The organism is Microcoleus sp. S13_C3 (assembly GCF_036700905.1).
GTDB lineage: Bacteria > Cyanobacteriota > Cyanobacteriia > Cyanobacteriales > Microcoleaceae > Microcoleus.
Genome location: NZ_JAUBPT010000029.1, coordinates 12,238 through 59,443 on the forward strand (window position 1 = coordinate 12,238; position 47,206 = coordinate 59,443).

Genomic DNA, 47,206 nt, shown 5'->3' on the forward strand with positions numbered 1-47,206 from the left:
CACCCAGCCCGCGTCCAGCACCAGCACCCAGCCCGCGTCCAGCACCAGCACCCAGCCCGCGTCCAGCACCAGCACCCAGCCCGCGTCCAGCACCAGCACCCCGTCCGGGGGGGCGTCCGATTCGGGCGGTTCCCAGTTCTTGGATACCAAACGCTAATGTCTCGAACTTGCGAAAAAGCTCACTTTTTGAGAGCAGTAGCAAAGCTAACACTGACTACTTAACAGCATTCAGCATCGACTTACTCGAAGACTCAGAACTATCATCAACAGCCAATAGTTTGAACCATGCCAACGTAGCAGGCGTCAGTCGTGATTTGCTAGAAAATCCAGAACTATCATCAACAGACAGCAACGAAAACCAAGTAAGTTTAGCCGGCATCAGCAGCGACTTACTGGAAGACCCAGAATTATCATCAACAGACAACGATGAAACTAATGCAGATATAGGAGGCATCAGTGCCGACTTACTGGAAGATCCAGAACTATCATCAACAGACAGCGACGAAAATAACGGAGACCTAGCAGACATCAGTGCCGACTTACTGGAAGACCCAGAACTATCTTCAGAGGATAACAATTCTGAGCGAGTAGATTTAGCAGGAATCAGCAGCGACTTACTTGAAGACCCAGAACTATCGTATCTTGACGATACTCTCACCGCACAAACTCAAAAAGTCTCATCTAAAAATACCGACGATGACGCACTCCCCGCAGAAGCCGTTCCCGAACCAACTACCGGATTAGGAACGCTATTTGCTCTAGCTGTATTGCCTGTAATTAAAAGACTCAAAAACCGGAAAAACAAAGATTAATGAAAACCCTCTACACCATCCTGTTTGCCCTCAGCATCATCCTCATCAACCCCTGGGGAAGCAGCCGGGGCCTCATCTGGACTTCCCCCAAAGTATTAATTATTTGGCTAATAGTAGGAGTCAATCTCGCCCTCTTGTGGGAACAAAGAAAAGCCCTAACCATTCCCAGACAGTGGAAAATCTCGCTAATACTGTGGACAATATTTCTATCAATCGGAGCTATCTCCACTCTACAAAGTCCTTTTCCCTTAACCTCTTTCTTCGGTCAAGACCAAATGGGAGACGGCTGGCTCTACTGGTTGTTAATCGCCGCCTTCACCCTCAGCAACAGCTTGCTCTTAACCATACACCCGCAACTCATAAATTCCCAACTAAAAGGACTGCTAATTGGCGGCATGATCCTTTCTCTTAGTATCTTCCCCCAAATCATCGACTGGCGGATCGACTATACCGCCACAATGGGGCAAATTATCAGAGCTGATGTCCTAGCCAGCAGCATTTTTCAAGGACAGCAACCAATAGGATTGTATTCCCATCGCGGTCACGTAGCCATAGTTTTAGCATTAATAATAATTACTGCTCTTGTCGGTTGGTTTTCGAGATTTACCACAACTAAATTAACTGTAATTACTTTGGCTTTAACTGTTCCCGCACTGCTGCTAACATCTACCCGAAGTGCTATTTTAGCTTTGATGGTTGCCAGTGCCTATTTGCTCCGAGGCAAATATTACAAAATCCTTGCAGGCATTGCTCTTATCGGTGTAATTGCTATTGGCATCATGACTGTCACCAGGCCGCTGGATTGGAGCAAACCGACCATCGCCCAAATCATGTCTAGCCGATCGCCGATGTGGACTCTCTCAGCCCGTGGCATCAAAAAACGCCCGCTATTTGGATGGGGATTTGACGGTTTCGGCATTGCCTATCCCTACATCCGAAATCCTCAAGTAACTCCGATTGTTGTAAATTTAGACGAGTTTACTTACGACTATATTAACATAAAAGCTGAAATCAGCACTAGAGAAATTCCTACTTACAAAGCTCACAATTGGATTCTGGATACAACCCTATCAGTTGGCATCTTAGGGCTGCTTGCTGGCATTGCAGTTTGGGGATATTATGTATGTTTAGCCATGAATTCGTATCTGCGCGGTATTGAAGCAGTTGCTATTGCTTATTTCATTTTTACTTTCACTTGGTTCGACTGCGCTCAATACGCACATATTGCCTGGTGGACGATGAGTCTCGCCGCAGTTAAATCTGCTTCTGCTACTCGTTTTTCTCGTTTCCGGGCAGAGCCCGGGCAATTACCAATTACTAATTAGCAATTACCCATTCCCCAATCTTACATTTCCTGCATTAACCGCAAATAGTTTTGCCGCATTTGCGTCATATTTTCCATCATTCTATTAGCCATATCTTTCTCAACATCGCTCATTTGTTGCCAAAATAAAGCCGATCGCCTCGCCATAATTGCTTCTTCCCATAGCATCTCCAAAAGTTGCGCCGCCATTGGGTTTTCAGCATCGATAATCCCACACAATTGCTCGAAAGCCCGGTTGGCTTCGGTGTGAGTGCTAACATCCTGAACCAGGCTTAGGCATTTTTTCAGTTGTACGATCGGATTTTCAGAAGAGTAAGCCATAATTTCACTAAGATAAGCGACAAAATTTACACTGATACCTTTGACATTACTAGAGTTGTGACACAGCCGTAGAGTTCCCTACATACCACCGCCAAGGCAAATCCATGCCTTGAGAAATCCCGATCCGCGTAGTTTGCACAAAATTTATTGTACCCTCCTCCACAGCTTGCTGAAAGTGCTCGCTCCGGTGTTCCAACCGCAGCGGTTGGCCGGAACCCAAGGGAAAACCGCTTAAAGTTCGATCGATATCCAGTACCTTACACAGTTTCCCAGGCCCGGCGGCGAGGCGCGATCGCTTCTTCTCAGGAATTCCAGCGAACCCCTTGGGAACCACATCTACCTGCAAAGCTCGAATCAGCACAGCACTAGCAACTCCCTCCACATCCGTCACCACGTTAAAACAGTGATACATCCCGTAGATTAAGTAAACGTAGCTCATACCCGGAGGCCCGAACATCACCTCATTGCGAGAAGTGCGCTTTCGGTAAGCGTGACAAGCGGGATCTCCCGGGCCGTAAGCTTCGGTTTCGACAATAATTCCCCGAATCGTCTCGCCGTCAGGAAACTGCCGCACCAACGAACATCCCAGCAAATCTGGCGCTACGCTGGTAGATGGCCGCGCCAGCCAAAAAGATTCTACAATCTGAGTATTTGCACTCACTCAACAACAGCAGGTAAATTATGGACGTTAAGTTAGTTTTAGCAGTCTTGACAGCAGTTTTCACCGTTTGCTGTCTGTTCTTCGGTACAAAAAACGGATTCTACGATACTGACAAGTATCATGGTAACGGTTCTGCTCACTAATTTTAGGCGATTGTTAGTTGCTTAAAAAAACCGCCGCCTGTCAGTCAGGCGACGGTTTTTTTTTATGAACCACAGAGGCCACAGAGGACACAGAGAAAGAGAAAAGAGAGAGCAGAAAGAATGAAAAGAAGTTGACAAATGATGAGACAGCAGATTGCTGTATTTGCTGCAATTAAGGATGAATTGTGCCATCTGGCATTTTAGCTTCTTGCAAGCTAGCATTTGAGAAGTCCGCGCATCCCATGAGGTTGAAACGCATTGTGGCTCCTCGATCCGTTGCTTTCATATTGAAACCAACTACTGCATTTTCTGGGTTATTCTGTTCTGGAACAGCGGTGACATTAAAATCCATATTTGCTTCTTTTTCATTAGCCTCAAGGTTGAAAGTGATGCCAGCACAGCCCAAATCAGCTCCCGTCAGGTTGGCTTTATTTAAGTTGGCATTTTTGAGGTTGGCATTGGCTAATTTGGCTCCTGATAAGTTAGCACCTTCTAAGTTGGCTCCCTGCAAGTTGACTCTTTGCAAGTCTAATCCTTTTAGGTTGGCATTGCTGAAATTGCATTCGGGACACTGTTTGGTTTCCAGCAATTGCTTGACTTGGTTTTGTTGATTTGAAAAAGTTAGATATTTTGCCGCAGTAAATATAACGGCGATGGACAATCCAGCAGTAAATAAATTCTTTAATTTCATAAATATCCGAAAAGCTTCGGGGCTTTCTATCGCGGTTAATAGATCTCTACAGTAGGGCGATCGACCTCTCCAGAATTTCCAAAACAAAATTGTCTGCATCTGAGTAAAACAGTCCGGTCCAATTAAACACCGCTGGACTTATAAATCCCGCCTCCTTTTCCTCGCCAGTGCTGCTTTGAGCTTCGCACTCGTCCCGTCCGTCTGCTTCACTTTGCTTTGAGCCCTCCACAAACGGAATTTATTATTACCCGAAGGCGCCATTGGCATATACCTGCGGATATAAATAAAAGAAACTTTATTTATATCCCTGGAAAGAGGAAATTTTCGAGAGACTTGAGGATAATTAATGTAGAAACGCAATACTGTAGCTGCGCTGTAAATTTCTTAGCAACTACTTTTTTGGTCAAAATTGCTTTGAGAAATTAATTTACTCTAAAAACAGTTGGCAGCAGCTCAGGTTCCTTAACCTCGCCAGAACACACCCTACTTATAATCCCGACAATTCGGAGCGGTAATGAACACAATCAAACCCGAACCCCAAAGATCGCGCTTCATGGCTCTGCTGCTGACAACGCTGCTGACCTTTCCCTTTTTGAGTGCTTGCGGTTCTAGCCAGCAAAATTCCGCTCCCCCGCCTCCTGTTGACAACTCTCGCGCTGGAGGAGTGCAAACTAATCGGGGTTCCAATCCTTCGCCACAAGCCAAAAAAGGACTGAGCAATGCTCAAAAAGTAGGGATTACTTTAGCAGGAGCAGCCGCCCTTTACTACATCTACAATCAGCACAAAAATAAACAAGAAAAGGGGCCGCAGGGAAAACATTACCTTTCCAAAAACGGTCGCGTTTACTACCGTGATGCCCAGAATCGCCCGGTCTGGGTAACGCCCCCGCCTGAAGGAATTAAAGTTCCGGAGTCCGAGGCCGTGCGTTACCGCGAATTCCAGGGGTACAACAACCAAAATACCGGTCGAGACCTTACTACCTTGCCGGAAGCTACAAGTCCTGTTCCCGCACAGTAGTCTAAGCATTTGAGATTTTAGATTGCAGGTTCCGTGACTTTCAATTAAATCTGGGATTCCCAATCTAAAACAGTCGTTTTTCAACACATAAAAAAGAGGAACTTTATCATGGTAGACGGATTTTTGCGGAAGTTAAAAGATGCGATCGTCGGGCCAGACAGCGAGCAACTCGATCCTGATGGCAATTACCAAGATGCCTCCAATGCCGGACAGTACGGCAACGTGACTCCAGCCAGCCAAGACCCCTATGGCGACCCGGCTGAGTACGGAGAGCTCGGCAACGTGACTCCGGCAAGCGAAGACCCCTACGGCGACCCGGCTGGCTACGGAGAGTACGGCAACGTGACTCCAGCAAGCGAAGACCCCTACGGCGACCCCGCAGACTACGCCGGTACAGACTACGGACAGTTCGGCAACCTGACTCCGGCCAGCGAAGACCCCTACGGCGACCCCGCAGACTACGTAGCGGATGCTGGAATGTTCGGCAGCGTGAGTCCGGCCAGCGAAGACCCCTACGGCGACCCGGCGGATGAAGAAGGCTTTAGTTAACTCAGTTAGCTAGAAAAATTACCTGGTAAGCAACAGCACCCCTGCGGGGGTGTTTTTTTGTTGCGAAATACCAAGAGTGAGCGAAAGATGAGCACAAAAGCGAACTCTTGAGGGGAGAGAGAATCTGAAACCCTTAACGGACAAGAGAATTGTTAAACGGAGAGGGTGGGATTTGAACCCACGGAACCTTGCGGTTCACCTGATTTCAAGTCAGGCGCATTCGACCACTCTGCCACCTCTCCTGGCGCATAAATTTTATCATACCAGCAAATGTCTCTAACTACAAATAGCCGCAGATTCAGCGCGCCGATAAAGAATTTGTTCTCTTTCTACCCCGAAATCTTCGCCTACCCATACCAGAGACACTTCCGACACTGCTCCATTTTCCAGCAGGACGATCGAGAAATTCCGCAGTTTCGAGCACTCTCTCTCCACAATTCGCGGTACGCTGGCCGCATTCAAATAAACTGTACCCTCCGCACTCACCTCCAGCGACTTCCGCAACTCCTGCTTCGTGTGCCGCAGTTTGTGGTGCATATGACCAAAAGTTACTAGAGGTATGTGCTTCCCAGAACTCCGAGTTCGATCGATCGCCTCCGCAAAATCCGGGTCGCCCCAATCCCCTCCCAGTGGCTTCCAATCTCGCCCGCAGGGGTCTTCAGGAGCCTCTCCCAGCCCCGTCGGCCCCGTGTGACCCAAAAAAATCACATTTTCGCAATCGGCATCCGCTGCAGCCCCTGCTATGCGCCGCGCCGACTCCTCAAAACTTTCTACCCCAAACCATTCCGAGTAAAAATCCCCGTACTTCCACTCCGATCCCCCCCAAGTAAACGGGCGGCTTCCCACCACAGTTACGCCCAATTCTGGAAAATCACGCTTCCCGTAACCGACGTGAGCTTCTCCCATTAAATCTAACTGCTGTTTTACCCAATTTTCTTGAGTGCGATCGTAAGGGCACTGACTGCGGCCCCACTCTGTCGCCGTGTACCAAGCGTCGTGGTTCCCAAACACCGCTGCTTTCGGAATGTCCAATTGGGCGATCGCCCGCACCACCTCCACCGACTCATTGCCAAAATCCCCCACAAACAGCACCAAATCAACGCCCAGATGCTTCAGGGCCTCGCCGTCTTCAGGTTCCCAGCGATCGTGAACATCCCCAACCACCGCAATTTTGATAGATTTAGCCTCATTCATGTGATTTGCGTTCGTTCGTTCGATCCCTTACCGCTTAAAAATTCCTACTAAACTTACCAATTTTCGGCAAATCCAGCCTTCACTAATTATACAGTGCAGCCTCTCCCAGGGAATTGGAGATTTGAGATTGGAGATTTGAGATTTGCTCAGCTTTCTTCATCTTTCACTCCAGGGCGCAAAAATTCTCTCCCCCTTTGACATGAGAAGCGATTGGCCTGAAGTTAAGCCCGTTAATCACCGACTCCAACGCCATAAAACTCAAGCGAGTCGGGACAGAACCCCTAGACTGAATTATTCCTCCCTATCAGGTTCCCCCGACCTTTCTTCATCTTCAATTGCAAATTCGCTGATGTAATCTCGCACGACACGCTCGAAGAACAGGGTGGCCGGTAAGCTCGACCAGTCGCTGTAGTGACCGAAACCATAGCGCAGAGATTCAACCAGTGCAGCAAGGCGATCGGGATTGTCATTTTCTTGTCGCAAGGTAACAACAATCTCAAGGGGATTGGGAGTTGTCCACTGACCCAAAAACGGCGGTTTGCTTGCGATTTGGTCAACTTTTAATTTAGCTTTATTTAAAAGTTTGCCTTTGGACTCATCAGATTTCTTGGCAGCTTCGTCAACTTTTAAATCAGCATTATTTAAAAGTTTGTCTTGAGAATCATCAGCTTTCTTGGCACCTACGTTAATTTTTGTTGAGCGATAGCAACTTTGACCGCGTAATTTACCTGGTTTTTCATTTCGTACAGATAGATAAGCAACACAACCCGTTTGATTAGTTGCGCTTAGTCGAAATAATCCCTTTACACTAGAGGCTGAAGGAATTTCAAGGGTTGAAGTCAGTTCTTTTTTTGTCCGCGTATCTTCCAGAGAAGTTTCTGTTAAATATCGGACTTTTTTATCGATAATTCCAGGGGCGAGGTCTTGGCGAATCCGAATTATCCGCGCGCCTTTCCATTCTTGCTCCATATGTTCGTGCAAGGGGCTTCCCGACTGGGTTTCAAAATTAATCTGATTTGCATTCATTTTAGAATCGGCAAGCCAAGACCAAAGTTTCACGCAGTTGGAAGAATCGATCGTAACTAATGGTTGATTTCCCTCCTCTACAGAATTGGAAATAATCTGCTTGACAAATTCCATGAAACGATTCCGACGCACATCTTCTTTGTCAGCCAGTTTCACGGGGGAGATTTGGGAAATGAAGGCGATCGCATCAGAAAACTTGCTCCAAGGACTGATTTGTAAACTATTCCTATCATAAGCACAGCACAGTTCGCACTCGCCTGTCTCCACGTTGAGACGCATAGCAACTGGTAAAAATGTCTTCTCAATAGAGCCGCGAGTGCGACCTTTCTGTTTGCGGACGATCGTAATCCCAATAATTTCTTTTGGTCTGGCTTCTTGAGGAGTATCTTTTAGCCATTTGTCAACCTTTTCTTTGACATCATCAATGCGGCCAGAATGAGCCCAAAGTAAGTCTTTTAGAGCCGCTTGCACTCGATGGGAAAAATTATCGAGGTTGAGAATATTTTTGTCCTTACTTTTTTCAATCGGTAGCAGAAACTGCACGCAAGAACCAGCGATTTTAGCCAGTGCTTGACGGGATGAGGGTTTATTCACCGAATCGTCATGTTTGTTGTCTGGATACCATTCCCGTGCCATTACCAGGCAAAAAGTTCGCTGTTTGCGTAAAGCAAGTTGTTGGACGATCGACTCCCAGGCTTTTATGCGGTTTTGCGATCGCTCTTTCGCTTTCAAATTTGCACCTGGCAATGACTCTCTCGGCCCGTGAGTGTTTGCTGGCAAACGATTAGCCATGAGTTCGATCGCATCACCCCAGAGAACTGGAATCATTGCTTGCAGCAGTTTCACTTCGGTTTGGCATTGTTCTTCGTAAAAGACAACAAGCAACAGTCTTTCGTTAGGATATAGCCGACGCATAGCTTCCTGGTTTGCCTGAATCATCGCCTTGAGTTCTTTTAATTGACAAACCAATTTAAGGGCTTTTCTGCCTTTTGCAATATTATCTAAATTGGTATCAAGGTGTTTAGTGAGCAAGCTGTTTAACTCATTGTCCTCAAAGCTTTCTAGATATTTGGGAGTCAAATCATAGCAGTCGTCTTTTTCGAGAACTTCTAAAGCAGCACCTAACAGAGTAGGCAAATTAATCATGCGTGAAGCTGTATCATCTAATTTGTGGCTTTCACCTCTCTTAAATTTTACAGGATAGTAATTATCAAAAGCTTTAAAACCGATAGGTTCAAGAATTGTGGCTATCGCCTCAAAAGCTTCTAATTTATCAATTTCCGGTACACCAGCATCAATTCCGTGTTTTCCTTCTTGCAGTCGGTTGCGGTAAGTTAATACTACTTTACAGCTATCCGTTGAAGCTTTCCCCAAAGCAATTTGGGAACCATCAATATTTTGACCGTTAGGGGTTTTCAGCGGGAGTTTTAGCTTGCCGCGCAAGGCTTCAAAATCTTTATCGATCGCCCAAAACCAATTTTTCTTTTTGTCGGGTTGATTTTTCTCAGGTTTTTCGGAATCGGAAAGCACCGTGTAGCGAAAGGTGCGATCGCTATAATCATCAGAAAAGACAAAGCCGCTAATATTTGCTGAGTTATAGCGTGCAGGTTGTAACCCACTTAACCAGCGGCGTTTGGAAACATCTATCTTCAATAAAGGCTGGTGCAAAGAAGGATAGGTTACAACTTCTAAGCGTACCACCAGACTGAATGTTCCTGTAGTGTCGGGTAGAGTAATGGGATCGGTAATCAATTCTGCCATCCCAGTTGTGAGGCTACCACTGCTGGAAATAACCCGCTTCATTGTTCCTAGCCCCTGAAAAATCTCTTTTCCGGCGATCGCACGAGCTGCATAATCGACTAACACGCGATAATCATAATTGTTGCTGTGTTTTGTAGTTCCTGTATTTGGATTCCATTTCCAAGGTAAAACTTGAGACTCAGACGGAGTAATTGTTAACAACTCCTTTCGATCGTGCAAATCTTCCAAACGGTCGATAACTTCCACTAGCCCATCTTCTTTTTCAGCAAAAGGTTTTAGGAAATTTGTTATCCACTCGTTGATAATTGGGCGTAACGCTTTCTGGATATCTTGTGTACTTTCGGAATTTAAGTAAGCAAATGGTTCCGGCTCATTTACACTTTTAGAATTCAACGAATAGTTACTCAAACCTACATTTAACTGAATCCGTGCGGCACTGTCAAGTCCTACTTCTAACAAACCTCGCAGCGAGGCATAAGGGAGATTTTTGATGGCTGAATCGCCCTTGCAAGCAGCTTTTTGGATAGTTAAAAGCTCATGTAAAGCAGATTTTGTCCAACCTAGTGTCAAGCCTTTGACTGTTACTGGCTCGATATTATCTGGCACGGTAAAAGCTAGGGTAATTTCTTTCAGACTCTTATTCGCAAGAGGAATGTAAAGAGTGTCTGAAACCACAGTAGCTTCAGTTTCTTCGTCATCATCGGATTCGATTTCGTCAAAAATGTCGTCGTTCATGGTTGCATCTCCAATAATAGTGGTTTCCTTTATAGTCCTGGACGCATGGGGGCCAGAAACCGGGTTTTTTTACGAAAATATTTCGTTACAGCCCGTAGATTCGGTAAAAAACCCGGTTTCTTTGGTCTGAGTGCGTCCAGGACTGCTTTACTTCGCCGTCGCGATCGAATTCAATTTCGTCCAAAATTTCGTCGTTCATGCTTACATCTCCAATAAAGGCGAAAAATCATTAAAATCGTCTTCTTCCTCTGTCAAACCTTCTGAATCGCGTAAACTTTCCGGGTAAACTATGCCATTAATGCGCCGCAGGGGCTCCAGAAATGCACCGTAAAGTTCTTGATAAATTTCTCGAATCACTGGATCGGGATGCTTGACGCATTCTTCTAAAATAATTCGCATCTGAACTAGCATACTGTCCCGCCCGGAGTCAGGTTCATTTTTAGTAGATTTAATTGCCCAAGCTGCATCGACAAAGTAAACTTGTACGGGACATCCATTTCGCATCCCGCGCCCAATTGTTTGCAAAATCCCAACCATCTGATTTGCCGTAAACGGTTTAAATAAATCTTCACCCAAACGGCTAGCCATGAGAGGTTCGCGTAACAGCCGATTAGCCGTTTTCCAGAGTAGTTTTCGGGACTGTTTCCAAGTATTATAAATTGCTGGCAAGTCTTCGGATTCAGTAAAAACTCGACTGTCAAATTCTTGGGTAGCTTTTCCGGCTAGACTGTACAAAAGTTGCGTATCGTCAGTCGTGGGGTGGGGACGGGTGAGGAAATAAATTGTACCAATGGCTGCATCGAGTTGCCTATCTCCTTTGGTGAAAACAATATTTACGCCTCTACCAATTGCCAACATCGGAAAAATGATAATATCGCAAGTTTCATCATCTCCTAAAGCCTCGCACTGAGCCGTGGTAACGAAATCAGTGGGTTGCTCTCCGTTTTTGAGAAAATTAACAACTGCTTTGGTTCTTTTGCCGATTTCTGGATGGTAATCGTTGATAAAATTCTTAACGTTCCGAGCTTGTTCATAGCTGTTAACAATTAAGGCAGCTTTGCGGTAAATACCATGTTGCACGTCAAAGTTGAGGATGGATTTGTAAATTTCAGATTTCTTGGTTCCTCCTTGCACCAGCGCGTCTACCATTTTTTTTAAATTACGATCTCGCAGTTCGCCTGCACCGCTATATCGGAGAGGTTCATCGCGCGATTCGCGATCTGGCAGCCATTTGAAGCGGTAAATGCTCTTTTTGGGAGCGTGTTCTGTTTGCCGCGGTTTCAGCAGATAATCCGGCCCAGAGTTAATGTGATAAGCAGGACTTGCTTCGAGAAATGAGGTAGCTGAAGTCATTAAAACTGCCGGCCCTGTCAGTTCGCCATCTGCCTTAAATAACTGATGAAAACGGTGCATTAACATCCGAGGCGCGCCCACAAAAATAATATAAGACAGTTCCACATTTCGGGCTTGAGAGCGAGTAGTTTGTGCCGATTCACAACTGTATTTCACGCCCGAAAAAGACCCCAAAATATTCTCAGGAATCAGTTGTCGCAGTTCCGGTGTTGCCGTTGATTCGACAATCGGTTCCCGAATCAGTCCTTCTGCTACCATTGTTCTAGTTTGCGGTACGATCCGCTGATAGCCTAAAATCACGAAAGTAACGCAAACAAGTAAGGTAATCGTATCCTGATCTTCGCCTGATGCAGTGCCATCCTTAAAACACAAAGGCAAAAACAATTCGGCAATTTTTTTGACTATTTTATCGCGCCGTTCGATCAGATTCTCCGCTAAATAACGACGAAAATAAAGAATTTGAGTTTCCCATTGCTGTTTGAGCGTGTCGGCGTTTATTCCCAGCCTTTGAGCGCACAGATCCATGTTTAGCCGATCGTGCGGTTCAATGCCCGTGCGATCGTAAAAAGCATGGTAAGCAGCCGTTTCCCAGAATTCTTTCAAGGCTCGACTTTTGCTAAATCCCTGTTTGACTTCCTCTTCGTCAAGGCGATCGCGTTTAGAAGTTTTCTCAAAGCCATCCAACAAATCGCTGACTATTCTCAGAACGGTTAATAACTGATTCTCATAGCGTTTGCCGACTGGCGATGAGGGCATATTTTGAACGGCAGTAATTAATGATGTGTTGTGATTGCCAAATTCTGCTAGATCGCGGCTATAAAGTTCTACATCTCGATCGAACAATCGATAATTTTCGCCGCGAGCAAAACGATTGTGAATTTGTTCTTGAATGACTAAATGGATAGAATCTGCCGCACCTGAAAGCTTTAAAGTTGCAGCACCGTAAGCATCCAGATTTGATTGCACCATATCTGCTTCGTCAAAAACTACGACATCGAATGTCCGGGCAATTAATTCAAAATAACGAATGCGATCGCGAATGGCATGGGGTGGTACTTCAGTATCCATTGAGAGAACGTGGCCGACCCAAATATCGGCATCTAGCAAATCGCGGGGTGCTTTGTGGCGGCCGCACATCGTCCAAACCGGACAAAGATACTTTTTCATTTGCCCTTTTTTGCCACCGCTTTGTAAAATTTCGTTGCAGGGTGCATAACTAAATCCCCACATCGAAGTATCAGCAGTAGAAAACGCAGGTAAGACGCAATTTAAGCCAAAAACTTCTGCTTGTTCCAAACTATAGCCAAAGCCGCCATTTCCTCCTGATGCTGCGATCGCCTCGGCAATATTGTTAGCGTGTCGGCGGCGAGTTCCATCGCTTTGACCGACTAGCATTCCCACTTTAATTTCATGAAATGCTAGTTCTGCCATGTACTGTCTGGCAACTTCAATAGAGGGAAACACAAACATCGCTTTATAACCGCGTTTTCCCAACCATACAGCTATCAATACGAGCAAAGTTGTTTTGCCCGATCCAGGCAGTCCAATTAAGTGCTTGATGCCTTCTAATTCGATGACTGTTTCTTCCCGCAAACCCTGACCAATTTCTGGCACTTTAATTGCAAAATGTTCAAACCGTTGTACCCAGCTACCCCGTCTTTTTTCAGGGTGATTTGCTTCGCGTTCATCCATCTCAACTGCTAACTCGTACAGTTCCGCAAGGGGAATGCGGATTTTTGCTTTCGGCAGGCGATCGAGGGAATGGGTGCGGCGCGGCGCAAGTGGGGCTGCGATCGACCCAATTGGCACTCTCGCGGCTGTTGTTTCTTCACCTAAAGCAACGGCCATTTGCTGGCGGGGATCGGCAAAGGTGGCGCTGTAAAATTGGTGTGCCAAAGGCTGGCCCAGAATTTGACGTGCTTGGGCAATTAAAGGGTCTTCTAGGGGGTCTGTGCGTTGAAAGTGAAGTGTTTCTAAGTTAATTTTATAGGTTCCTTGAGTTTTGTTGCGGTAGTGGCGATCGTTATAAATAGCAACGGCGTGTTTCACTGACTGTTCTGTCACGTAAGCCAGCGACATCAGGCGCATATTGAAAATGGCTTGGCGGGCTTTTGTCAACGCGGGTGCATTGATGATACTCGCCATTCCCGATATCGTTAAAGGGGCATATTCTAGGGAATTAGTCTCAATAAATTCTGCCATCAAGACACACAGCCAGCAAATGCGATCTATTCCCGTCCAGAAATCTGGTTTAATTCTCATATTTGATTTTCTTTAACAACTGTATGACTTGTGAAACAGACAGAATTTCGAGAGTAGCAGGATCGCCTTTTTTATCGATCGCTGACTGGAAAGTAGAGAGGTAATCGGGCCGCTCCTCAATTAATTGGTCGCTGACGGCAATGATGCGGCGGCGGTAGTGAATCAGCCCTCCGATGCCAGTGCGGTTGAGGCGCAAAGCAAGGGAGACAGGACTGGTGTATGACTTAGCATCAATACCAATATTGCGACCGTTAATTGCTACATCGCATAGGTCTGATTCTGGGTAAAGTTCGGCATCTAGTCCGTTTTTTATGGCAGCCTTAAAAATTGCTAATTCGTCGATCGCCGGCCCAGTCCAATAGGTTAAAATTTGCGGTTGGGCAATCAGCAATCGGTCTTGGTTTGGGTCTAATTTCTCCGAAACTTTTGCTGTTGAGGAGTTGTGACCGAGGCATTGGCGAATCGGACATCGCCCATCGGGAAAAAGTTCTTTATTGGGATAGGGGCGCATCAGCGTACCGCAATACGCGCAGCGATGAGCGTGTCCGTCAATTAACCAGACATCCGGCACGCTATCAAAAAAGGTGTCAACAATCATTCCCTGTAAAGGGGTTAAATCGTTATCACGTAAATACTCTAAGAGTTGGTGTTCTCCGATGAGCGATCGGCTGCCAAATAGCGCTCGCAAAGCCGTATAAGCTTTGTGCTGGCGGCGAATTCCCAATCGTTCAGTTGCGTCGCGCAACCGTTGGTACAGGCGGTGTTCGATGATATTATCTTCGCCAAAAGTGCCTTTACTGTTGGCAATTACTGCACAATCTGGGGTTGGCACTCGCAAGTCTGGATCGATGAGAATTACTTGACCAGAGTCAAAATCGGCGTGACAAAAAATATCTAATTCCCACTTATTGAGGGGATATCTAGCACGTTCCAAAACGGTATGCACGCAAGCCGCGCGATCGCTTTGTCCGGATTCGATATACAGCCTGCCCAACTTGCACATAGCCCGATAAAGTTCCGATGGCATACTATCATCGTCTTGGCGAACGATGTCTCGATTGAGAATTCTTGTGTATTGTCGCAGAATTCCCTGGGCCAGCAATATAACAGTATCTTCAGCCAGATCGATCGTGCTGGCGTGTCCTGTGGGTAATGGCAATGTCGTTGTTTGCATTTGTGGCAACCAGGTTGGGTCTTGACCATCAGCCTCGGCAAGAATTTGTTGCTCCAATGTTGCGTCTGGGAATGAGGGTAAAACTTGAACGATCGCGGCCAGTGTCCAGCCTTTCTTGAGCAAAAGTGCTGTTGCCAGTCCTTCTAAAATCTGCCGAAACCGAAATTCTTGACCTTTCGGCTGTGACAGGAGTTGCTTGGATCTCCACGATCGCACAGTTCGTAAGGCTGGTGGTTCCACAGATAGCCCAAGCTGCTCAATCCGTCGTTTTAGTTCTTTTGTCAGAAACTCAGCAGTTCCCTCCCACTGGCGATCGTCTTCAAAGTACATAGATGTATAAAACCAACCACTTTACAGCGTATACTGATTATAGTAAACGATGTAAATAAAGGATGTCAATAGAGGCTACTCAAAATACTCGTGGCTCAAGGTAGTCATTTACCTGTGAATATCTTGCGGGATAAAGCTTTCAGTCTAATTAGAGTCAGGTAAAAACTTAGCTGAGTCCACCCTTGGATCGCAAAATCTTGCTCCCATTGCCAGTCAGTCGGTTAACCTATGGCAAATTTTCTACCTCTGGCCCAACTGCCCACCGTTTTTGGTGAATTCAACTATAATTCAAAATACACTTGAGTCCAGCCCGCACCTTCCCCGGAATATTCTAACTGTGTTTACCACCGCACCTGCTCCGAACTTTACTCAAACCCGACTGCCCCACGACTTGTTTGCAGCCATTAACGCCCTCAAACAAGAGTTAAACGCCGTCATTCTCGCCCACTATTACCAAGACTCCGAGATTCAAGACATCGCAGACTTCATTGGCGACTCCCTAGAACTTGCCCGCAAAGCCGCCAACACCAGCGCCGAAGTCATAGTTTTTGCCGGAGTTCATTTCATGGCCGAAACCGCAAAAATTCTCAATCCCGACAAATTAGTGTTGTTGCCAGACTTAAATGCTGGGTGTTCCCTCGCCGACAGTTGCCCTCCCGAAGCCTTTGCAGCTTTCAAAGCCGATCGACCAGGACATTTAGTAATTTCCTACATTAATTGTACCGCCGCAATTAAGGCAATGAGCGATATAATTTGCACCAGTTCTAACGCAGTTAAAATTGTCAACCAAATTCCCGAAAATCAGCCGATAATTTTTGGGCCCGATCGCAATCTCGGCCGCTACGTCATGGAACAAACAGGCAGAAACATGGAAATCTGGCAAGGAGCCTGCATCGTCCACGAAAACTTCTCAGAAAAAAAGATAGTTCAACTCAAAATCGAAAATCCCGAAGCCGAAATAATTGCCCACCCAGAATGCGAACCTCCCGTGCTGCGCCACGCCAATTACATCGGCTCCACCACCGCTTTGCTCAAATATTCTCAAGCCAGTTCCAGCCAAGCTTTTATTGTCGCGACTGAACCGGGAATCATTCACCAAATGCAAAAGCAAGCTCCGCACAAACGCTTCATCCCCGCTCCTCCCAACAATAATAGTTGTGCTTGCAACGAATGCCCGCACATGAGATTAAATACCTTGGAAAAATTGTATCTAGCTATGAAAAATCAAACCCCTGAAATTACCATGCCCCTAGATATTCAACTAGCAGCTTTGCAGCCGATCCAGCGAATGCTAGAAATGAGCTAACGGTTGAGAGTTGACAGTTGTCAGTTGACAGTTGACAGTATTTTAGGATGGGTTGAATCCACGGATTAAATTAGTAATCATGGACGCGAAAAAACCGGTTTCTCCGAAAAATTGCGGATGCTCGCCACAGAAACCGGGTTTTTAGCCCCGCCTGCGTCCAGCACTGCATTAGGTCATTTCTTTAAAAATTAGGGACAATCGATGATTTTAGAAAAACTCATTGTTTTCACCCGCTATCCCGAACCTGGAACAACCAAAACTCGACTAATTCCGGTGCTGGGAAAAGCAGGTGCTGCCAACCTTCACCGCTTGATGGCCCAACGGACGATCGCCTGCGCTCTCTCTCTCGAAAAAACCCGCCGATTATCGGTAGAAATTCACCGAGCCGGCGGCAGCCAACAACTGATGCAAGAGTGGTTGGGAAGTGATATTTATTGTGAAAATCAAATAGACGGTGATTTGGGCGCAAGAATGACAGCAGCGTTTCAAAAGTCTTTTAATTCAGGGGTTGAGAAAACAGCAATTATCGGCACTGATTGTCCGGGTTTGAAAGCAGAAATCATGGCACAAGCTTTTGAGGAATTAAGCCAGCACGATGTAGTTTTGGGCCCGGCCAAAGACGGAGGTTATTATCTGATCGGGCTGCGGCGAGCGATACCGGAATTGTTCGGTGGCATTCACTGGGGAACCAGTCAAGTATTGGCTTGTACGCGGGCGATCGCCCAAAAGCTCGATCTCAATATTGCTTATCTTCCCACTCTTGCAGATATCGATCGACCAGAAGATCTCCTCGGTTTAGATATTAATATGTTGAAATAACTAAACTCTATTTAACCGTTATAAGTTATTATAAATTGTCATATATAATTTGAGAAAAATACTTGATTGTGAAACCAGAACGTCATAATATAGTAATTGTATTTGTCTAACCAAATGCTGAATCTCAGTAGCAGTTAGACAGCGCTTGGGACAATAGTCCCAGGCGCGAGAAAAAGCCAAAAATTACCAACTAAATTAGCAACTAACAGATCGGCTTTGTAGAAAACCCGCCCTGCCACATGAAACCCCAATGTCGGCGCGGCCCCGGTGTAAAAAATGAGCAACTAATAGCTTGGTTTTTTACCAAACTCTCCCACGTTAAGGCCCAATGTAGGGGCGAGCCCGGTCTCAGAAATTGGCCAAATAACAGATAAGCTTGGTACAAAACCCCTCTCTCTCACGGGGTGCTTAATGCTGTATGTCGCCAGAAAATCCCCATCTCAAAATTTCCATTATCATTCCAGTCTTAAACGAAGCACCTACAATTGCCTCAGTCATCTCCACCGCCCTTGAGGCCCAAAATGTCGAAATAATTGTCGCCGACGGCGGCAGCAGCGACGGTACTACAGACATAGCAAAATCTTTGGGCGTCCGAGTTATCTGCACCGCCCCAGGTCGCGCCACCCAAATGAATGTAGGTGCCGCCGCCGCTACTGGAGAGATATTGCTGTTTCTCCACGCAGACACTCTGTTGCCTCGCGGGTACGACTCTGGCGCACGTCGGGTACTAGCTAGCCCGTCCGCCGTAGCGGGGGCCTTTCAACTCAAGATTGACGCCCGCAGGCTCAGCCTCCGGCTGGTAGAAACAGGGGTAAACTGGCGATCGAACTTTCTGCAAATGCCCTACGGCGATCAAGCTATTTTCCTCAACGCAGTTACCTTTGACAAAATCGGCGGTTTTCCCGACTTGCCCCTGATGGAAGACTTTGAATTCGTGCGGCGGTTGAAAAAACAAGGCCGCATTGAAATAGTACCCTACGCTGTGCTGACATCCGCCCGTCGCTGGCAGCAGCTTGGGGTGATCAAAACCACCGCCATTAATCAAATAGTAATCATCGCTTATTTCCTGGGAGTGTCGCCCGATCGACTCGCTTTCTGGTATAAGAGGCAAAAGAAAAATTCTTCCAAAAACTAAAGAATAGTGAACTTTTCTAAAGCTCGCCGTTAATTATGTAAATAGGAAACACCTCCCTGCGTAAAATATGACTTGAACGCCTCAACTTTTACGCACAGCGAGGAAAAAGAGAATATGGCCGATCCCAGAGATGCAGAGCTTATTAAACCCTTTAACGGCGACCCCTTCACGGGTCATCTAGCAACTCCCATCAGTGCTTCTGATTTCACAAAAGCATTCATTGGGAACTTGCCCGTCTACCGGAAAGGACTCTCGCCCCTAATTCGAGGTCTAGAAATTGGTTTGGCACACGGTTATTTCCTCGTCGGCCCCGAAATCGTCTTCGGGCCACTGCGGGATTATCCTGAAGCAGCTAATCTCGGAGGATTATATACCGCCCTCGTGTTAGTTCTGCTTGGCACACTAGGTATGTCTGCTTACGGTTTAGTCTCTTTCAAACAAGACAACACCAGCTACCCTAGCGCTAATCCCATGACCCCTGATGCCCTCAGAAATGCTGAGGGGTGGAGCCAGTTTACCGGTGGTTTCTTCATTGGTGGAATGGGTGGTGTCTTTGTTGCCTACTTCTTACTCGAAAACTTTAACGGCGTTGATGCCATTTTCCGGGGTTTAGTCAACAATTAGACTCGACTGCCAAATATCCCTGTTGGAACACACTAACTTTAGTTTGGAGAATTTGATATGACAGGTTCCTACGCTGCCTCTTTCTTGCCTTGGATTTTGATTCCCCTAATTACCTGGGTGATGCCGGTTGTGGTAATGGGTTTGTTGTTTATCTACATTGAAAGCGACGCCTGATCCTTACCCCTAAAGTAAGACCTAAGTGGGAAAGCCGAAGTAAGACGATGGACGAACAATTGCTCTGAAATTTCTAGATAAATCTAGGGAAAATCAGCAAAAATTGTTTTTAGATTGCTGGCTCTCAGAAAACTTAGTTTCTTTACCCCCATCCCCAGACTTGATCTGTGGAGCAATCTTTCAGTTTTCTTCCTTCAAAACTCGTAATTGCAAAAAAATCCTCTGCCTGCAGGTAGAGGATTTTTTTGCAAAGAAGACAAATCATCCGATCGGGGAACACAAATTGCCAAATTCTGAGCCACAATTGTTATGGAAACCTACTAATGAGGAGACAGCGATGCAATTTTCCCCCGCTCGCCGAATTTTAGCTCCATTCCTGATCTCGGTACTGCTGTTAGTGACCGCCTGCGGTCAAACCCCAACCCAATCACGCTGGGACAAAGCCCAGCAGGAAAGCACCCAAAAGCCTGGTAAAGCACAGCAGACAACTGGTGATAAATCAAGTGCTAGTAATCAAAACCTGCCCAAGAAGGCAGTTGCAGGCGGTAAGTTAAATAAATACTTCCCGGCTTCTGGCGGTGGATTCGATCGCGTTTTTGCTCAAGAAAAATCCGGTTTTGCTGAAGCTAAGTTGAACAAAGACGGTAAAAATGTCGCGGTGCTCTCGATTAACGACATCGCCGGCAACCCCAACGCCGGTGCAAAATTCCAACAAAGTACCAAGCAAATTGCCGGCTATCCCGCCATTAATCAGGGTGCTAATATCACCGCTGTTTTAGTAGCAAATCGCTATCAGGTGAAAGTTCAATCCCGCAATCCCTCTTTTACCGCCAGCGATCGCGAAGCTTGGCTGTCAAAATTTAACCTCGGCGGCCTCGCCCGCGTCAAATAGCAATGTCTCTTGTCACACTCCGCGCCAGACTCGAGTCGGGCGCTATCAAAACTAAGTTTGCCACAAAGAGAGTTTGAAGTTTTTGCCATCTGCCAAAAGTAATACCTTTGATTTTCGTTCCAGCATAAGGAGTTTTTTGTGAGCAAAACAGTCTTTGAATTAGTGGATCAACTGCCTCAAGACAACATGACTGTCAAAGCCCTGCGAGCGCTTGACTTTGTGGTTCCCGGCGAGTGGAACAATTTAGTGGGCTTTGAAAATACCATTCGCACCGTTACTGGCGAAACAGACGAAGATTTGATCCAGCAAATTGGCGAGCGGGCCATCTACCTGTACAACGATAAATCTGAGGGCTACCAGCGCGCTCTCTGGCTCTACCAAACTATTGACAGTGCCGACAAGGCTTTGGGCACTGCCGCCCTCGCTAACAAAGTCTCCCAAAATGTGCCGTTTTTGTCCATGCTCGGCAATCTCACTCCCAAGCCGGAAAAAGCTCAAACGATCGACCTTTCTCTGAAGTTAGTCACTGAGTTGCTCGCTTTTTGCCAAATCAACGGCATTCCCGGCGACAGCATCGGCGATTTTGCCGCATCCTTGGGTGACTACGGCGGCGAATCCCTGATGCGGATGGCTGCTTTGGTTTGCTTTGATGGTTTGATTCCCCTGGGCCCGGACTTTATCATGGCAACTCAGTCTTGGATTCAGAGACTCTCCCCGAACGATTTGCAAGATAATTCGGTCTTTCAGTCGATCGGCGGCATGATTCCTGGGGGCTCTCCCGCAGGCCAACTCGGCTTTATCGGCGAAAGCTTTAACTCGGTTTCTGGCTGGATGAGCTCTTTTGTGAGCGATCGAGGTTTGACTCCCCAAAACGTACTCGGCCACTTGCAGAATTTTGTAGATATTTCAGCAGACAAGGTGGACTACGTGGGCGCATTCCTCGACATGACTACCAACTATTACGAACACACCGGTGTTCAAACTCTCGCCCGCCGTTTGATTGAACGAGCTGTCGCTGAGATTTAGAATAACCAAAGGAGTTGTGATGTTTGCGGGCGATCGCCCTGTGAGAGTGTTTTCAGTTCAAATTTTTTTGACTAGCCATTCTCTCAGGTTGGTTTTCGATAAAATGTGTGCGATCGAGAAAGTCGATCGCCCGCTTGCTCAACTCCCAACTCCTTACCCAGTCACTTTTACCAGGAAGCGTTAATGTCAGAAGAACCGAAAAATCCTACCGCTGGCGAATCGGAAACTCCCAGTGCGTCGATCGAGAACGCCCCGAGTTCCGACACAGCCGAGACAAGCGACTTCCCCAGCACTGACAAGCCCCAGGCGGCTGCTAAAAAGCCCGCAGCCAAGGCCGAAGGCGACAAGCCCCCAGCTAAAGCTAAAAAGGAAAAAGCACCTGCTGTTGAAGACAAGCCCTTTGCGGAATTTATTCAACAAGATTATTTGCCCGCTTTGCAAACTGCTTTGACTAAGCAGGGCGTTAAGGATTTAGAGGTGAGTTTTACCAAGCAAAAATTCCCCGTTTTTGGGATGAGTTCCGCCGGGGATTGCTGGCAGGTAATTGGTAAATTCCAAGAAGGAGAGCGCCAATTTAACCTGTATTTTCCTCAAGAAAATATTCAAAGTCAAAGAGCCTTTTCCTGCGCGGAAAATAAGACAAAAACCAGCACTTTAGAGCCTTTTTTGATCGATGAGCGCAAGGTAACACTAGACCTCATGGTGTTTGGCGTCGTCCAGCGGCTTAACGCTCAAAAATGGCTAAATCTTAATTAACCTGAGTTCGGGATAAGAAGAGGGGGGGACAATAACTTACTCAAAGTCAACCCCTACTCCCCTTCTTAAGGCAGGGCTGTTTCATTCTCACCAAAAACATGAATTTTGACTGTTGTAGTGCCAAGAGTGTCTACCCCCGACCTAGAGGATTTAATCGGCAGATCAGACCAAGAGGGCCGGCACTCTTGGCACGGCCCCTACCGAGAATGAAACTGTCCTGCTTCTTAAGGGGGATTTAGGGGGATCTGGACTCAGGTAAAAACGAGATTGATCACAGGCTTTCAGGCGATTGTTGACACCAACGGGATCTTGGAGTATCCCTACGGGGAAGCTCAGGATAGGCTGGTGTACTTCATAAATGTGGAATCTCCTGTAAATGGAAAGCAATAGCCATAGAACTCAAAAAATCAGGTCATCTTCTCAATCAGTGGCGGCATCAATCCTGTGGGATGAAACTGAAGATAAAAATACAATTTTTTGGCAAGAATGGCAGGCGCATCAAGATTATCTTTCCCATTGCTGTTTCAAGTGGATGAACTCAAACCCAATCGATGCCGAAGAAGTATTGAGTCAGGCAATGCTTAAAGCCTGGAATGAATGGCAAAACTATGGAAGTCAAATTAAATGTCCTAAAGCTTGGTTAACTCAACTTCTCTATAACTTCTGCATAGATTTGCATCGAAAACGGAAACGAGATGCACTAATAATTAAAAACATAGACGAGATTAAACTTGAAGATTATCCAGCACTTTATTCTAACTTAGGATTTACTGAACCTAATATTATAAACCTAGAATGGGAGGCATATATCTACCACAAAATTGACTCCTTGCCTCTCAGAATCCGCGATACTTTTGTCTTATACCACTACCAAAATAAATCTTATCAAGATATTGCCAAGCTATTTCTATGCTCTGAAGAAAACGTCCGCAAATGCGTGAGCAAAGCCGGACGTATTCTGCGAAGGCATTTAACCAAATATCTTGCCGGTGAAGATGATACTCGTCTAAATTCTTCCTCGCCCGCCTTAAAGTTGGTAATTCCTTTGCCAGAAAAGTCTCAACCCCAATGCAATTGGGAATCACTAATTCCCCCAAAAAGCCAGGATGAAGAAATTAGCTATCAAGTCACCGTACTATGTCTGGAAAGCTTATCACATTACTTGTACAGTTCCGTCAATCCTCTGGCCTGGAGATGAAAGTGGCTGGAGTCATACAAATTGGTCTTTTCAATGACATATTTGGAACCCCCCCAGCCCCCCCTTATTAAGGCTACGGTGTACACACAAGCTTAGTAAGAGAGAAAACTCTTGTCCTCCCCCTTAGTAAGGGGGAGTTAGAGGGGGTTTATCCCGCCTGTGGGGAAGTTGAGAGGATATTACAGCGGCTCAAAGGTAAGAGGAGCAAGGGTTATAGGGGTTGAGGGGGGATTTTTGGGGAGAAAATTTGCTCGTAACTCGAAAAATTCCCAAATTGGGGTGGGAAAACGTCTAACTAATAAATAAGCGGTCAGATAAAACCGCTTAGAGTCCAGGCCTTAGTTACATCCTTCTTAACAAAAAATGAGTACATCCCGCAAAATCCAGATCGCACTCGTGGCAAGTCTCCTGTGGTCATCTACATCCATAAGCAGTTTTGCTGCTACCAACTCGATTACCTCTGAAAAGTTTCAGTCAGACACGGTAAAACTTCCTGTGGAAAGTATTCCATCTAGGCAGTTAAATTTAACACCAGATACTTATTTAATTGCTGGTGAGTTCAGGAATATGATGAGTAAAGTACCTGGGGGATATGCCACGTTCAAATCATTTGACGAGATATGGAAGAATCCAGCAGACAGGAAGACAAGATTATTTGATTACTGCAACACTCAAAAAGTGTTATCAGTTAAGCTATGTTTTAGAATGCTAACAATTTGGGCAGACGATACAGGGGAATCTGCCAACCGTAAGGACTCCGATGAGCTAAACAATATATTTGATGAAGCCAGAAAAATGTAAAGGTAAAATAATCCATAATGCGTGAGAGTGAAATCTCTTTGACTTTGGGGACATTACCAACTTAGTGCTGCTCCATTTCAGTGTTCAAAAAATTGAAGAAAAAGCGATCTTGCCCACTCGACGAAGGGCGCGATCGCTTTTTTTCGCAGTGCGTAGGCAACGCCCGTCGTAGATATCGCTTTTTGTTTACGAGAGAGCCATTGATTGACGCGATTACATTAATTTTTCTTAATAATAATTAATCTTTTTGGGCTTGTTCAGTTTGAGTAACTAAGACATAATCTGATCAACGTAAGTTATTCTATTTCCCCTTATATATAGCCAGTCTAAATTATGTCTGGACACTTTGCCACATCATTGGTGCAGTTCTGCCAATCTTCTGGGCTAGAGATGAATGTTCACTTTTTCTTAGAAGAAAAGCCAACTAGACAAGAGCAGAAATTGAACACTTTAAGTAAGTATGTTCAGAAATATCCCCAAGGATGGAAAAAAAGGTTAGAACTAGCTAATTTGCTTTACCAGATGGGAGACTGGCAACAAGCGGTTGCCGAATATCATCAAGTGATTGAGCGACAAGCGCAATTAATGGGTGTGCGGCTGCAACTAGGGAAACTATTGCAGCTAATGAAACGAGAAAAAGAGGCAATAGAAGTCTATGAAAAAGCCTTGTCGTGTTACGAAAACGAAGCGACTCAGCATCATATCAAGGGATTGATTGCAGTTTGTCGGGGTGAGAGTGACAAAGCAATTATTGCCTTTAATTTAGCAACTCATTTAGAACCTGAAAAAGTCGTTCACCGGCTCGCTTTGATACAGGTGTATCAGCAGATAGAAAATCATCTAGGCGTGCTCAGTGCTGTGGAGCAAATTTTGGCAATCAACCCAGATGATGTTGTGGCGTTGATTTACAGCCAAGATGCGAATCTGGCGGTGGGGGATATGAGCGCCGCAACAGAGCAGTTGAGCAAGCTTATAGCTCTATTTCCGAATGATTTTAGGGTACTGCAACGACAAATTGAGCAACGTCTTCAGATGAGATTAGTTTCTGGTGAAGAGGGGAAACTGACGAAAAAGATGATTACCTCTTTACTCCTACAAACTCCTCATGGGGCTGAGGCTCACAATTCTCTGGGCTATTATCACATCTTCCGAGGCGATTGGCGGCAAGGTGTGGAGGTGTTAGCAGAGTTTACCGCCCAACACCCCAATCATCCTTATGGTTGGTATTACTATGGCCGGTGCTTATACGACACGGGAGACTATCAAAAAGCAGCACAGATGATGGCGAATGCTTATCAACTGTATCCCCATAATTGTGCAATTTATCAGGTCTTGTGTGAAATTTTACCGGCTGCCAAACGCTGGGAAGAATTGCGTTTTGTGGTAGAACAGATGCTGAAACGATTTCCTGAACGTTGGAGTGTTTGGGCGACTGCGGGGCGGGTGTTGGTGGAACACTTCAAAGAGATTGAACGAGGATGTAGTGTTTCTGAGCAGGGCACAAAACTTCAGCCGCAGTTAGTTGATGCTTGGTTTCGTCATGGGCGGGTGTTGGCTTTGGCGCTTAAACATCAAGAAGCGGTGGAGGCGTTGGAGAAAGGATGGAAGTTGTTACCAGCGGGAATTTCTCTGCAATTCGTACCGACGGCGCTGTGGCTGGCGGAGAGTTACCAGGTGCTGGGGGATGTTGGGGCTAGTCAGCGCTGGTGGAAAGTTGCCGGTGAGGGATGTCAGGAATTGAGCGCGTTTAACCCGGCTATGGCTGACTACTGGTTAGGGAGAACTTTGGTGGGGTTGAAAGATCGGTTGGGGGCGATACAGGCTTATGAAAGTGCTTTGAGTCAGCAGTTGTTGTATCCAGCGCGTGGGGAGGTTGAGAAAAGTTTGCTGCGGTTGAAGGGTAAGAAGGGGAAGGGTTCTAGGAGTTGAGAGTGGATTTTTGGAGAGAAAATAATGCTCGTAACTCGAAAAATTCCCAAATTGGGGTTGGGAAACGTCTAATAAAGTAGTGGGAAGAAAAAACCACTAATCAAGGTAAATTTCAACAAACAAGGTACTGTCCTATGAGCATTGTCAAAAAATTACCAGCGGTTTTAATCGCTGCGGTTGGAATCTCTTTTAGTTTCGCCGGTACAGCCTTAGCAGAAACGATTTTATTAGGAGAGAAGACTCTCGGTTCTCAAGAGACATTGAACTTAATGCCAAAAGATATGAGGGATATAACGCTTTGCTTCCAGACAACTGATAACTTAGTGGGTAACCTAAAATTGCTTTATCTCACCGACAGGGTGGGCGGAATAGACGTAAAAATAGAAGATTTACAGGCTAGCCCTAAAGAACAATGTATATCCAAAAGAATGGGTATATATCCGGTAAAGGTAATAAATATGCAAAGAAACAGGCCTGAGTTTAGTCGATCGGTTCGTGTACGTGCGACGCAAGAATAAAGAATTACATCAGGAAGCGCACATCTAAAGGCCTAGGCTTGAAAAAGTCAGAATCGGACCAGACTAAGTATGTTTCACGAGTAGTAAAGCAGGGTGGATTTATTGTCAGAGGATAAGTAGGTAGGCGCAAATAAACCTTGCTGTGTAACCGAATGTAAAGCGGCTAGAACCTTAAGCGAATTGCGACGTTTAACGAACAATGACATACTTATGTATTTTCCCACTCATCTACTTAAATGTATCCTAGTATTTGCGATCGGGTGAGACCCTATCGCAAATACTATCCTAACTCGGTATATCGCTAATGAACTTAATTGAAGCTATTATTGCAGTTCATGACCATCGACATCCAAGAGGTATTAAGTAGGTAGGCGCAAAGAAACCTCGCTAGGTAACGGAATGTAAATCTGCCCGAGCCATTGCGATTGCTTCGTTTCACTTCGTTTCATGCAGCTATGACATACTTATGTATTTTCCCACTCATCTAATTAATTGCTAATTGCTGATGCCGATAAGATTGTTTTTCGGAGATGCCCCATGCCCAATGCCCCATGCCCAATGACTAATGACTATTGACTAATGACAGATTTTCTTCGGATTTTGTCAAAAAATTGCGAGCTTGCATAATCCCATAAAGGTTAACATCTGTTTCTAACAAACAAGCATGACCGCTGTTAGCCAGCAGCACCATTTCAGCTTTGGGAATTACCTTGACTAAAAGCTTCGCTTCTACTAAAGAAGGCAGCAGCCGATCGGCACCGCTAGCAATTACTAGCGTCGGCTGTTTGATCCCGCGCAACTGATTTTCGTCAACATTAAACGATCGCACTAACGCCAATCTCCACACAGACGTGTTTTGCGGTACCGCTTGCATCGCTTCTAGCAAAGCGCGGCGATCGTCGCGCCCAATCTTTCCTAACGATGCTAATATCGGCAATAAACCGATTACCGACAGCGGATAAAGGTTGGCCGGCAGCCACTGAGTCAGATAGGACCCCCACTGCACCCAAGGCTGCTGTCGAAACGAAGAAGCTGGATTGACTAATATTAATCGATCGCACAATTGAGGAGCTTCTAAAACAGTTTTCATCGCTAAACAGCCCCCAAATGACTCGCCGCACAGATAAACAGGCCGCTTCGGCTTTCCGGCTTGCTTTTCAGCTTCAATTAAGGCAATTGTTTCGCTAACCAGTACCTCCCAACTAGCCATGTCGTCAGCCGGTACAGTTAAGCAGCGAATGTCGAAATCATTTGCTAATTTAGAAATTTGCGGCCGCAGCAGCAAACCGCTGCCATCCATACCGGGCAGAAATACAAATAAAGGGCGATCGGGTTTCGGCGGTTTGGGGGTTAGGAAACGAACCTTGTTGTTAGCATTTGCCATGATTCAAGTCAATCGATTTTAGATTTTAGATTTTAGATTTTAGATTGGAAATCTGATACCAGCCCACAGTCAACAGTCAACAGTCAACAGTCAACAGTCAACAATCAACAGCCAACAGTCAACAAACTTACAAACTTACAAACAACCTCGTTGGAGTAATTCTGCAATTTCTCCCTGACAGTGGTTCGTGAGTTCAGCAACAACAGCTTTGGCTTTTTTGCCTTGATATTGCTGCTGTCTCTCGACAGTAATCCAGTAAGGCCGGCCGATTAAAACATTAACTCGCTGATAAATTATCACAGGATGCCACCCAGATCGATCGAACAGCGGTTCCGAAGGATCAAACAAACTCAACAACTTGAGCGGTACACCCGATCGTACTGAGTGTTCCTCAAAAGAGCTAATGGCCACCGGCAAAACTGCCAAATCCCGCACCGGTGCTCGCAAAGCCAAATGAGCAAATCCCCGCTGAAACTTCCCCACAGTATTCGGCCCAGTCAGCTTCACCATCGGTTCTGCACCCTCTGGAAACACCCCCACCATCTCCCCGCCTTGCAGTAGCGCTGTCGCTTGAGAGAAAAAATGCTGCTGTCGGTGTTCCGGTGCTTCCAAGGGGAAAGCGCCGAAAGTCGTGACAATTTCTCTCATCACCGGAACTTGACCCATGTAATGATGACAAGCAAAGCGGATCGATCGACCCAAAGCCGCCGTCAGCAGCACAGGATCTAAGAAACTGCGGTGATTGCTCACCACCAGAACCGGACTCTCTTGGGGAATCCGGTCTTCGCGGTACATAAACATCTGCGTTCCTAAACCAGCCAGGAAACAGCGCGAAATCAGCAATTTGCTCTCTGAAGACATGGGCGAAAAGACAGGTGCGACGCTATAAAGGTTGATTCCATTTCCACGCAGCTTAACATTTCTTTACCAAGTCGGGGCTCCCTCAAAAAGTAGACTTTCCCCTTGTGCCTTTGTTTCGTAAGCTGTTGGACATTTAAACTGTGAACTAAAATTTGATAAAGTTCTTGTGGGGAGTAGGGGTTGGGCCAGAAAGCCCGCACAAAAAATACGATTTAGATTCAGAACAGCTTAGTCCTGGACGCAGGGGTTGCCAGAAACCGGGTTTTTTGCGAAAAGACGCGTTACAGCCCGCCAAAACAGTAAAAAACCCGGTTTCTTTGTCGGAGTGCGTAAGTCTTGTTTCGGCCAAATTTCCCAGTCAGAAACAAAAATTCATAAAGTGTTGTTGCAAACTTCTATAAAAATGTTTAAAACAGCCCTAAAACCAGGTTGCGGCAGCTAAACTTAGAAATTTACAGTGGCCATTGACACACTGTCAAAGTATTTTTGGACAAGTCGTAATAGCAATCTCGCGAGGCATCAAATGAATAACATCCAAAACTATCGCCTTAAATGTACGCTCACCTTTGGCGACATTTACGGTCAAATCATTGTTTGGCTGATAGTCATCTTCCTAAGTCTAGCGTCGGCACTCGCCTTGTGGAGTAGCGCCCGCCAAATCTTCGCCTTGGCTACCGTCGGCTTGATTTTAGTGCTGTCTCTGCCCTTCTTGCTGTTTGCTTTCGTTACAACTCTGCTAAATAACATTGAAGTGCTTGCTGTAGAACCCGGTACGGAAACTCAACCTTCTGCAACGGGAAATCAGTCCACTCAGCAGCCTATCGAAAGCGCCGGCTAGTCCAATGTGAAATTTTAACTTTTGATTTCCCATTCAAATCAAAAGTTAAAAAACTTCCTGCTCTTTTGGTGGGAAGTTTTTTTTTGCGTCACGATAAGTTGAGCAGAACACTCAAAATAATTCAAAAAGATGCTAGAACACGACGTAATCATTGTAGGCGGCGGTTTAGCAGGTTGCCGCGCCGCAGTAGAAATTGCTCGGACTGACCCCAGTTTAAAGGTAGCTGTCGTCGCCAAAACTCACCCGATTCGATCGCACTCCGTCGCAGCCCAAGGCGGCATGGCCTCCAGCCTCCAAAATGTCGATCCCGAAGACAGTTGGAAAGCCCACGCCTTCGACACAGTAAAAGGTTCAGACTATTTAGCCGATCAAGACGCGGTAGAAATCCTCACCCGCGAAGCCCCCGGTGTAGTCATAGATTTAGAACACATGGGAGTCCTCTTCTCCCGCCTCCCAGACGGCAGAATTGCCCAGCGCGCTTTTGGCGGACATTCCCACCGCCGCACCTGCTACGCCGCCGACAAAACCGGTCACGCCATCCTCCACGAATTAGTCAACAATCTGCGCCGCTGCGGAGTTCACATCTATCAGGAGTGGTATGTTACGCGCCTGATTTTGGAAGAAGGCCAAGCCAAGGGGGTAGTTATGTACCGCCTTCTAGACGGTCAAATTGAGGTCGTGCGCGCTAAGGCGGTGATGTTTGCTACGGGGGGTTACGGCCGAGTTTACAATACCACGTCGAACGATTACGCATCGACGGGAGACGGTTTGGCGATGACGGCTTTAGCTGGATTGCCGCTGGAAGATATGGAGTTTGTGCAGTTTCACCCGACTGGTTTGTATCCCGTGGGAGTGTTGATTTCCGAGGCTGTGCGGGGCGAAGGTGCTTATTTGATTAATTCAGAGGGCGATCGATTTATGGCCAATTATGCCCCGTCGCGGATGGAATTAGCGCCTAGGGATATCACCTCGCGGTCAATTTCCATAGAAATTCGCGCCGGCCGAGGGATTAATGTTGATGGTAGTGCCGGCGGCCCCTTTATCTACCTCGATTTGCGGCACATGGGACGCGAAAAAATTATGAGCAAAATTCCTTTTGCTTGGGAAGAAGCCCACCGTTTGTTAGGAATTGATGCCGTAAATCAGCCGATGCCCGTGCGCCCTACTGTTCACTATTCAATGGGGGGAATTCCTACTAATGTTAGCGGGCAAGTTCGCAGCAGTCCTGACAGTTTGGTAGACGGTTTCTTTGCCGCCGGCGAAGCAGCTTGCGTGTCCGTTCACGGCGCAAACCGTTTGGGCAGCAATTCGCTTTTGGAATGCGTCGTTTATGGCAAAGTTACTGGCGCAACTATAGCACAATTTGTACAAAATCGCAAGTTGCCGACAGTAGACGAACAGCGTTATATTATGGAAGCAAAAGAGCAAATTCAGGCACTTGTAGAGCGTCCCGGAAAATACCGCATCAATCAAATCCGGCAGCAGTATCAAGATACTATGACTGAGTATTGTGGTGTATTTCGTAGCGCCGAATTGATGCAGGAAGGTTTAAAGAAATTGGAGGATTTAGAGCGACAATATGAGGAGGTTTACTTAGACGATAAAGGCAAGTTGTGGAATACGGAAATTGTGGAAGCTTTGGAGTTGCGGAGTTTGATTATTGTCGGTAAAATGATTTTAACTTCTGCTTTGAACCGACAGGAAAGTCGGGGAGCTCATTCGCGGGAAGATTTTACTGAGCGCGATGATGGAAATTTTTTGAAGCATACGCTGGCGTATTATTCGCCTGCGGGGATTGATTTGGCTTATATGCCGGTGGCAATTACGATGTTCGAGCCACAGGAGAGGAAGTATTAATTTGTAGGTGTGCAGTTCGCACCTTACTAATTGACAACTACAGGTTCGCCAAGCAGAGATATGCTCAACCATATTTTGCTAGCTGTCAAAGCCGAACGTTTTTCAAACAGTCCTGGACGCACTCGGACAAAAGAAACCGGGTTTTTTACCCAATCTGCAGGCTGCAACGCGTCTTTTTGTAGAAAAACCCGGTTTCTGGGCCCCCTGCGTCCTCTCAGAAATAAAAATTGCAACCAATACCAGAGGTAAGCAAGTGAATAGAGAAAATGCTGACATCAGAAAAAACACCGTAAGGGAAGTTTGTGAAAAAAAATTAGTAGAGCTTTTGGAGGTAAGCGACGACTTTGGAAAATTCATGCCCAAGCATAGAATCGGTTATGTAAGGCTGACATGGAACTGGAAAAATATGACTCTTTTACCTCCAGAAATAGTCAGACCTTCTCAGAATTTACCTAAAAATATTCTGGATACTTTTGAACGTCACCTTTGGTATTCTAGACATAGCATCAGCGATATTTATCTGGTCAAGGTTCCTGTTGAAAGTCGAGATGCTTTTTTCTTTGCGTTTCAGGGGCACTGTCACGATGGCTGGGATAACAGTTGTCGGTTATTTGAGGTATTGGATGAACAAGGCGAGTCTCTCGGCTCTGGTGACGTTTGCGATCGCAGAGGAGATGTAATTCCTAAAACGTACATTAATTGGACGGATCGACAGCTAGATGGTCGAGACTACTACACGGAAGCACCTCCCTGGGAGGGAGATCCGCCGCCAGAAGATTATTCTTATCAACACGATGGACAACCTATCTGGTGGTCAGAAAAGTAAACACAATCTACTGAGTTTGCTGTTTATTCAACTCTGGGAGATGACTGCAAACTTCGCAGTGTTATACTGCTTTTATCGTATGATTCCAAACAAGTAAAAACTGGTAGCATAGGATAAATCTTGCTAAAACCATAAAAAATCTCGTAGTTCTAAACAGTTAAAAATAACATATGAGTAAAACGACACAGACATCTCAATTCCAGCAAGCTCTTGAAGCTGTAGAAGTTTTATCATTAGAAGATCAAGCCATGCTTCTAGATATTATTCAGAATCGCCTGCGACAACAGCGACGAAATGAATTACTCAATGAAGTGGCAGAAGTTCGTCAAGAGTATGCTGAGGGCAATGTTAAATTTGGTTCGGTAGCCGATTTTATGGCGGAGTTGGATGATTGATGAAAATTGGTTGGACTCCCAAATCTATTCGTACTTTCAAAAAGTTAGTTCGTAAAAATCCTCAGCTTCGCCTTTTAATTGAAGCTACGCTAGAACTTTTGTCTGAAGACTGTTTTCATCCCAGCTTGCGAACTCACAAACTGACAGGAGATTTATCGGGTATCTGGTCGTGTTCAATAGATTATGATTATCGGATTTTATTTGAGTTTGTGACCGATCCAGAAGATGAGGAGGAAGCTATTTTATTGCTCAAAATGGGTTCTCATGATGAAGTCTATTAAGACCGATCGCCCTTTTCCCCAATTCTCTCTCACTATCTCACTCTCCTGCATTCTCCGTTACTTCTTCGACGGATAAACTTAACGCCTGCGCCACTTGTTCGGCACTCAAACCCATTCCCAACAACCGGGGAATTGCATCCCTTCTTGCCTGAAATTCAGCTTGTCGTGACTGTTCTGCACTCTCGGCTCGCAATCTTTCTTGTTCGGCTCTTTCCCGTTGTTGCTCCCCTCGCAATCTCTCTAATTCTGCTCTTTCATCGCCAATCAACAGCAAATTACCTTCCTCGTCCCACCAACGCAGCCAAAGCATACTTTGATTTTGATAACTGCCTTGCCAAAGCCCCAATTCTACGCCTAAAGATGCAATGGGAAAATGACCGCGCTGATTGAGTTCTAACAGTTGATAATACCCCTCCATCAACCGATAAACTTCTAATCGACCGCTGTTAATTTCATAGATGCCGTAATAGGGAATTCGCATCACCTGTTCGTACACCCAAAACTTTCCCGGTTGAGTGACTACCCCTTCATCGGTGCGAGATAAAGGAGTACGATCGCGCTCTTCATCACCGTTCCCGCTGGCAAATTCCAAAGCAATTAACGGTGCTATGTGTTCCCGCCACAGCACGTAGGAACGCCGAATTTGACCGTCTAAATTAGGAGGTACATTGGGAACATAAAACCAATCGGGAGCTTCTGCACCTTTTTCCGGCGGCTCGGTTTCTCGCCAGTAAATGCCGCAGTCTTGGCCGATCGCATATTGTCCGTCAGGATGCCGTTCCTGCAAAATTTGGTAGTGCCCTGAAGGAAAGGATCGAGTAAGTTACTATTAGAGAGAAGTGTTTATCATAGTGTGATATGACAGTAGAGATTCCCCATTGTCCTAATTGTGGCTCAAAAGAAGTTAGTCGGAACGGTCAAACGCGGCATGGCAAACAAAACTATAAATGTCGAGAATGTGGTCGTCAATTTGTTTTAAATCCGGCATGGAAACCTATTACAAAAGAACAAAGGGAGTTAATGTCACGGATGCAAATGCGAACGTATTTCTCAGGCGGGGATTGCTCGGGTACTTCAAGTGTCAGAAGATACAGTGCAGCGATACGTTAATAGCCAAGCGGCTGCTGTTAAGAAGCAAGTGGAGGTGACTCCCAAGGAAAAAAAGCGCTTGAGTGTTCAGATGGATGAGTTATGGTCATTCGTTGATAGTAAAGGAAATCAGCAGTGGGTCTGGCTGGCATTGGATGCCCAGACTAGGGAAATTGTTGGTGTACATATTGGAGATCGTAGCGCAGTATCGGCTCAAGCTTTATGGAATTCAATGCCACCAGTGTACCGTCAATGTGCAGTAATTTATACCGATCATTGGAGTGCTTATGATTCTGTATTGCCCAGTAAACGTCATCTGAGTGTAGATAAAGATAGTGGTTTGACTAGCTATATCGAGCGCTTTAATTGTACTATTCGACAACGAGTATCTCGACTGGTAAGAAAGAGCTTAGGCTTCTCTAAAAAATTAGAAAATCATATTGCTGCTATTTGGCAGTTTGTGCATCATTACAATGCTAATTTACAACTCTAAATGCCTACTTTTCTTTGAATTCAGTTTTATTATCTCGATCCTTTCTTTCAGGGGACTACCCAAAATTAGTCCGATCGAATCAGTTAAAATTAAACTTTGCGGATGCTCCTGAAAATTTTCAACAACAGTACCGTCTGACTCTGGTAATTGAGTGTGGTCTGGAAAAGCAGGAGGTAGAACAACGCGGTCAACGCTTTGGGTCATAATTCCCTCCGAGGTCTTACCTAATTGGTAATTAGTAATTGGTAATCGGTAACAGCACGCTGGGCGTGAGGGCTTAGAAACCCGGTTTCGACCTGTATCTGTCGTCGTTCAACCAAGATTTATCGTAGAAACCGGGTTTCTTTTCCTAAGTCCTGCGTAATTAGGAAAAAAGCCAGTAATTTTGAGTTTAAATTATTAAGTTAAAAACTTAATAATTTTTCACTGAAAAGTCAAAACTCAAAACTCTTTTACTTAAAACTTTCCTTAAGGTTTCGGTAGCGCACCTTCAGGACTAGGAGAAGCAGCCGGCTTGGGAGTCGCCGCAGCCGCCGGAGAAGGCGAAGGAGTGCCACTAGCTAACTGATTAATTTGGTCTTTATAGTTAGGAGGAGCTAACTCAGTAGCTCGATCGAACAGCGTTTTTGCCTCATCTGTTTTGCCCTGCTCCTTAAATACGATCGCCTTTCCTAAAGTCGGGCGAAAATCTTTCGGATTAGCCTTAGCAGATTCGTCGTAAATGGCGATCGCCTCCTCGTAGCGCTTCTGCACAGCATAAACCTGTCCCAAAATCAACTGCACTGAAGTTACATCCACACTTTCCGGTTTCGCCTGATTTGCAGCCGGAGCAGCCTTCAGCGTATCTTGCAGCAGTCCGATCGCAGCTTCGGGCCGCTGCTGCACTAGCAACAAATTGACCAACCCCTGCAAAGCCTTAATTTCCCCAGGCTTAGACGCTAAAATTGCCCGGTAAGCTTGAGCAGCCCCTTCGCGATCGCCCGTGCGTTCCTTAGCCTGAGCCAGCAAAATCCCGTATTCAGTAGTCTCAGGATTCAGCGAAGCCAACTTTTCCAAAGGAGCGATCGCATCCTTAATGTCGCCCACTCCTTGCCCGATCAACTCCAGTCGCACCTGCAACAATCCCCGCAAAGCCGTTACGTTGTCAGGTTCTCGCTGCAAAACCAATTCGTATCCCCTAGCCTGAGCTTGCAGCAACTCTGATTGCTTATCCCCAGACTGCGCCGTCTGAGTAGGTGTTGGAGTTGACTGACTTTGCGCTTGGCTGGCCTTGAGAATACTGTCTAAAATTGGCACAAGGGAAAATCCCAAAAAAGCGATGAGCGACAGCACCACCACGACAGTAATCAACCCACGACGCTTGTTTGCTTTTTCCATAATTCAACTATCCCAGCTTAAATCTACTATTTTCTAAGAATTAACGCATCGCCCAGGGGCGTCTGCCATTTAGGTCGATCCATGCAACCATAAAAGTTCTTAACTTCAAAGTCCCAAGGGACAAAGCAGCCTTTTACTTGCAGCTAATATGTTGACACTCCCCACGCATACAATGCGGGGGATTCTTCTCTCACAGGCTCGACTCTAGACCGATATTACTATCGATCCCCGATAGAACGCCTCCAGAAGCAGTTTTACTCACGGGCTGCCCGACCGCAAGGATACCTCTGTCTCTAATTACTTGTGCTGCTGCTGTATCGCGATCAGTGGTGTACCCGCACGACTGACAACTATGGATTCTGACATCCAAGGTTTTCTTACCAGTATGGGTTCCACATTGGGGGCAAATTTGACTCGTATAGTTTTTATCAACACGAGCAAAATACACCCCGCGCTTCCAACACACATGAGACAGAATCGAGAAGAATTGACCATAGGCTGCATCGAGAGTATGTTTACCGAACATCCCCTTTGCCCAAGCCTTAAAATTGATATCCTCAACGAATATCATTCCTGCTTGGTCACATAATCGATGAGCTAATTTATAGTGCCAATCCTTTCTGGCATCACTGATTTTTTGATAAATTCTAGCAATCTTTTTCTGGAGATTAAGCCAATTATTAGACCCTTTTCTTTGATGCTTTAATCTTCGCTGCAGTGATTTCAACTCGCGGTGAAGTGCCTGAAAAAATCTCGGTCTGTTGACTAATTCTCCATCTGAAGTTGCGAGGTATTTGTCAAGCCCAATATCTACCCCTAATGGATGTCCTGACGGTGGGCGAGCGGGCAGGTTGACTGCTAACTGGTAGGTCAGCATGACAAAATATCCTGATGCCCTTTTAACTACTCTAATTTGCTTGAGTATAAAACCCTCTGGTGTGGGTCTAGACATTTTCATCCTTACCCACCCAATCTTAGGCAGGTTAACCTTTCCATTCTCCACTGCTGCATCCTTAACAGCCGGGAAAACAAACGAGCGCATCCGTTTTTTGAAGCGAGGAAACCCATGCCCTCTATCCCACATTGCCACAAAGGCCGACTCTAAAACCTTTAAAGTTTGCTGCAATACTTGCGAATGAGGGGTCTTTAATTCGGGACAATGCTTCTTAGCTTCTGCCAAACCTTTGCACTGACTAGCATAGGTTGGTCTAGGAGTATCCGGTGAGATAATATACTCACCAATTATCGAACAAGCATTAACAGAAGACTTACGAGAATTCACCCAATCTTTCCGTTCTCGCAAGGCATAGTTATAAACCTGACGACAAACAGACAACCAAATCTCAAATATTTGAACTTGAGATTTGGTTGGACGTAGTTTGTACTCGTGAGTTACTGTTAGCATGATATAATCATATCATGCTTTTAGAAATCAACCAGGATTTTTCTAAGACTGTAGGCGGCCGCATCCGCTGCCGAATTCATCCCCACGCCTGAAGTCGGGGGCTTTCCTCTCGTTTTCCGGTAACAGACCCACAACTCCATGCTAGCTAAACAATTTTGGACACTCAGACCCGCAGCCCCAAGGACTGCGGTGTCTGTCCAATTTAGTATGGTCAAGCTAAAAATTACCGAAAATATGGCGGATCAGGCCGTTAGGTAATTGGATTAAGTAAAATAGGCAAGCTGAATATCCTAAATGCTATTAGCCAGCAACTCCAGCTCAGCGCGATCGGCGATCGAGCGGTCAGCAACTCCCAAAGTCCTTGCTCGCAAGGATTTTAGCAGCCAGCGAACCGATCGGCACTCGTAGCGTTGAAAGTTGGCGTTGACGGGTCACAACCTGACCTCCGGGCGCAAGCCCGCCTGTCAGGTGCTAGTAGTTTTTAAAGCAGTTTCTTCAGTTTATTCCTAATTTCCCTTAAGGGATGTGTCTCCGCTGCAAGGAGTTTTTATGAACCCCTCTCCCAACCGGTCTTCCAAATCGTCCAAATCTACTTCAAATCGCAAGGCTCAGCCCAGCGAACAGGCCGTCAATCCGCCTAAAGATCCAGATTCCATTCCTGAGACACCAGACGAAAGTCCGGTGCCTTCGGCGTTGGCTGCACCTGTTGACCAAAATCAACCGGCAACGCCAACAGACGCCCCAGCGTCCAAGGATAAGCTGCAACGACCACGCTACAGTTCTGCCCTCGACAAGGACAAAACAAAGCCACAAGACCAGCCCAGCAATGCTCCTGCCCCCCCGGCGCCAGCAGCGTCTTCGACACCTGTCAGCGATCCGACAGCGCTAGCAGTCGCACCGCCCGCAAAGGCAGAGCCGGCTGCTAACGAAAGTCAGGCCGCTGAGGACATACCCTCCGTCATGCGCCAACATCCCATTCCCCCCCCCAGCGAACCCAGACAGTACCGAGCTGTTGGTTTGGTGCGGGGCCGCTACACGCCATCAGAAGAGCAATTCACCCGGGGTATGCTGATAGCTGCCGACGGAACTGCCATCGACGCAGTTTTGCTGGGTAGAGTTATGAGTTTAGTCAAAAATCACCTGGAGCTGGAACAAGAACACCTGTGGGTGGTCTATCCCCGCACCAGGCAAGAAGACGGCAACTTGCACGCCCAGATTATGGGGGTTTGGGAGCCGGAAACGCTCAAGAAACCTCCCGAACCTTCCTCTGATGAGGAAAGTCAGGAAGCAGCGGAGATTGAGGCTAGCGGCGAAGCATCGACCGCATCTTTGCCTCCCTCGGAACCTGATGTTGAAGATGGCTATTTTTCGATTAGAGGTGAGGTGATTTATCAATCCCAAGACGAAGAAAAGTATGTCATCGTCAAAATCAAGCAAGCTCCCCGCAAGAATGACGACAAGATGAAGTTTTTTAAGTTGAAACTCAAGGGAGATTTAGCTACAAAGGCGATCGGGTTTTTTTGGGATTTCCACGTCAAATTGAAAGCTGAGAGTCTGATGATTGAGCAGGCTAATAATATTGGTGCCCTGCCGATTAAAAAGCGGAAATTCCCCCCTGGCAGCAAGCCACCCGGTGGCTTCAAAAAAGGAGGGAAGCGTCCGTTTACTCCTAGACCCAGCGGTGACGGTGCTCCTGTAGGGCGTCCTACCATCAAATCCGCTGCAGCAGCACCACCGCCTGTCCCGAAGGAACCTCTTCCTAAGCCGGTTAAGAAGCCTAAGCCGATCGAGGAATGAACCAATTTTAGATTTTAGATTTTAGATTTTAGGTGAGTGCATCAGTTTCCCATGTGTGCAGTTTTTTACCAGAATTCTTCAATCGAAAATCTAGAATCCTGGACGCACTCGCGAGGATCAGAAACCGGGTTTCCTGACCAAAAATCTCAGCTTTCAGGGCTGGGCTAGCGACAAGAAACCCGGTTTATCAGACCTGGTGCGTCCACAAATAATCTAAGATCCTTTATTCGAGCCTCACTTGGGCGCCCCACAAATCTTGGGGGAGAAATACTCTGTCGGTGGGTAGGGGAGCAACTGGGGCCGTGAGGGTAAATTGACCCGCTTCAATTTGCTGCTTCAATTCCAATGCTACTTGCCGGGAGAGAAACATACTCGCAAGAGGGGCCGCCCGTACTGGTTTGCCCTCGATCAGGATGCGGCCAGTCTTTAATTGAGCATAGCTGACTAAACCGAAGGTGGGACGAACGCGCCGGGGGATAGAGAAATCTACCACCGGCGCTACTATTTTTTTGTCTGATACTGCACAGTGGGCGACGACGGTTTCGTTTAAGACTGGAAACGGGATGCCGACTCCCAGCATCAGGGATGGGCCGTAGTTTTTGAAGTAGCAGCCCCGCACCCATTTGGAGTTCATCTGTTTGGCGTCGCCGATGAGTGCGAGGGTGGCAGCGGGGCCGATGGGGGTGCGGTTGGGCTGGCGTTTTTGCAGCGGGAAGTGCTGGGTTCCTTCCCAGGTGATGTAGCCGGTGGCGCCTCCTAGGAAGATGCGGGTGCCGATGCCGATGATTTCGAGGTCGGGGTCGTTGAGCAGGGGAGACATGGCTCCAAGGTTCGAGTAGACGGCGTTGCCGAGGTTTGGTTGCAGGGGGCCGAGGTAGGTGAACAGTGGGCGATCGCCTCCATTGACGCCAACAATAAAGTTTTGATATGCGTTGCGGGGATTGAATAAATAAAACTGGTTGATTGTATCGCGGGTAATTGTGGTTTCAAAGGAGGCGCGGGGATAGCAGTCTGTTACTTGCCCCAAGGCTCGCAACTGCACGGGTTTGCCGGCTATTAAGTCTTCGATGACGTGTCCGCCGCCCCGTTCGCGGGATTCTTCGCCGTCTTCGGCTACTTGGGTTGCTCCCAGGTACAGGTCTACTGCCCCGAAGCCGGAGTAGGCTAAAACGCCGTCTAGCCAGCACTGGCGGATTTTTATCGGGGGGTCGGTATGGCCGAGGTTGATGATTGCACCGGAGGATTCCATCGGCTCGAAGGTGCCGGTGGTAATCACATCGACTTCTTTGGCTGCTTGGGTAATGCTGGTTTCTTGAACTCTTGTTTTGAGTTCTTCGATTGTCCAGACTGTGGCTTTGCCCTGGCTGATTTTATCGTTGATTTCGTCGATCGATCTCATATATTTTAGATTTTAGATTTGGGATTTTAGATTTTGAATTGATTGATTTTGGAGTGATTTTGATTTTGGATTGATTTTAGATTGATGGATTGTCGATCGAGCTGGTTGTTTGAGATAAAAGCAATATATTATAACTGAGATGTTGCACCATTCTCAATAAGCCTTTTGTGAACAGGCTTTCCGGCCTGTTTCACAGGAAAATTCACTCTTCGTGGAACAGGCATCTTGCCTGTTCTTGATAATGAGGCAAGATGTAAATTATAACGGATACAATAACAATATCATAAATCAAATAAAGGGCGATCGCCATGACTCAAGCGATATTAAAACCAGTCACCTTCGATGAATTTATTGACTGGTATCATGAAAATTCTGAAAACCGTTACGAACTGCACAATGGAGCTATTGTTGAGATGCCTAAAGCAACCGGAGAACATTCAGAAGTAGCGGGCTTCCTTGTCGCTGAACTCAACTTTGAAATCCGACGACTAGGACTTCATTAGGATCGTCAATTAAATAATTTCCCTTTTTTCTTGTGGGATGGGCGTCCCGCCCGCCCAGAAAGGACGGGCGGGACGCCCATCCCACAACAAACAGGAAAAGTGGATTTTATTTAATTCTCATTCCTTACTTCGTTCCCAAAGAATGCGTTGTCCAGGCTGATAACGAGCTATCTGGTTACGAACCGGATGCGATCGTTTTGGACAGACAAGGGACGGACAGCGAACCGAGATGGAAAAAGGAATCTATCATTACAATGGGTAGTTCTGTCCGGCTAATTGTCGAAGTTGTCAGTACCAATTGGCGGGAGGATTATGGCTACAAATTGGTTGACTACGAAGCTTTGGGCATTTCTGAATACTGGATTGCGGACTATTTGGGACTTGGTGGCAGACGCTATATTGGCAATCCGAAACAACCTACTTTTTTTGTTTACCATTTGGTTGACGGTGAGTATGAAGTCAGTCAATCGATTTTATATTTTAGATTTTAGATTTTAGATTTTAGATTTTAGATTGACCCCACGGATAAATGCGGGGGTTTGAGGATTTTCGATTTTAGATTTTGGATTGATTCCACGGATAAATCACGTGGCGGGTACCATCAAGAAATTCTTGGTCTGTTTCGGGGGAGTGATAGGGTTGTGTCACCCACATTTGGGCAGTTGAATTTGACGGTTAAACAGATTTTTAGCGCCACAGAGATGCGGTATAAAATGCGAGGCTTGAAGATTGTTATTTAAGGGCATTCGTACCACAATTTTCCTAAACTTGTAGTGAAGACTTCTGGCCTCTAACTGGGATTGACACTCAAGCGGGCTAAAGCCACTGAGATTCTGCTGACAGAATAACTCTAGTTATTACTAAAGTCTAATTCTCGCTACGGTGGCCAAACACCGTCTACCCAGTCGGTCAAGTTTTACACCTAACTTACTGGCTACTTTTCTTAGAATATTGCCCGCGCCATTCAGATCCGCGTTAATTATAGTTCCATTAGCAGAGCGATACAATCCACGTTTAATTCGCTTTCCAGATGCTTTCCATCCAAGCGGTTTTTCACCATACCTGGGTAGGGAGTCTCCATCAAGAAAGCTAGCTTTAGAGCTGTATGCTTCTTCTGTTTCAGTGAACTTAATGCCGTGTAAATTACAAAGTTGCTTTAAGCGATCTTTCAGTTTTCCTAATGGCATCTGAACAAACTTTTGATTGTTCAGTTGGCCCATATCAACATTGGACTTAAACCCTTGGTTCCATCCAATCACTAGATTACCGATACCGTGTTTCAAACAATGGTCAATAATTAACTTTGCCGCTTTGCTGACACCATCGCGCATCTGGTGATTGCGCTTGCGGGTTACGCGGTCTAACCAACTGTCCCAATAACCCGTGGGCTTTCCTTCTTTTCTAGTCGCTACTTTCTTATTCCAAAGTTGATTCATCGCCTTCATGGCGCGAGCATCAACCAAGAAAGAATTTCCAAGCGTGTCAACACAAGCTGCTAAGTTGTCAGCCGTCCCCAAGTCAATTGATAGAGCTTGATTGTAATCCAAATCATGTTGTTTACATTCTACTTCGTAAGACATTTCTAAATAGAAAGCGCCATTCTTAGGGAGAATCGTGAACTCTTTAACCTTTGTGTAGTCAATATTTGACGGCATAGGTAGAAAGAATTCAGAAACCCCAAACCAGCGCCGTACTGTTAAGCCCAGGGAAAATCTCAACTGGTCGCCGACAAACGCTGGCTTTAATCCACCAGAATTTGGGTAGGCGACTTTAAACAATTTAGAGCCTGTTAAATAGCTCGGAGGCTTGGGTCTAAAGTGCAATTGACCTTTGCTATACAAAGCTTTTAACTCTTTGAAGCTTTTGAACGCCTCCGTAACCGACATCAAAGTTTGTTGCATAGGCGTTGAAGGCAGCGACTTAGCAACCATCGACTTTGCGATTGACGGTTCAAAAGATAAATCAAATTTTCCAGTCAACACTTTTCCTGTTTTGAACAGTGTTTGACGAGCGAAGTAAACAGCACTATTGTACAGCTTGCCGGATTGCCGACAAAGATATTGTAATACGGCTTCAATTTCTTTGGTAGGAGACAACAATACTTGCTGCACTCCCATTGTTTTTTTGACTTTAGTCACCTCTTTTTCCCGAAATTTAGTTGATTTATTTAGTTTAGGTGAGTATAGTGGATAAGTCAATCCATAACAACAAAACTTTATGTTGCCACTTCCTGAGTACCAGACTCACAACCACGTCAAATTCCTACTTAATTACCATTTTGTGTTTATCCCAAACGCCGGAAAAAAGTTCTGGTTGGCAGTGTAGCAACTAAGCTGCGTGAAATATTTTTAGCACTTTCAATCGAGAAAGGTTGGGATATTTTAGCTCTGGAAGTAGCGCCAGATCACGTACACTTATTTGTAGCGGTTAAGCCGATGGATACTCCTGCGTTAGTTGTCAAGGCATTCAAGGGACGTTCTAGTCATAATTTAAGGGCTGAATTTCCAGAATTAAAAAAGCTGCCGTCCTTGTGGACGAGCAGCTATTTTGTTAGTACCGCAGGCAATATTAGTAGTGAAGTTGTTAGGAAATACATCGAAGATCCGCATCACTCTGCTAATTAAGAAAGACACGGGGACTGAAGTCCCCCGAGTCGCTTCCCACGAGCGGGCTGAAGCCACTGAGTTTCCCGCATCCCGTATTAATTCTTATGAATAAGAAATGAAGTCATGACAAACCTTAACTATTGATTTTCAGGAGCGTCATTTTCTACATTATCTTGGATGTGGGGTTTGTGTTCTGGCAACTTTTCGGGTCGGCTTTCGGCGACTTCTATAGATTCATATTCTTCATGGATAGCAGAATCGATTGCTGCTAAGGTTTTAGGGCTGGCACTCCACTGGTTTAGAATATCTTTAATTAGGGCTTCCCTAATCCAAACTTGAGCTACAACGGTGAGGGGGAGAGCTAGCAGTAAGCCTAAAAATCCAAAGAAGGTGGCGAAGAATACTTGAGCTATTAATGTTACTGCTGGCAGCAGTGATACTTGCTGTGCCATGACGTAGGGGGTGAGGAGGTTGCTTTCAAATTGTTGAATTAGAAAGTAAAGAATCAGCACAAAACCGGATTTTAAGGGAGAGTCTAAAAGTGCGATCGTCATTGGGGGAATGACGCTCAAACCAGGCCCGATATTGGGTATTAGGTTCAGCAAGCCGGCTAAAACAGCGTGAGCTAGAGCTAGGGGAACCTGCAATACTGACAAACCAATTAAACTCAGAAAAGTGATAACACTCATGCTAATTAAAGCACCGATTACCCATCTACCGAGAGCTATTTCGCATTCATCTAAGATGCCATCGACTCGTCGCCGATAGAAAGAGGGAAATAGTTGGAGGAATGCTTTGCGGTAAGAGAGAGGTTCTGCTAATGTCATCAATGTCAAAACTATGACGAGCAAAAAGCTGAGAATAACGCCTAATGTGTTGCCGACAAAGGCTCCTGCACCGCCGACGAGTTGGTTAAATAGGGGTTGCAGTTGTTGGATAATATCGTTAATATCTAGATTCGGCAGTCGCTGACCAATTTGTCCTGAAAAGCGAGCCTCAAATTGATCTATCCACTGATTTAATCTTTCTATTCCTTGAGGTGCTCTTTGGGTAAGTTGTTGAAACTGTTGGGTAAAGGGCGGTACAATTATCAGGAATAAGCCTACGAATACGAGGATTAGGAAGCTAACTGATAAGAGTACGGCGATCGATCTTTTGAGTCCGAATTTTTGTAAATACCGTGCTAGCCTGTTTAAGGCGGTGGCTAAGACGACGGCGGCAAACAGCAGCAGTAGGGCCTGCCTGATTTGCCACAGGATGTAACAAGATGTGATGAGGGCTAATAAGCCCATCCACTGTCCTAGCTTCATTAGATTTTAGATTTTAGATTTTAGATTTTAGATTGAGAAATAGGGTATGGGGCATTACTGCTTGCTAATTGCTCTGCTCCCCAGAAGCGATGAATCGCCTTTATATCAAGATACAGCAGATGCGCGCGATCGCATCTTTAATCGGATACCCCTACTCGGACATTAGCATAAGCAGCCTCCTCATTTCCCTTTGGCGAACACCTGCTGCGCTGTCAGCTTCAATTCTGGGAAAGTTGGGGACTCAATACCCTCGCATCCTCTGAACAGTTTGACTTGGTATTCCCCGTCAATTAGTTGGTAAACCGAAAAAGTAGGTTGTTTTGGATTGCCGATAAACCGTCTGCCGCCCAATCCTAGATAGTCTATAATCCAATATTCTTGAATACCCATTGATTCGTATGCTTCTAGCTTACGAGCATAATCATCTTCCCAATTAGTGCTAGTTACCTCGACGATTAGGGGGACTGATGAACCCATTGTGATAATTGATGATTTTTCCCATCGTGGCTCGTTTCCAATGGTTTGTTCGTTAAGTACAATAATATCTGGTTCATATCCCGATTCCTCGCGCATGGGTTTGATGACGGATTCTTTGGGGATGAAGTAGGGCAAATTGAGGCGCTCAATCTCTATTCCGACTTTCAGTGCGGTAAAACCGGCCACTTTAGAATGTTTGCCTGTTGCTTTTGGCTTTTCAACAATTTCTCCATTGTGTAGTTCGTAGCGGTTTTCAGAATTTTCAGGATACCAGTCAATGAATTCATCGAATGTTACTAATTCAGGTATGATTTGAATCATGGTGAGTGCCTCAACTTTGGTTTTGATAAGCTGTACGGGGAATTAAGATTTGGGCAAAAACACAGTCTTTAGACCAAGTAGCGATCGCACTTTTTGATTGCGCCTCTACTGCTGCTGTTGGCGCGATCGCCAGCCGAGGATAGCAGCTAAGATGATACTGGGGGTAAAGACGGCGATTAGGGCGTTGAAGTCGGTAGAGGGGATGGATAAGCTAGGCCCTGCGTACTTGATGGCTAGGGAAAGGGCAGCGGATAGGGTGAATACTTTGATGATGGGGCTGATGTTGGCGTTCATGGACGTGGTAGTTCGTTCTATAATTAGGCATTGAGACTATTATCGCAAGTATTGTGTTGCGGCTGCGATCGCGCCTTAGAGTTTTTAACAGGAAAGAGGCGATGAATGTTGTTTTAAACCCAGAAATTGATTGAGGTTCCCATGATGACACAGACACTTTTACAGCCCCTAGACCAACGGTTCATTCATTCCGGGATTAGCTGGCAACAGTTCAAGCTAATTGAACAGGGGTTTTCTGACTCCCCTGGCATCAGGTTGTTTTATTACAAAGGAGAGGTAGAAATCTTGGCAGTTTCCGAAGACCACGAAGCGATTAGTCGCACCCTCACTATTCTTTTGGCTCTTTACTTTGACATCAAAAATATTGAATTTAAACCTACAGGAAGCCGGACTATAGAAATAGAAGGCGAAGCTTCAGCACAAGCTGACGAATCATATCTTATTGGTAGGTCAACTGGAACCCCTCCCGACTTATCTGTAGAGGTTATCTTCACTAGCGGTACTGTCAAAAAATTGCAGCGCTATCGAGTATTGGGAGTTTCTGAAGTCTGGTTTTGGGAGGATGGTGTACTGGCTATGTATCGCTTGGGTTCTGAGGGTTATGAAAAAATTTCTTCAAGTGTGGTTTTGCCAGATTTAGATATTAATTTACTGTGTCGCTGCTTGCTGATGGCTTCGAGTGTGGAAGCGATGAGGGAGTTTAGGAGGGGAATTTCTGGTTAGGGCGATCGCACCTATTTTTTTATGCTCAACTTAATTTGAGTAGGTTGGCGCGATCGCCAGCCGAGGATCGCAGCTAGGATGATACTGGGGGTAAAGACGGCGATTAGGGCGTTGAGGTCGGTAGAGGGTATGGATAAGCTAGGCCCTGCGTACTTGATGGCGAGGGAAAGGGCGGCGGATAGGGTGAATACTTTGAGGATGGGGCTGATGTTGGTGTTCATGGAGGTGGTAGTTGGTTGTATAATTAGGCATTGAGACTATTATCGCAAGTTTGTGCTAAGCCCGGAAGTAATAGAAGATTAGGAGAGGGGCAGGATTGAGAGCAAAGTACCAAACCTTTGTTTTTTTGCCAGATAGTCGATTTTAACTGACATCTTGCAGCAATATCAATAAGAGGATTTTTCGTGGGGTCGGGCGGGTTTATAGAACCTATTTGCA

Annotated in this window: 46 protein-coding genes, 1 tRNA gene and 3 pseudogenes; 28 read left to right on the forward strand and 22 right to left on the reverse strand. The window is 45.9% G+C overall.

Annotated elements, in window-relative coordinates; genetic code table 11:
• A partial coding sequence (locus QUA16_RS10780; RefSeq protein WP_333104530.1) for a hypothetical protein occupies window positions 1-812 on the forward strand: 812 nt, incomplete at its 5' end.
• Window positions 812-2,137: an O-antigen ligase family protein gene (locus tag QUA16_RS10785; protein ID WP_333104531.1), complete on the forward strand. Its 1,326-nt coding sequence runs from the start codon at window positions 812-814 to the stop codon at window positions 2,135-2,137. The genes QUA16_RS10780 and QUA16_RS10785, both read left to right, overlap by 1 nt.
• Before the next feature lie 20 nt (window positions 2,138-2,157).
• Here the strand turns inward: QUA16_RS10785 and QUA16_RS10790 are convergent, their stop codons facing one another.
• Together QUA16_RS10790 and QUA16_RS10795 are read right to left on the reverse strand one after the other, a co-directional pair.
• A complete protein-coding gene (locus QUA16_RS10790; RefSeq protein WP_006633230.1) occupies window positions 2,158-2,457 on the reverse strand; it encodes a hypothetical protein in 300 nt (99 codons plus the stop codon).
• 49 nt (window positions 2,458-2,506) lie between these two features.
• A complete protein-coding gene (locus QUA16_RS10795; RefSeq protein WP_333104533.1) occupies window positions 2,507-3,118 on the reverse strand; it encodes a DNA-3-methyladenine glycosylase in 612 nt (203 codons plus the stop codon).
• A 20-nt stretch (window positions 3,119-3,138) separates the two neighbouring features.
• Between QUA16_RS10795 and QUA16_RS10800 the strand changes: the two genes are divergently transcribed.
• Window positions 3,139-3,261 carry a hypothetical protein gene (locus QUA16_RS10800; protein ID WP_006633228.1) on the forward strand — a complete coding sequence of 41 codons (123 nt, stop codon included), beginning with the start codon at window positions 3,139-3,141 and terminating at the stop codon, window positions 3,259-3,261.
• Window positions 3,262-3,433: 172 nt separating this feature from the next.
• Here the strand turns inward: QUA16_RS10800 and QUA16_RS10805 are convergent, their stop codons facing one another.
• Window positions 3,434-3,952, reverse strand: coding sequence for a pentapeptide repeat-containing protein (locus QUA16_RS10805; protein WP_333104535.1), 519 nt, complete (start codon window positions 3,950-3,952; stop codon window positions 3,434-3,436).
• Between the two features lie 46 nt (window positions 3,953-3,998).
• The gene (locus QUA16_RS10810) at window positions 3,999-4,181 is read right to left on the reverse strand and encodes a hypothetical protein (protein WP_333104536.1); all 183 of its coding nucleotides are present in this window, start codon (window positions 4,179-4,181) and stop codon (window positions 3,999-4,001) included.
• Window positions 4,182-4,466: 285 nt separating this feature from the next.
• On the opposite strand from QUA16_RS10810, the gene QUA16_RS10815 reads away from it, so the two are divergent.
• A complete protein-coding gene (locus QUA16_RS10815; RefSeq protein ID WP_333104537.1) occupies window positions 4,467-4,970 on the forward strand; it encodes a hypothetical protein in 504 nt (167 codons plus the stop codon).
• A gap of 108 nt (window positions 4,971-5,078) precedes the next feature.
• A complete protein-coding gene (locus tag QUA16_RS10820) occupies window positions 5,079-5,519 on the forward strand; it encodes a translation initiation factor (protein WP_333104538.1) in 441 nt (146 codons plus the stop codon).
• A 157-nt stretch (window positions 5,520-5,676) separates the two neighbouring features.
• On the opposite strand, the gene QUA16_RS10825 is transcribed toward QUA16_RS10820, so the two are convergent.
• The 5 genes from QUA16_RS10825 to QUA16_RS10845 form a co-directional block, all read right to left on the reverse strand.
• Window positions 5,677-5,761: transfer RNA gene (locus QUA16_RS10825), tRNA-Ser, on the reverse strand.
• 34 nt (window positions 5,762-5,795) lie between these two features.
• The gene (locus QUA16_RS10830; RefSeq protein WP_333104539.1) at window positions 5,796-6,713 is read right to left on the reverse strand and encodes a TIGR04168 family protein; all 918 of its coding nucleotides are present in this window, start codon (window positions 6,711-6,713) and stop codon (window positions 5,796-5,798) included.
• A 291-nt stretch (window positions 6,714-7,004) separates the two neighbouring features.
• Entirely contained in the window at window positions 7,005-10,235 is a 3,231-nt protein-coding gene (locus tag QUA16_RS10835; RefSeq protein WP_333104540.1) for an RNaseH domain-containing protein, read from the reverse strand.
• A 201-nt stretch (window positions 10,236-10,436) separates the two neighbouring features.
• Window positions 10,437-13,850, reverse strand: a complete 3,414-nt coding sequence (locus QUA16_RS10840) for a pPIWI_RE_Z domain-containing protein (RefSeq protein ID WP_333104541.1) — start codon at window positions 13,848-13,850, stop codon at window positions 10,437-10,439.
• Complete coding sequence (locus QUA16_RS10845) at window positions 13,840-15,354, reverse strand: restriction endonuclease-related protein (RefSeq protein ID WP_333104542.1); 1,515 nt, start codon at window positions 15,352-15,354, stop codon at window positions 13,840-13,842. Before QUA16_RS10845 ends, QUA16_RS10840 begins: the two co-directional genes overlap by 11 nt.
• A 337-nt stretch (window positions 15,355-15,691) precedes the next feature.
• Between QUA16_RS10845 and nadA the strand changes: the two genes are divergently transcribed.
• The 12 genes from nadA to QUA16_RS10905 all read left to right on the forward strand — a co-directional run bounded on the left by nadA (window position 15,692) and on the right by QUA16_RS10905 (window position 26,532).
• Complete coding sequence (gene nadA, locus QUA16_RS10850; RefSeq protein WP_333104543.1) at window positions 15,692-16,660, forward strand: quinolinate synthase NadA; 969 nt, start codon at window positions 15,692-15,694, stop codon at window positions 16,658-16,660.
• 201 nt (window positions 16,661-16,861) lie between these two features.
• Window positions 16,862-17,479 (forward strand): TIGR04282 family arsenosugar biosynthesis glycosyltransferase, encoded by a 618-nt coding sequence (locus QUA16_RS10855; RefSeq protein WP_333104545.1) that lies wholly within the window; start codon window positions 16,862-16,864, stop codon window positions 17,477-17,479.
• A gap of 418 nt (window positions 17,480-17,897) precedes the next feature.
• Window positions 17,898-18,614, forward strand: a complete 717-nt coding sequence (locus QUA16_RS10860; protein WP_333104546.1) for a TIGR04283 family arsenosugar biosynthesis glycosyltransferase — start codon at window positions 17,898-17,900, stop codon at window positions 18,612-18,614.
• Between the two features lie 114 nt (window positions 18,615-18,728).
• Window positions 18,729-19,238 (forward strand): photosystem I reaction center protein subunit XI, encoded by a 510-nt coding sequence (locus QUA16_RS10865; RefSeq protein WP_333081456.1) that lies wholly within the window; start codon window positions 18,729-18,731, stop codon window positions 19,236-19,238.
• A gap of 57 nt (window positions 19,239-19,295) precedes the next feature.
• On the forward strand, window positions 19,296-19,412 hold the full coding sequence (locus tag QUA16_RS10870) for a photosystem I reaction center subunit VIII (protein ID WP_333042098.1): 117 nt from the start codon (window positions 19,296-19,298) through the stop codon (window positions 19,410-19,412).
• Window positions 19,413-19,749: 337 nt separating this feature from the next.
• Window positions 19,750-20,304, forward strand: coding sequence for a hypothetical protein (locus tag QUA16_RS10875; RefSeq protein ID WP_333104564.1), 555 nt, complete (start codon window positions 19,750-19,752; stop codon window positions 20,302-20,304).
• 138 nt (window positions 20,305-20,442) lie between these two features.
• Entirely contained in the window at window positions 20,443-21,330 is an 888-nt protein-coding gene (locus QUA16_RS10880; protein WP_333104547.1) for a hypothetical protein, read from the forward strand.
• Between the two features lie 105 nt (window positions 21,331-21,435).
• Window positions 21,436-22,086, forward strand: coding sequence for a DUF2996 domain-containing protein (locus QUA16_RS10885; protein WP_333104548.1), 651 nt, complete (start codon window positions 21,436-21,438; stop codon window positions 22,084-22,086).
• A gap of 376 nt (window positions 22,087-22,462) precedes the next feature.
• Window positions 22,463-23,284: a sigma-70 family RNA polymerase sigma factor gene (locus QUA16_RS10890; RefSeq protein ID WP_333104550.1), complete on the forward strand. Its 822-nt coding sequence runs from the start codon at window positions 22,463-22,465 to the stop codon at window positions 23,282-23,284.
• 363 nt (window positions 23,285-23,647) lie between these two features.
• Complete coding sequence (locus tag QUA16_RS10895; RefSeq protein ID WP_333181131.1) at window positions 23,648-24,085, forward strand: hypothetical protein; 438 nt, start codon at window positions 23,648-23,650, stop codon at window positions 24,083-24,085.
• A gap of 333 nt (window positions 24,086-24,418) precedes the next feature.
• Window positions 24,419-26,014: a tetratricopeptide repeat protein gene (locus QUA16_RS10900; protein ID WP_333104553.1), complete on the forward strand. Its 1,596-nt coding sequence runs from the start codon at window positions 24,419-24,421 to the stop codon at window positions 26,012-26,014.
• Between the two features lie 134 nt (window positions 26,015-26,148).
• Window positions 26,149-26,532 carry a hypothetical protein gene (locus QUA16_RS10905; protein WP_333104554.1) on the forward strand — a complete coding sequence of 128 codons (384 nt, stop codon included), beginning with the start codon at window positions 26,149-26,151 and terminating at the stop codon, window positions 26,530-26,532.
• 562 nt (window positions 26,533-27,094) lie between these two features.
• On the opposite strand, the gene QUA16_RS10910 is transcribed toward QUA16_RS10905, so the two are convergent.
• Together QUA16_RS10910 and QUA16_RS10915 are read right to left on the reverse strand one after the other, a co-directional pair.
• Entirely contained in the window at window positions 27,095-27,916 is an 822-nt protein-coding gene (locus QUA16_RS10910; RefSeq protein ID WP_333104555.1) for an alpha/beta hydrolase, read from the reverse strand.
• Between the two features lie 135 nt (window positions 27,917-28,051).
• Window positions 28,052-28,777, reverse strand: coding sequence for a lysophospholipid acyltransferase family protein (locus QUA16_RS10915; RefSeq protein WP_333104556.1), 726 nt, complete (start codon window positions 28,775-28,777; stop codon window positions 28,052-28,054).
• A gap of 523 nt (window positions 28,778-29,300) precedes the next feature.
• Here QUA16_RS10915 and QUA16_RS10920 point away from each other — a divergent pair.
• The 5 genes from QUA16_RS10920 (at window position 29,301) to QUA16_RS10940 (ending at window position 32,974) form a co-directional block, all read left to right on the forward strand.
• Window positions 29,301-29,615: a hypothetical protein gene (locus QUA16_RS10920; RefSeq protein ID WP_333104558.1), complete on the forward strand. Its 315-nt coding sequence runs from the start codon at window positions 29,301-29,303 to the stop codon at window positions 29,613-29,615.
• Between the two features lie 129 nt (window positions 29,616-29,744).
• Complete coding sequence (locus QUA16_RS10925; RefSeq protein ID WP_333104559.1) at window positions 29,745-31,472, forward strand: succinate dehydrogenase/fumarate reductase flavoprotein subunit; 1,728 nt, start codon at window positions 29,745-29,747, stop codon at window positions 31,470-31,472.
• 253 nt (window positions 31,473-31,725) lie between these two features.
• Complete coding sequence (locus QUA16_RS10930) at window positions 31,726-32,298, forward strand: hypothetical protein (protein ID WP_333104560.1); 573 nt, start codon at window positions 31,726-31,728, stop codon at window positions 32,296-32,298.
• A gap of 170 nt (window positions 32,299-32,468) precedes the next feature.
• Entirely contained in the window at window positions 32,469-32,693 is a 225-nt protein-coding gene (locus QUA16_RS10935; protein WP_333104562.1) for a hypothetical protein, read from the forward strand.
• Entirely contained in the window at window positions 32,693-32,974 is a 282-nt protein-coding gene (locus tag QUA16_RS10940; RefSeq protein ID WP_333104563.1) for a type II toxin-antitoxin system mRNA interferase toxin, RelE/StbE family, read from the forward strand. Before QUA16_RS10935 ends, QUA16_RS10940 begins: the two co-directional genes overlap by 1 nt.
• Before the next feature lie 37 nt (window positions 32,975-33,011).
• Here QUA16_RS10940 and QUA16_RS10945 read toward each other — a convergent pair whose 3' ends face one another.
• Window positions 33,012-33,761, reverse strand: coding sequence for a Uma2 family endonuclease (locus QUA16_RS10945; protein ID WP_445252176.1), 750 nt, complete (start codon window positions 33,759-33,761; stop codon window positions 33,012-33,014).
• Window positions 33,762-33,832: 71 nt separating this feature from the next.
• Here QUA16_RS10945 and QUA16_RS10950 point away from each other — a divergent pair.
• Window positions 33,833-34,556, forward strand: a protein-coding gene (locus tag QUA16_RS10950; RefSeq protein WP_333181132.1) for an IS1 family transposase whose coding sequence is annotated in 2 segments (ribosomal slippage) — window positions 33,833-34,012 and window positions 34,014-34,556 — 723 coding nt in all. Because the reading frame shifts where the segments join, the coding sequence is not laid out codon by codon here.
• Window positions 34,557-34,616: 60 nt separating this feature from the next.
• Here QUA16_RS10950 and QUA16_RS10955 read toward each other — a convergent pair.
• From QUA16_RS10955 to QUA16_RS10965, 3 genes and pseudogenes are all read right to left on the reverse strand, one after another.
• Window positions 34,617-34,760: pseudogene (locus tag QUA16_RS10955) on the reverse strand (Uma2 family endonuclease); the annotation flags it as partial.
• Between the two features lie 264 nt (window positions 34,761-35,024).
• Window positions 35,025-35,933, reverse strand: coding sequence for a tetratricopeptide repeat protein (locus tag QUA16_RS10960; protein ID WP_333108199.1), 909 nt, complete (start codon window positions 35,931-35,933; stop codon window positions 35,025-35,027).
• Between the two features lie 190 nt (window positions 35,934-36,123).
• A complete protein-coding gene (locus tag QUA16_RS10965; protein WP_333108200.1) occupies window positions 36,124-37,338 on the reverse strand; it encodes a transposase in 1,215 nt (404 codons plus the stop codon).
• A gap of 549 nt (window positions 37,339-37,887) precedes the next feature.
• Between QUA16_RS10965 and QUA16_RS10970 the strand changes: the two genes are divergently transcribed.
• Complete coding sequence (locus tag QUA16_RS10970; protein WP_333108201.1) at window positions 37,888-39,135, forward strand: hypothetical protein; 1,248 nt, start codon at window positions 37,888-37,890, stop codon at window positions 39,133-39,135.
• A 223-nt stretch (window positions 39,136-39,358) separates the two neighbouring features.
• Here the strand turns inward: QUA16_RS10970 and QUA16_RS10975 are convergent, their stop codons facing one another.
• The gene (locus tag QUA16_RS10975; RefSeq protein ID WP_333108202.1) at window positions 39,359-40,534 is read right to left on the reverse strand and encodes a homocysteine biosynthesis protein; all 1,176 of its coding nucleotides are present in this window, start codon (window positions 40,532-40,534) and stop codon (window positions 39,359-39,361) included.
• Window positions 40,535-40,842: 308 nt separating this feature from the next.
• Between QUA16_RS10975 and QUA16_RS10980 the strand changes: the two genes are divergently transcribed.
• Window positions 40,843-41,037 carry a Uma2 family endonuclease gene (locus QUA16_RS10980; RefSeq protein ID WP_445252223.1) on the forward strand — a complete coding sequence of 65 codons (195 nt, stop codon included), beginning with the start codon at window positions 40,843-40,845 and terminating at the stop codon, window positions 41,035-41,037.
• A 119-nt stretch (window positions 41,038-41,156) separates the two neighbouring features.
• Window positions 41,157-41,528: pseudogene (locus tag QUA16_RS10985) on the forward strand (Uma2 family endonuclease); the annotation flags it as partial.
• A gap of 369 nt (window positions 41,529-41,897) precedes the next feature.
• Here the strand turns inward: QUA16_RS10985 and QUA16_RS10990 are convergent.
• The gene (locus QUA16_RS10990; RefSeq protein ID WP_333108203.1) at window positions 41,898-43,175 is read right to left on the reverse strand and encodes a transposase; all 1,278 of its coding nucleotides are present in this window, start codon (window positions 43,173-43,175) and stop codon (window positions 41,898-41,900) included.
• 79 nt (window positions 43,176-43,254) lie between these two features.
• Between QUA16_RS10990 and tnpA the strand changes: the two are divergent.
• Window positions 43,255-43,661: pseudogene (tnpA, locus tag QUA16_RS10995) on the forward strand (IS200/IS605 family transposase).
• 119 nt (window positions 43,662-43,780) lie between these two features.
• Here tnpA and QUA16_RS11000 read toward each other — a convergent pair.
• From QUA16_RS11000 to QUA16_RS11010, 3 genes are all read right to left on the reverse strand, one after another.
• Complete coding sequence (locus QUA16_RS11000) at window positions 43,781-44,953, reverse strand: AI-2E family transporter (RefSeq protein WP_333108204.1); 1,173 nt, start codon at window positions 44,951-44,953, stop codon at window positions 43,781-43,783.
• Between the two features lie 180 nt (window positions 44,954-45,133).
• A complete protein-coding gene (locus QUA16_RS11005) occupies window positions 45,134-45,751 on the reverse strand; it encodes a Uma2 family endonuclease (protein ID WP_333108205.1) in 618 nt (205 codons plus the stop codon).
• A 105-nt stretch (window positions 45,752-45,856) separates the two neighbouring features.
• Window positions 45,857-46,045, reverse strand: a complete 189-nt coding sequence (locus QUA16_RS11010) for a hypothetical protein (protein ID WP_333108206.1) — start codon at window positions 46,043-46,045, stop codon at window positions 45,857-45,859.
• Window positions 46,046-46,186: 141 nt separating this feature from the next.
• Between QUA16_RS11010 and QUA16_RS11015 the strand changes: the two genes are divergently transcribed.
• Entirely contained in the window at window positions 46,187-46,768 is a 582-nt protein-coding gene (locus tag QUA16_RS11015; protein ID WP_333108207.1) for a Uma2 family endonuclease, read from the forward strand.
• Between the two features lie 11 nt (window positions 46,769-46,779).
• Here the strand turns inward: QUA16_RS11015 and QUA16_RS11020 are convergent, their stop codons facing one another.
• A complete protein-coding gene (locus QUA16_RS11020; RefSeq protein WP_333108208.1) occupies window positions 46,780-46,989 on the reverse strand; it encodes a hypothetical protein in 210 nt (69 codons plus the stop codon).
• A 23-nt stretch (window positions 46,990-47,012) separates the two neighbouring features.
• The coding region (locus QUA16_RS11025; RefSeq protein ID WP_333181133.1) for a hypothetical protein at window positions 47,013-47,206 on the reverse strand (194 nt) is incomplete at its 5' end.

Coding starts and splice junctions, on each gene's coding strand:
- QUA16_RS10785 (WP_333104531.1), top strand. CDS start 812: ATGAAAACCCTCTACACCATCCTGTTTGCCCTCAGCATCATCCTCATC.
- QUA16_RS10790 (WP_006633230.1), bottom strand. CDS start 2,457: ATGGCTTACTCTTCTGAAAATCCGATCGTACAACTGAAAAAATGCCTA.
- QUA16_RS10800 (WP_006633228.1), top strand. CDS start 3,139: ATGGACGTTAAGTTAGTTTTAGCAGTCTTGACAGCAGTTTTCACCGTT.
- QUA16_RS10805 (WP_333104535.1), bottom strand. CDS start 3,952: ATGAAATTAAAGAATTTATTTACTGCTGGATTGTCCATCGCCGTTATA.
- QUA16_RS10815 (WP_333104537.1), top strand. CDS start 4,467: ATGAACACAATCAAACCCGAACCCCAAAGATCGCGCTTCATGGCTCTG.
- QUA16_RS10820 (WP_333104538.1), top strand. CDS start 5,079: ATGGTAGACGGATTTTTGCGGAAGTTAAAAGATGCGATCGTCGGGCCA.
- QUA16_RS10830 (WP_333104539.1), bottom strand. CDS start 6,713: ATGAATGAGGCTAAATCTATCAAAATTGCGGTGGTTGGGGATGTTCAC.
- QUA16_RS10835 (WP_333104540.1), bottom strand. CDS start 10,235: ATGAACGACGACATTTTTGACGAAATCGAATCCGATGATGACGAAGAA.
- QUA16_RS10840 (WP_333104541.1), bottom strand. CDS start 13,850: ATGAGAATTAAACCAGATTTCTGGACGGGAATAGATCGCATTTGCTGG.
- QUA16_RS10845 (WP_333104542.1), bottom strand. CDS start 15,354: ATGTACTTTGAAGACGATCGCCAGTGGGAGGGAACTGCTGAGTTTCTG.
- QUA16_RS10855 (WP_333104545.1), top strand. CDS start 16,862: ATGATTTTAGAAAAACTCATTGTTTTCACCCGCTATCCCGAACCTGGA.
- QUA16_RS10860 (WP_333104546.1), top strand. CDS start 17,898: ATGTCGCCAGAAAATCCCCATCTCAAAATTTCCATTATCATTCCAGTC.
- QUA16_RS10865 (WP_333081456.1), top strand. CDS start 18,729: ATGGCCGATCCCAGAGATGCAGAGCTTATTAAACCCTTTAACGGCGAC.
- QUA16_RS10870 (WP_333042098.1), top strand. CDS start 19,296: ATGACAGGTTCCTACGCTGCCTCTTTCTTGCCTTGGATTTTGATTCCC.
- QUA16_RS10875 (WP_333104564.1), top strand. CDS start 19,750: ATGCAATTTTCCCCCGCTCGCCGAATTTTAGCTCCATTCCTGATCTCG.
- QUA16_RS10890 (WP_333104550.1), top strand. CDS start 22,463: ATGGAAAGCAATAGCCATAGAACTCAAAAAATCAGGTCATCTTCTCAA.
- QUA16_RS10895 (WP_333181131.1), top strand. CDS start 23,648: ATGAGTACATCCCGCAAAATCCAGATCGCACTCGTGGCAAGTCTCCTG.
- QUA16_RS10900 (WP_333104553.1), top strand. CDS start 24,419: ATGTCTGGACACTTTGCCACATCATTGGTGCAGTTCTGCCAATCTTCT.
- QUA16_RS10905 (WP_333104554.1), top strand. CDS start 26,149: ATGAGCATTGTCAAAAAATTACCAGCGGTTTTAATCGCTGCGGTTGGA.
- QUA16_RS10910 (WP_333104555.1), bottom strand. CDS start 27,916: ATGGCAAATGCTAACAACAAGGTTCGTTTCCTAACCCCCAAACCGCCG.
- QUA16_RS10915 (WP_333104556.1), bottom strand. CDS start 28,777: ATGTCTTCAGAGAGCAAATTGCTGATTTCGCGCTGTTTCCTGGCTGGT.
- QUA16_RS10920 (WP_333104558.1), top strand. CDS start 29,301: ATGAATAACATCCAAAACTATCGCCTTAAATGTACGCTCACCTTTGGC.
- QUA16_RS10925 (WP_333104559.1), top strand. CDS start 29,745: ATGCTAGAACACGACGTAATCATTGTAGGCGGCGGTTTAGCAGGTTGC.
- QUA16_RS10935 (WP_333104562.1), top strand. CDS start 32,469: ATGAGTAAAACGACACAGACATCTCAATTCCAGCAAGCTCTTGAAGCT.
- QUA16_RS10940 (WP_333104563.1), top strand. CDS start 32,693: ATGAAAATTGGTTGGACTCCCAAATCTATTCGTACTTTCAAAAAGTTA.
- QUA16_RS10960 (WP_333108199.1), bottom strand. CDS start 35,933: ATGGAAAAAGCAAACAAGCGTCGTGGGTTGATTACTGTCGTGGTGGTG.
- QUA16_RS10965 (WP_333108200.1), bottom strand. CDS start 37,338: ATGCTAACAGTAACTCACGAGTACAAACTACGTCCAACCAAATCTCAA.
- QUA16_RS10970 (WP_333108201.1), top strand. CDS start 37,888: ATGAACCCCTCTCCCAACCGGTCTTCCAAATCGTCCAAATCTACTTCA.
- QUA16_RS10975 (WP_333108202.1), bottom strand. CDS start 40,534: ATGAGATCGATCGACGAAATCAACGATAAAATCAGCCAGGGCAAAGCC.
- QUA16_RS10980 (WP_445252223.1), top strand. CDS start 40,843: ATGACTCAAGCGATATTAAAACCAGTCACCTTCGATGAATTTATTGAC.
- QUA16_RS11000 (WP_333108204.1), bottom strand. CDS start 44,953: ATGAAGCTAGGACAGTGGATGGGCTTATTAGCCCTCATCACATCTTGT.
- QUA16_RS11005 (WP_333108205.1), bottom strand. CDS start 45,751: ATGATTCAAATCATACCTGAATTAGTAACATTCGATGAATTCATTGAC.
- QUA16_RS11010 (WP_333108206.1), bottom strand. CDS start 46,045: ATGAACGCCAACATCAGCCCCATCATCAAAGTATTCACCCTATCCGCT.
- QUA16_RS11015 (WP_333108207.1), top strand. CDS start 46,187: ATGATGACACAGACACTTTTACAGCCCCTAGACCAACGGTTCATTCAT.
- QUA16_RS11020 (WP_333108208.1), bottom strand. CDS start 46,989: ATGAACACCAACATCAGCCCCATCCTCAAAGTATTCACCCTATCCGCC.